54 protein-coding genes (1 of these 54 cut by a window edge) are annotated in these 57671 nt (G+C 60.6%); 42 read left to right on the top strand and 12 right to left on the bottom strand.

The features are described 5' to 3' along the window. Together ggt and GSQ92_RS27685 are read right to left on the bottom strand one after the other, a co-directional pair. A protein-coding gene (gene ggt / locus GSQ92_RS27690) for a gamma-glutamyltransferase (RefSeq protein ID WP_159014703.1) crosses the window boundary here: on the bottom strand, positions 1–1180 show its 5' portion. Its footprint begins 557 nt before the window's first position; 1180 of the gene's 1737 nt are visible here — the first part of the coding sequence; the start codon lies at positions 1178–1180; the stop codon falls past the left edge of the window. Positions 1181–1454: 274 nt separating this feature from the next. Then, on the bottom strand, positions 1455–1739 hold the full coding sequence (locus GSQ92_RS27685) for a hypothetical protein (protein ID WP_158806573.1): 285 nt from the start codon (positions 1737–1739) through the stop codon (positions 1455–1457). A 607-nt stretch (positions 1740–2346) separates the two neighbouring features. Here GSQ92_RS27685 and GSQ92_RS27680 point away from each other — a divergent pair. The 5 genes from GSQ92_RS27680 (at position 2347) to GSQ92_RS27660 (ending at position 8390) form a co-directional block, all read left to right on the top strand. Then, a complete protein-coding gene (locus GSQ92_RS27680; RefSeq protein ID WP_254065976.1) occupies positions 2347–4140 on the top strand; it encodes an FAD-dependent oxidoreductase in 1794 nt (597 codons plus the stop codon). Next, complete coding sequence (locus GSQ92_RS27675) at positions 4125–5981, top strand: 2-oxoacid:acceptor oxidoreductase subunit alpha (RefSeq protein WP_158806574.1); 1857 nt, start codon at positions 4125–4127, stop codon at positions 5979–5981. The genes GSQ92_RS27680 and GSQ92_RS27675 overlap by 16 nt, the downstream gene beginning before the upstream one ends. Next, on the top strand, positions 5978–7033 hold the full coding sequence (locus tag GSQ92_RS27670) for a 2-oxoacid:ferredoxin oxidoreductase subunit beta (protein ID WP_158806575.1): 1056 nt from the start codon (positions 5978–5980) through the stop codon (positions 7031–7033). Before GSQ92_RS27675 ends, GSQ92_RS27670 begins: the two co-directional genes overlap by 4 nt. Positions 7034–7228: 195 nt before the next feature. Continuing rightward, on the top strand, positions 7229–7759 hold the full coding sequence (locus tag GSQ92_RS27665; protein ID WP_254065977.1) for a sigma-70 family RNA polymerase sigma factor: 531 nt from the start codon (positions 7229–7231) through the stop codon (positions 7757–7759). Continuing rightward, a complete protein-coding gene (locus tag GSQ92_RS27660) occupies positions 7749–8390 on the top strand; it encodes an NrsF family protein (RefSeq protein ID WP_158806576.1) in 642 nt (213 codons plus the stop codon). The genes GSQ92_RS27665 and GSQ92_RS27660 overlap by 11 nt, the downstream gene beginning before the upstream one ends. A gap of 223 nt (positions 8391–8613) precedes the next feature. Here GSQ92_RS27660 and GSQ92_RS27655 read toward each other — a convergent pair whose 3' ends face one another. Genes GSQ92_RS27655 through msrB form a run of 3 tightly spaced genes read right to left on the bottom strand, consistent with a single transcriptional unit; the run spans position 8614 to position 10569 of the window. Further along, positions 8614–9312 (bottom strand): thioredoxin family protein, encoded by a 699-nt coding sequence (locus tag GSQ92_RS27655; protein ID WP_159014702.1) that lies wholly within the window; start codon positions 9310–9312, stop codon positions 8614–8616. A gap of 24 nt (positions 9313–9336) precedes the next feature. Continuing rightward, entirely contained in the window at positions 9337–10074 is a 738-nt protein-coding gene (msrA, locus tag GSQ92_RS27650) for a peptide-methionine (S)-S-oxide reductase MsrA (protein ID WP_254065978.1), read from the bottom strand. Positions 10075–10086: 12 nt separating this feature from the next. Then, the gene (gene msrB, locus GSQ92_RS27645; protein ID WP_158806578.1) at positions 10087–10569 is read right to left on the bottom strand and encodes a peptide-methionine (R)-S-oxide reductase MsrB; all 483 of its coding nucleotides are present in this window, start codon (positions 10567–10569) and stop codon (positions 10087–10089) included. A gap of 194 nt (positions 10570–10763) precedes the next feature. Here msrB and GSQ92_RS27640 point away from each other — a divergent pair, with 194 nt between their 5' ends. The 11 genes from GSQ92_RS27640 (at position 10764) to GSQ92_RS27590 (ending at position 21957) form a co-directional block, all read left to right on the top strand. Further along, positions 10764–11546, top strand: a complete 783-nt coding sequence (locus tag GSQ92_RS27640; protein ID WP_216850622.1) for an SDR family NAD(P)-dependent oxidoreductase — start codon at positions 10764–10766, stop codon at positions 11544–11546. 54 nt (positions 11547–11600) lie between these two features. Beyond that, positions 11601–12371: a FadR/GntR family transcriptional regulator gene (locus GSQ92_RS27635; RefSeq protein WP_216850623.1), complete on the top strand. Its 771-nt coding sequence runs from the start codon at positions 11601–11603 to the stop codon at positions 12369–12371. A gap of 34 nt (positions 12372–12405) precedes the next feature. Next, entirely contained in the window at positions 12406–13578 is a 1173-nt protein-coding gene (locus GSQ92_RS27630) for an aminotransferase class I/II-fold pyridoxal phosphate-dependent enzyme (protein WP_254065979.1), read from the top strand. Positions 13579–13591: 13 nt separating this feature from the next. Then, the gene (locus tag GSQ92_RS27625; RefSeq protein ID WP_254065980.1) at positions 13592–14896 is read left to right on the top strand and encodes a sugar ABC transporter substrate-binding protein; all 1305 of its coding nucleotides are present in this window, start codon (positions 13592–13594) and stop codon (positions 14894–14896) included. A 7-nt stretch (positions 14897–14903) separates the two neighbouring features. Beyond that, positions 14904–15827 (top strand): carbohydrate ABC transporter permease, encoded by a 924-nt coding sequence (locus GSQ92_RS27620; protein ID WP_158806579.1) that lies wholly within the window; start codon positions 14904–14906, stop codon positions 15825–15827. Continuing rightward, positions 15824–16672, top strand: a complete 849-nt coding sequence (locus GSQ92_RS27615) for a carbohydrate ABC transporter permease (protein ID WP_158806580.1) — start codon at positions 15824–15826, stop codon at positions 16670–16672. Before GSQ92_RS27620 ends, GSQ92_RS27615 begins: the two co-directional genes overlap by 4 nt. Positions 16673–16860: 188 nt before the next feature. Further along, positions 16861–17886, top strand: a complete 1026-nt coding sequence (locus GSQ92_RS27610) for a substrate-binding domain-containing protein (RefSeq protein WP_216850624.1) — start codon at positions 16861–16863, stop codon at positions 17884–17886. Positions 17887–17955: 69 nt separating this feature from the next. Continuing rightward, on the top strand, positions 17956–18960 hold the full coding sequence (locus GSQ92_RS27605) for an ABC transporter permease (protein WP_158806581.1): 1005 nt from the start codon (positions 17956–17958) through the stop codon (positions 18958–18960). A 5-nt stretch (positions 18961–18965) separates the two neighbouring features. Next, positions 18966–19742, top strand: coding sequence for an ATP-binding cassette domain-containing protein (locus tag GSQ92_RS27600; protein WP_158806665.1), 777 nt, complete (start codon positions 18966–18968; stop codon positions 19740–19742). 85 nt (positions 19743–19827) lie between these two features. Next, positions 19828–20928, top strand: coding sequence for a carbohydrate kinase family protein (locus GSQ92_RS27595; protein ID WP_158806582.1), 1101 nt, complete (start codon positions 19828–19830; stop codon positions 20926–20928). Between the two features lie 3 nt (positions 20929–20931). Then, the gene (locus tag GSQ92_RS27590) at positions 20932–21957 is read left to right on the top strand and encodes a hypothetical protein (RefSeq protein ID WP_158806583.1); all 1026 of its coding nucleotides are present in this window, start codon (positions 20932–20934) and stop codon (positions 21955–21957) included. 81 nt (positions 21958–22038) lie between these two features. Here the strand turns inward: GSQ92_RS27590 and GSQ92_RS27585 are convergent, their stop codons facing one another. Further along, the gene (locus tag GSQ92_RS27585) at positions 22039–23076 is read right to left on the bottom strand and encodes a hypothetical protein (RefSeq protein WP_158806584.1); all 1038 of its coding nucleotides are present in this window, start codon (positions 23074–23076) and stop codon (positions 22039–22041) included. Positions 23077–23360: 284 nt separating this feature from the next. Here GSQ92_RS27585 and GSQ92_RS27580 point away from each other — a divergent pair, with 284 nt between their 5' ends. Then, positions 23361–23501 (top strand): hypothetical protein, encoded by a 141-nt coding sequence (locus GSQ92_RS27580; protein ID WP_158806585.1) that lies wholly within the window; start codon positions 23361–23363, stop codon positions 23499–23501. A 2-nt stretch (positions 23502–23503) separates the two neighbouring features. Next, on the top strand, positions 23504–24010 hold the full coding sequence (locus GSQ92_RS27575) for a hypothetical protein (protein WP_158806586.1): 507 nt from the start codon (positions 23504–23506) through the stop codon (positions 24008–24010). Between the two features lie 121 nt (positions 24011–24131). On the opposite strand, the gene GSQ92_RS27570 is transcribed toward GSQ92_RS27575, so the two are convergent. Further along, positions 24132–25571 (bottom strand): hypothetical protein, encoded by a 1440-nt coding sequence (locus GSQ92_RS27570; protein ID WP_158806587.1) that lies wholly within the window; start codon positions 25569–25571, stop codon positions 24132–24134. A gap of 609 nt (positions 25572–26180) precedes the next feature. On the opposite strand from GSQ92_RS27570, the gene GSQ92_RS27565 reads away from it, so the two are divergent. The 8 genes from GSQ92_RS27565 to GSQ92_RS27530 are packed head-to-tail and all read left to right on the top strand — an operon-like array spanning position 26181 to position 35435. Then, on the top strand, positions 26181–26270 hold the full coding sequence (locus GSQ92_RS27565) for a K(+)-transporting ATPase subunit F (protein WP_158806588.1): 90 nt from the start codon (positions 26181–26183) through the stop codon (positions 26268–26270). Positions 26271–26280: 10 nt separating this feature from the next. Next, on the top strand, positions 26281–28008 hold the full coding sequence (gene kdpA / locus GSQ92_RS27560) for a potassium-transporting ATPase subunit KdpA (RefSeq protein ID WP_158806589.1): 1728 nt from the start codon (positions 26281–26283) through the stop codon (positions 28006–28008). A 20-nt stretch (positions 28009–28028) separates the two neighbouring features. After that, complete coding sequence (kdpB, locus tag GSQ92_RS27555) at positions 28029–30149, top strand: potassium-transporting ATPase subunit KdpB (RefSeq protein WP_158806590.1); 2121 nt, start codon at positions 28029–28031, stop codon at positions 30147–30149. Positions 30150–30173: 24 nt separating this feature from the next. Then, the gene (locus GSQ92_RS27550) at positions 30174–30779 is read left to right on the top strand and encodes a K(+)-transporting ATPase subunit C (RefSeq protein ID WP_158806591.1); all 606 of its coding nucleotides are present in this window, start codon (positions 30174–30176) and stop codon (positions 30777–30779) included. After that, positions 30779–31561 carry a response regulator transcription factor gene (locus GSQ92_RS27545; RefSeq protein ID WP_158806592.1) on the top strand — a complete coding sequence of 261 codons (783 nt, stop codon included), beginning with the start codon at positions 30779–30781 and terminating at the stop codon, positions 31559–31561. Before GSQ92_RS27550 ends, GSQ92_RS27545 begins: the two co-directional genes overlap by 1 nt. Beyond that, positions 31558–34263: a sensor histidine kinase KdpD gene (locus GSQ92_RS27540; RefSeq protein ID WP_158806593.1), complete on the top strand. Its 2706-nt coding sequence runs from the start codon at positions 31558–31560 to the stop codon at positions 34261–34263. The genes GSQ92_RS27545 and GSQ92_RS27540 overlap by 4 nt, the downstream gene beginning before the upstream one ends. Then, a complete protein-coding gene (locus GSQ92_RS27535; protein WP_174246751.1) occupies positions 34260–34958 on the top strand; it encodes a response regulator transcription factor in 699 nt (232 codons plus the stop codon). Before GSQ92_RS27540 ends, GSQ92_RS27535 begins: the two co-directional genes overlap by 4 nt. A 27-nt stretch (positions 34959–34985) precedes the next feature. Next, the gene (locus GSQ92_RS27530) at positions 34986–35435 is read left to right on the top strand and encodes a PTS sugar transporter subunit IIA (RefSeq protein WP_158806594.1); all 450 of its coding nucleotides are present in this window, start codon (positions 34986–34988) and stop codon (positions 35433–35435) included. Positions 35436–35443: 8 nt separating this feature from the next. On the opposite strand, the gene GSQ92_RS27525 is transcribed toward GSQ92_RS27530, so the two are convergent. The 5 genes from GSQ92_RS27525 to GSQ92_RS27505 form a co-directional block, all read right to left on the bottom strand. Beyond that, entirely contained in the window at positions 35444–36382 is a 939-nt protein-coding gene (locus GSQ92_RS27525; protein WP_158806595.1) for a sugar phosphate isomerase/epimerase, read from the bottom strand. A 62-nt stretch (positions 36383–36444) separates the two neighbouring features. Then, positions 36445–37263, bottom strand: a complete 819-nt coding sequence (locus GSQ92_RS27520) for a carbohydrate ABC transporter permease (RefSeq protein ID WP_158806596.1) — start codon at positions 37261–37263, stop codon at positions 36445–36447. Then, entirely contained in the window at positions 37260–38168 is a 909-nt protein-coding gene (locus GSQ92_RS27515) for a carbohydrate ABC transporter permease (RefSeq protein ID WP_158806597.1), read from the bottom strand. The genes GSQ92_RS27520 and GSQ92_RS27515 overlap by 4 nt, the downstream gene beginning before the upstream one ends. Further along, positions 38165–39493, bottom strand: a complete 1329-nt coding sequence (locus GSQ92_RS27510) for an extracellular solute-binding protein (RefSeq protein ID WP_159014700.1) — start codon at positions 39491–39493, stop codon at positions 38165–38167. The genes GSQ92_RS27515 and GSQ92_RS27510 overlap by 4 nt, the downstream gene beginning before the upstream one ends. Then, complete coding sequence (locus tag GSQ92_RS27505; RefSeq protein ID WP_158806599.1) at positions 39490–40587, bottom strand: ABC transporter ATP-binding protein; 1098 nt, start codon at positions 40585–40587, stop codon at positions 39490–39492. Before GSQ92_RS27505 ends, GSQ92_RS27510 begins: the two co-directional genes overlap by 4 nt. Positions 40588–40905: 318 nt before the next feature. Between GSQ92_RS27505 and GSQ92_RS27500 the strand changes: the two genes are divergently transcribed. The 16 genes from GSQ92_RS27500 (at position 40906) to groES (ending at position 57601) form a co-directional block, all read left to right on the top strand. Then, positions 40906–42360, top strand: coding sequence for a PLP-dependent aminotransferase family protein (locus GSQ92_RS27500; protein ID WP_158806600.1), 1455 nt, complete (start codon positions 40906–40908; stop codon positions 42358–42360). Between the two features lie 89 nt (positions 42361–42449). Beyond that, a complete protein-coding gene (locus tag GSQ92_RS27495) occupies positions 42450–43607 on the top strand; it encodes an ABC transporter ATP-binding protein (RefSeq protein ID WP_158806601.1) in 1158 nt (385 codons plus the stop codon). After that, on the top strand, positions 43594–44982 hold the full coding sequence (locus GSQ92_RS27490; RefSeq protein WP_158806602.1) for an ABC transporter substrate-binding protein: 1389 nt from the start codon (positions 43594–43596) through the stop codon (positions 44980–44982). Before GSQ92_RS27495 ends, GSQ92_RS27490 begins: the two co-directional genes overlap by 14 nt. A gap of 14 nt (positions 44983–44996) precedes the next feature. Then, a complete protein-coding gene (locus GSQ92_RS27485) occupies positions 44997–45941 on the top strand; it encodes a carbohydrate ABC transporter permease (RefSeq protein ID WP_158806603.1) in 945 nt (314 codons plus the stop codon). Beyond that, on the top strand, positions 45938–46807 hold the full coding sequence (locus GSQ92_RS27480) for a carbohydrate ABC transporter permease (protein WP_158806604.1): 870 nt from the start codon (positions 45938–45940) through the stop codon (positions 46805–46807). Before GSQ92_RS27485 ends, GSQ92_RS27480 begins: the two co-directional genes overlap by 4 nt. A gap of 101 nt (positions 46808–46908) precedes the next feature. After that, the gene (locus GSQ92_RS27475; protein WP_158806605.1) at positions 46909–48000 is read left to right on the top strand and encodes a zinc-binding dehydrogenase; all 1092 of its coding nucleotides are present in this window, start codon (positions 46909–46911) and stop codon (positions 47998–48000) included. Positions 48001–48135: 135 nt separating this feature from the next. Next, the gene (locus tag GSQ92_RS27470) at positions 48136–49257 is read left to right on the top strand and encodes a Gfo/Idh/MocA family protein (protein ID WP_158806606.1); all 1122 of its coding nucleotides are present in this window, start codon (positions 48136–48138) and stop codon (positions 49255–49257) included. Beyond that, the gene (locus GSQ92_RS27465; RefSeq protein WP_371418612.1) at positions 49151–50215 is read left to right on the top strand and encodes a Gfo/Idh/MocA family protein; all 1065 of its coding nucleotides are present in this window, start codon (positions 49151–49153) and stop codon (positions 50213–50215) included. The genes GSQ92_RS27470 and GSQ92_RS27465 overlap by 107 nt, the downstream gene beginning before the upstream one ends. A gap of 3 nt (positions 50216–50218) precedes the next feature. Beyond that, positions 50219–51133, top strand: coding sequence for a myo-inosose-2 dehydratase (gene iolE, locus GSQ92_RS27460; RefSeq protein ID WP_158806607.1), 915 nt, complete (start codon positions 50219–50221; stop codon positions 51131–51133). A 29-nt stretch (positions 51134–51162) separates the two neighbouring features. Beyond that, a complete protein-coding gene (locus tag GSQ92_RS27455) occupies positions 51163–52275 on the top strand; it encodes a Gfo/Idh/MocA family protein (RefSeq protein ID WP_158806608.1) in 1113 nt (370 codons plus the stop codon). Positions 52276–52357: 82 nt separating this feature from the next. Further along, entirely contained in the window at positions 52358–53356 is a 999-nt protein-coding gene (locus GSQ92_RS27450) for a DUF6635 family protein (RefSeq protein ID WP_216850626.1), read from the top strand. A gap of 110 nt (positions 53357–53466) precedes the next feature. Continuing rightward, positions 53467–54648, top strand: a complete 1182-nt coding sequence (locus GSQ92_RS27445; protein WP_159014699.1) for an MFS transporter — start codon at positions 53467–53469, stop codon at positions 54646–54648. 109 nt (positions 54649–54757) lie between these two features. After that, on the top strand, positions 54758–55921 hold the full coding sequence (locus tag GSQ92_RS27440; RefSeq protein ID WP_158806610.1) for a PAS domain-containing protein: 1164 nt from the start codon (positions 54758–54760) through the stop codon (positions 55919–55921). Positions 55922–56057: 136 nt separating this feature from the next. Beyond that, positions 56058–56627 (top strand): DUF2721 domain-containing protein, encoded by a 570-nt coding sequence (locus GSQ92_RS27435; RefSeq protein ID WP_158806611.1) that lies wholly within the window; start codon positions 56058–56060, stop codon positions 56625–56627. Next, the gene (locus GSQ92_RS27430) at positions 56624–56872 is read left to right on the top strand and encodes a hypothetical protein (protein WP_158806612.1); all 249 of its coding nucleotides are present in this window, start codon (positions 56624–56626) and stop codon (positions 56870–56872) included. Before GSQ92_RS27435 ends, GSQ92_RS27430 begins: the two co-directional genes overlap by 4 nt. Positions 56873–57283: 411 nt before the next feature. Next, entirely contained in the window at positions 57284–57601 is a 318-nt protein-coding gene (groES, locus tag GSQ92_RS27425) for a co-chaperone GroES (protein WP_158806669.1), read from the top strand. Positions 57602–57671: the final 70 nt, after the last annotated feature.

Raw genomic sequence — 57671 nt, 5'->3', positions numbered from 1 at the left:
TCGAGTAATGCGTGGTTTGCGTCTTCTCCTGCGATGATGTGCTGGGCCGAAGCTCGTTCGATGCGCCAGCGCGTTGCGCGGGAATGACCGCGCGTATGGCGGCGGCGTTTTGCGGCGACAGCAGGCGGGCAACCGGATTGGTGACGAAGTTCGGATCGCCCAGATAGGTATTGCGATCGAGATAGGCGTGACGCTCGGCTTCCGTAATCGCGTGGACGGCTGCGGCGGAGTGGAACCCTAGCGCCTTCATGTTGTAGCCGGAGAGGATATTCAGGATCTCGCAAAGCGTCGTTCCGCCCGAGGAAGGCGGTGGCGCGGAAAAGACCCGATACCCGCGATAGTTGCACTTCAGAGGCTCGCTTTCGCTTATCGTGTAGTTCGCGAAATCCGCGGCTTTCAGGATTCCGCCCGCGGCATCGGATGCAGTCTCCACCGCTTGCGGGATCCGCCCTTTGTAGAAGGCGTCTGATCCGTTCTTCGAGATAGCTTCTAACGTGTCGGCAAGTTCGGGCTGGACGAGCCGATCTCCAGGCTGCAGCGCATTGCCATCAGGCCGCAGGAAAATCTGGGCTAGGTCCGGCCGCGTGCGCAGTTGGGGAGCCACTATCTCGATGAGGTCGGTGTCCCCTTGGACCAAGACGAAGCCTTGGCGAGCCAGGCGGATCGCTGGGCCCATCACCTCGGCCCGAGGCAGCGTGCCATATTCGCGAAGCGCGGTGTCCAATCCCAACACTGTTCCAGGTACCGCAACGGCTTTCCAGCCATAGAGGCTGGCACCCGGAATGACCTTGCCTGCCGAATCGAGATACATATCCGGAGTTGCCAAGCCGGGTGCGGTCTCGCGGAAATTGATGAACCGATTCCGTCCGTCAGCGAGGTGCAGGGTCATGAATCCGCCGCCGCCGATATTGCCGCAGCACGGATTGACGACCGCCTCAGCGTAACCGACGGCCACGGCGGCATCGATGGCGTTGCCCCCGGCCTTCATGATCTCGACTCCGATCTCCGAGGCCAGGTGCTGGGAAGAAACGACCATGCCCCGGGTCGCTTCCACCGGCTGTTCCTGAGCGGCGCGCGTGGCCCCTGGCGGCAGGAGCAGGAGCAGGAGCAGGAGCAGGAGCAGGAGCAGGAGCAGGAGCAGGAGCAGGAGCAGGAGCAGGAAGAGCGAGGCATATCTCATGCTGGTCTTTCCGCTCATTCGAGACGGTTGCCTTGAGCGCCCTCGGCCACCCGAAGGCTGAGGCCGAAGCATCGAGGGCCACTCCGATCGCCGCGAAAAATCGACCGCGACTCGGGGCGGAATTTCAGATCTGCTGTGGATTGGGTTTGCGCTGTTGGCCGGATTGATTGCGGCTGAGTCAGATCGCGGTGGGCACCAAGGATGCCCACCGCGATCTGACGGCCGCCGATTCTGCGCTGATGAACCGCTAGATACGCGGCCCGCTCATCCTGAGTTAGCGCTTGGAATGCTTCATGTAGTTGTAGTTCTTGCCGTACATGTGCCGGTTGTGGCGCTTGTGGGTCTTGACGTGAGGGGTGCCGGTCAAAGCCGGTCCACCAGACGGGGCCGAATTGTTGGCGCCGCTGCCGACAGTACCTGCATTTTGGCCTGTCAGGGTGTTTACCGAGCCCGGGGCCGGGACCGGAGAGCCGGTCACCTGTGCTGACGCCGCCGTGACAACCGCGGCGGACATGGCAAGCCCGAGAATTAGAGCCAGAGGAGAGCGAGGTTTACGCATCAGTAGCATCCTGTTGCAAGTGTGACGGGCGATCTAGTCGGCGCGACCGTGGACGCAGATCTCCCAGGTCGATCCATAAAGCATTCAAAATCCGAACAACTCAAGGGATTTTGATCGAAGATGGTGACCTAAAGGAGCGCTCCGACCCTGGTCTATGGTTGAGCTGGCAAAAAATAAGCTCCGACTTGGCTGACCTTAGCCGAGGATGTCTCGTCGGCCGGCCCAGCGTGAGGGTTATCATGAATTGGCCCGACTCGGACAGGAGCATTGTGTTTTGGACCGTCCGGTTGAGCTTGGCGGAAGATCGGATATCTGGGGAAGACCGTCAACAAATTTGAGGCATTTCTCCCGATTACGGAGTTCTGAGGCGCCCCCCTGTAGCCTGGGATCGCGGTGGCCCGCACAGCGTCGGATTGACCTAGTCCCCAGCTTCTTCCGGTGACCGCCATGCGCCCGGCGCAAGCTGCCTATGGTTGCTGGGGTTCACCTTTCCGCCTAGTGTTCCCGCCTAAGCGACGGGATTATAATGTCGCGAAAGATCGGCTTAAGCCTGTAGCAGCTTGATTGCCCGGCCCCGCTAGGCTGGTAAGCGGGCTGGAGTTGGGGGGTGCTTTTGCTACCGACCGATATTCGGAATCCTGACTATTTCCATAAAGTTGTGGATTGTCAGTGGGCCTGCCCGGCGCATACGCCGGTTCCCGAATACATCCGCCTCATCGCTGCTGGCCGCTATGCCGATGCGTATATGGTGAATTGGGAATCAAACGTCTTCCCCGGCATCCTGGGGCGCACCTGCGATCGTCCCTGCGAACCTGCCTGCCGGCGAGGCCGGGTCGAGGAAGAGCCGGTGGCGATCTGCCGCCTCAAGCGCGTCGCCGCTGACTACAAGGGCGACATTTCGGCGAGGCTGCCCACGCCAGCGACGGCCCGCAACGGCAAGCGCATTGCGCTCGTCGGCGCTGGGCCCGCCTCCCTGACTGTAGCGCGGGACCTCGCACCGCTCGGCTATGAGGTCGTGGTATTCGACGGGGAAAGCCGCGGCGGCGGCATGATCCGGAGCCAGATCCCGAAATTTCGGCTCCCCGAGCAGGTCATCGATGAAGAGGTGGGCTATGTGCTCGATCTCGGTGTCGAGACCCGGTTCGACACCCGAATCGATAGCCTCAAAGGGCTCCTCGATGAGGGCTTTGACGCGGTTTTTGCTGGGTCAGGGGCGCCCCGTGGCCGGGACCTGGTGCTTCCGGGCCGCCAGGAGGCCGCTGGCAATATTCATATCGGCATCGATTGGCTGTCATCGGTGTCCTTTGGCCACATCACCGCCATTGGCAAGCGGGTGATCGTGCTGGGCGGCGGCAATACCGCGATGGATTGCTGCCGCTCCGCCCGCCGCCTAGGCGGCACCGAGGTGACGGTCGTGGTGCGCAGCGGATTTGAGGAGATGAAGGCGTCGCCTTGGGAAAAGGTCGACGCGATGCATGAGGACATCCCGATCCTCAATTTCCTTGTGCCCAAGGAGTTCACCCATGAGGACGGCCGTCTGACCGGCGTGCTGTTCGAGAAGGTGCGCGCTGAGATCGACGAAAAGGGCAGGCGCAAGCTGATGAATGCCGGTGAGCCCGACGTGCATATGCCCTGCGACGACGTCCTGGTCGCGGTCGGCCAGGAGAATGCCTTCCCATGGATCGAGCGCGATATCGGGCTCGAGTTCGACCGCTGGGACATGCCGGTGGTGGATCAGGTCACGTTTCGGTCGACACATCCGAAGGTATTCTTTGGCGGCGACGCCGCCTTCGGGCCGAAGAATATCATCTGGGCTGTAGCGCATGGTCATCAGGCGGCGATCTCGATCGACCTCGCCTGCCGCGGTGAGGAACTGCAAAACCGGCCGCCGCCGCATGTCTGGCTGAGCAGCCAGAAGATGGGCATCCATGAGTGGAGCTACGACAACGACGTCTCGAACGATCTGCGCTTCGCCGTGCCGCACCAGGACAAGGCGATTGCCCTCGCCGACATCAAGGCCGAGGTCGAGCTTGGCTTTGACCTGAAGCAGGCCTTCGCGGAAGCACAGCGATGCCTGAACTGCGACGTGGAGACTGTGTTCTCCGACGCGGCTTGTATCGAGTGCGATGCCTGTGTCGATATCTGCCCGGTGGACTGCATCACCTTTACCGAAAATGGTCCGGAAGCCGAGCTGCGCACGCGACTCAATGCTCCGGCGGTTAATCTCACCCAAGACCTTTACGTTTCCGGTCCGTTAAAGACTGCGCGGGTAATGGTGAAGGACGAGGACGTCTGTCTGCATTGTGGCCTTTGCGCTGAGCGTTGCCCCACCGGTGCCTGGGATATGCAACGCTTTCTTCTCGATGTGGCACAGGCGGGATCGGCATGCTCCAAGCATTGAATGCGGCTAACAGCCTACAACGCGTCAATGATTTCGTAGTCAAATTCGCTAACGTCAACGGCTCGGGTTCCGCGAGTGCCAATCAGCTATTCGCCAAGTCCGTCCTCCGGATGGGCATACCGGTGGCGCCACGCAATATCTTCCCGTCCAATATTCAGGGATTGCCGACCTGGTACGAGATGCGCATCTCGGAAGCCGGCTATCTTGGCGCCCGCGAAGGCACCGACCTCATGGTTGCGATGAATCCGCAGACCTGGGACCAAGACATCGCTTCCATCGTGCCGGGCGGCTATCTTTTCTACGATTCAACTAAGCCACGGCCCGCCAGCCAATTTCGCGACGATATCGTCGTAATCGGTATGCCGCTAACCGAGCTGTGCAACAAAGAATATAGCGATCCACGCCAGCGACAACTGTTCAAAAACATTATCTATGTTGGCGCGCTGGCCGCCTTGCTGCAGATCGACATTGCTGAACTCGAGACCCTGATCGGCGAACAATTCAAGGGCAAGGATAAGCTGATCGCTCCCAATATTCATGCACTGCATATGGGACGAGACTACGCGCTAGCCCACCTCAAATGCCCCATCGGCCTGACGCTGCGGCGGTCCGACGCGGTCGGTGACCGGATCTCCATCGAGGGTAACGCGGCTGCCGCACTCGGCGCCGTCTACGGTGGTGCCACGGTCGCCGCCTGGTATCCGATCACGCCGTCCTCCTCACTTGCCGAAGCATTTCAGAAATACTGCGCCCGCTACCGGGTGGACAAGGTAACCGGAGAGAATCGCTTTGCGATCGTGCAGGCCGAAGACGAGCTGGCCTCTATCGGCATGGTGATTGGCGCGGCCTGGAATGGCGCGCGTGCCTTTACCGCCACTTCCGGCCCCGGCATCTCGCTGATGCAGGAGTTCTTTGGCCTGGCCTATTTCGCTGAAATCCCAGCGGTGATCTTTGACGTGCAGCGCGCCGGCCCCTCAACCGGCATGCCGACACGGACCCAGCAATGCGATCTATTGGCCTGCGCCTACGCGTCCCACGGCGACACCAAGCATGTGATGCTGCTGCCGGAAGATCCGCATGAGTGCTTCACATTCGGGGCGCTGGCTTTCGATTTGGCGGATCGGTTGCAGACGCCGATCTTCGTCATGCTCGACCTTGATATCGGCATGAATGAGCGGCTGACGCGGCCCTTCACATGGGACGACACACGCCAGATGGATCGCGGCAAGGTCATGACCGCCGCTGATCTGGAAGCCGGACGCGAATTCGGACGTTATCTAGACGTTGATGGTGACGGCATTACCTACCGCACCTATCCCGGCACGCACCCGACGCGCGGTTCGTTCTTCACGCGCGGCACGTCGAAGGATCGGCACGCGCGCTACACCGAGCGGGCCGAGGCATACGAAGAGAACATGCAGCGGCTGCTGCGGAAGTTCGCAACGGCGGCGACTCTTGTTCCGGCGCCCGAGGTAAGGGCGGCGCGTGAGCCCACCCGTCTCGGCGCGATTTACTATGGCTCGACCAGTGCCGCGATGCATGAGGCGGATGATCGCCTTGCGGAACAGGGCGTCCATCTCGATCTGATGCGGGTTCGGGCTTTTCCGTTCAGCGAGGAGGTTCGCGCCTTCATCGAAGCGCATGACAAGGTTTTTGTTGTCGAGCAGAATCGTGATGCGCAGCTGCGCACGCTGATCGTGAACGAGTTAGAGATCAACCCGGCCAAGCTGCAGCGGGTATTGCACTACGATGGCTCGCCCATCACGGCGGGGATGATTGTGGAAATGATCGAGGAGCACGCTTCATCGACCGTCGTGCCGATCCGGAGAAGCGCGCCATGACCTTCCTGCCGAAGCCCAAGCTGCATCACCCTGGCCTCGCCGCGAACACCCTCGGTTTCACGCGCCGCGACTATGAGGGGACAATCTCGACCCTTTGTGCCGGCTGCGGCCATGACTCCATCAGTGCCGCGATTGTCCATGCTTGCTTTGAATTGGACCTGCCGCCCCATCGCATCGCCAAGCTTTCCGGCATCGGTTGTTCGTCCAAGACGCCGACCTATTTCCTCGGCAATTCGCATGGGTTCAACAGCGTGCATGGACGGATGCCGTCCGTCCTGACCGGTGCCAATCTGGCGAATCGCGAGTTGATCTATCTCGGCGTTTCCGGCGATGGAGATTCCGCTTCAATCGGCCTCGGCCAATTCGCCCACGCCATGCGGCGCGGCGTCAATATGGTCTACATCGTGGAGAACAATGGCGTGTACGGCCTCACCAAGGGCCAGTTCTCCGCGACCTCCGATAAGGGTGCTAAAAGCAAACGAGGCGTGGTCAATAATGACGAGGCGATTGATCTTGTCAGCATGGCGATGCAACTCGGTGCGGGCTTCGTGGCGCGCAGCTTCTCCGGGGACAAGGGCCAACTCGTGCCGCTGATCCAGGCGGCGCTGACGCATCAAGGCGCCGCCTTCATCGACTGCATCTCGCCTTGTGTCGCATTCAACAATCACGTCGGTTCGACCAAAAGCTTCGACTATGTGCGCGAGCATAATGAGGCGGTGAACTATCTGGATTTCATCACCGAACGCGAGGAGATCACGGTCGACTACGCGCCTGGTTCGGTGGAGGTGGTCAAGCAGCATGACGGCTCGCTGCTACGGCTTCGTAAGATCGCGGGCGACTATGATGTGCATGACCGGGCGGCGGCGATCAGCTTCCTGCAGCATCGGCGCGCATCCGGGGAAATCGTGACCGGTCTGCTCTATGTCGATCAGGAACCGGACGACTTGCACGGTTATATGAACACCGTCTCGACGCCGTTCAACGAGCTCGTTGAAGCGGATCTGTGCCCAGGCTCGGCCGCGCTCGATAAACTGAACGCGGCGCTGCGCTGACCCTGGCCGGAGTGCCGGGCGAAGCATCGGACGAGCTTCGCTCCTCGCTGAACAGGCAGGTGTAACCCATGGCTCCTCGTCTTCGAATGAGAGACCATGGTCGCCGCGCAAATGCCGAGGAGTGCCGGGTCGCCGACCTTGCTTCGATGGGTCCGCCCGGTCGTAGTGATGCTCGCGCCAGGCCGGGAGTCTCGCGTGGTCGATAGCGACTGGGGTTCGCTTATGGCGGCCGCGCAGTCGGGAAATGGCGGGGTCTATCACCGCCTTCTCAGTGAGATCCGTGTTTGGCTGCGCCAGTATTTCGCCCGGCGCCTACCTCCTTCGATGGTCGAAGATGCTGTTCAGGACACGCTCCTGGCAATTCACGAGAAGCGGCATACCTACGATCCGGCGCGCCCATTCGGGCCCTGGCTTGCGGCGATCGCCCGCTACAAGTGGATCGACCGTCTGCGATCGATGAAAGCTCGGCCAACGGAAGCGCTGAGCGACACGATCTCCGTCGGCGATCACGAGGAGGCGGTCACCAGCGCCACATCTCTCGAGCGTCTTCTGCGCGACCTGAAACCGGCGCAGTCGGAAGTAATTCGGCTGGTCAAGCTGCAGGGCTTCAGCATCGAGGAGGCCGCCGCCAAAACGGGCCAGTCGGTCTCACTCGTCAAAGTCAATATTCATCGTGGCTTGGCGCGTCTGGCGTCCGTGGTGCGAGGGCGATCAGATGCCGAATAATCAGCTGATCGACCGCCTCGCGGGCGATCTCAAACCTGTTCGCCGCCGCAGCCCGAGAATCGAGGGGCTGCTGCTGATGGCTCTTTGCGTCCTGGAGCTCGCACTATTCCTGGGAATGGGCCAGGCGCGACCGGATATGCACATGGCGATGGGTCTGCCGTCATTCTGGTGGAAGCTGGGAAGCATGGGCCTGATCGCGGTCGCGGGCGGCGTCACGGCTATCTGGTCATTGGACCCGGCGACCTCACCACGGCGCGGACTGAGATTGCTCATTATCGTCATCGCCTTGTGCTTCGCGACGGGATGGCTGGTCGATGCGGCGCGTGCCGGGATCCCAACTTTGGCAGCCCGGCTGGCTTGGCATGACGGCCTTCAGTGCGTTTACAAAATGGTCGTTCTGTCAGTGCCGCCGGTGATTGGTCTCGGACTTCTTATGCGGCGGGGGGCGCCGACGGATACTGGCGGCACGGCCCTGGCGGTGGGCATCGCCGCGGCGGCCTGGGGTGCGTTCGTGTTCGTCTTTGCCTGCCCGCATGACGATCCGCTTTACGTCGCTGTTTGGTACACTGTGGGATGCGGATTGGTGACGCTTGTCGCGCGGTTGCTGCTCCCGTTGCTGACGCGGTGGTGAAACGAGCGGCGGCGTAGGGCATGACGATCCAATAGTGGACTGCGACCCAAAAGATCCGTCATGGCACGCGAAGGCGTGCCATCCACACCTTGCCTTCGTCACGCAGGCAAGGCGTGGATTCTCGGCCTTCACAGAGGACGACGTGGTGGAGGTGAGAGATTCAAAACAGAGAATCGCGCCCCGGCGACATCAACGCAAAGCGGTCGCAGCAATTCTGAAGCCGTCAGGATCCCGCGCCGTTGAGCCGTGCCGCTCCAAGGATGCGGCCATCGCCAGCCTGTAGCAGTACGGCGAATTCTTCCCCCGCCGGCGTCGCATGTTGTAGTTCAAGCGCGGCGCCGGTCCATTTTCCAGCCACATCCAAGGATCTGACGATATTGGACTCCAGCACAGTGCGCCCGCCATTCTCGCCTCTCGCGATAGGCGTTCGGTGGTGAGAGTCGAACCCGATCAACACGACCGTGCCGCGCCCTGTTCCCTGAGCGATCGAGATGGTTAGGGTCTCCCCCGTGCGGGCCAGCCGAAGCGGAACACTCGGGGCATTTGCGGCGCGGGAGATCTCGTCAAGCCCTTCCGCGCGATCCGAGCCGACGAAGGCATGCGCGCCACCAACCACCATTTCCGGCGTATAGACTTGCCCATCGCCAAGCCTACTCGCGTAGTCCTGTTGCCGGCTCGTGGCCGCTTGCAGCGAATACGGATCCTTCCAACCCAAATTATCCCAATAGGTGATGTGAAACGCCAATGGCAGCACATCACGCCGTTGCCGCGCGAGGTCAGTCAGAAACGCATCCGCGGGCGGGCAGGAGGAACAGCCCTGAGACGTGAAGAGCTCAACGACAACCGGTGCCTTCTGAGCGAAGCAACCTGTCGCGGGAACCGCGAAAAGTCCCAGCCCCGCCAGAAGAAGAACAGCACGCATGCTTCCTAATCCCGCGTGCAGATCTCAGGACTTTCCAGTATTGGCGATCAAGACCGGGCTCGTCGAGAAATGCTCCGGAAACACCTTGCTCAGGGCTTCGATCTTTGGCAGGTCAAAGGTGCTGATATATCCGCTGTCGGGATGCAGCGTTAGATAGTTCTGGTGATAGCCCTCGGCTTTGTAGAAGCCCGTGTCATGGCCGACAATCGTCGCGATGGGCGCGGAAAACACTTTCGCTTGGTCGAGCTGCGCGATGTAGAGCTTCGCGACTTGCGCTTGTTCCGGCGTCGTCGTGAAGATCTCTGACCTGTACTGCGTGCCCGTATCCGGCGACTGCTGATCGACCTGAGTCGGATCGGAGACGACCGAGAAGAAAATCTGCAAAAGCTGCTCGTAGGACACGACTTTCGGATCGAAGGTCACCCGCACGGATTCCGCGTGGCCGGTCGTGCCCGTGCTCACCGTTTCGTATTGCGCGGTATCCGCTTTGCCGCCGTCGTAGCCAGACATCGCCTCCGTCACGCCTTTGACGTGCTGGAATGTCCCCTGCACGCCCCAGAAGCAGCCGCCCGCGAAGACAACCGTCTCGGAAGACGCCGTGCTCGCCGGTTCACTGACCGCGGGGAGGGGAAGCCGCTGGTCGAGATCGGCCGCGCGGGCCGTCAGGAACTGACCCGAACCGAAAGCAGCAACCAGAAGCGCGCCCAGGCCAACAGCCGCCGAGCGCGCCGGGGATGCCTTTACCATGGAAATGATCGACACGATCTTGGTCCTTTACGCCGGTTTGAAGGTAAGCGCGACGCCGTCCATGCAATAGCGCAGGCCGGTGGGCTTCGGTCCGTCCGTGAAGACATGGCCGAGATGGCCGCCGCAACGTTTGCAATGGACTTCGTCGCGGTCCATGCCGAAGCTGGTGTCAGTTGACGTCGCGACCGCGTTCGTCAGCGGCTGCCAGAAACTCGGCCAGCCCGTGTGGCTGTCGAATTTTGTCGCCGAGGAATAGAGCGGCAGGGCGCAGCCGGCGCAGTTATAGACGCCCTTCCTCGTCTCGAGGTCGAGCGGGCTAGAAAACGGTGCCTCGGTGCCTTGGTGGCGAAGGACGTCATAGGCGGCCGGGCTGAGCATGGCCCGCCATTCCTGGTCGGTATGCGTCACCTCGAACGTCGCCGCCAATGCGGGTTTCCGCCGCGGCAGCCCGATAAGCACCCCCAGGCCGGCAAGCGCCGTCGCTCCGAAGATCGCCCGTCTGGTCACCATGTCCGCGTCTCCCTGCTAGAGTGTATCCGCTATCTCATTCGTGGCCGTTGGCGCTCGGGTTACACCCGTCGGGCGTCGTAAAGAGCCTACGTCCGGATCACTCGGGCGGATGCTCAGAACCCCGCGAGCCTTGCGCCAACGTTAGATCTGCCAGAGGTTTTCCGGGTGGCACTTTACAGTATGGGGTCCCCGCCGTGTCCGAGTCTGAAGCGATACCGAATCCCTATAGAGTCGATGGCCTCGTAGCGGTGGTTACCGGCGGCGCGAACGGCATTGGTCTCGCGACCGGCAAAGTTTTGGCGTCGCTGGGCTGTCGGGTCGTATTGGCGGACCGTGACGGAGACGCCGCGATGAGTGCTGCGTCGGAGATCGGGTCGGATTTCGCCACGGGTCTTGAACTGGACGTCACGGACGAAGCCGGTATCGAGACCGCCTTCGCGGAGATCGGATCGCGGGAAGGGCGGTTCGACATCCTGGTCAATAACGCCGGCCGGGTTATCCGCCGGCCGTCGCTTGAACTCGCGCTTGACGATTGGAACGCGGTGGTCGCCGTCAATATGACAGGCGTGTTTTTATGCGCGCGGGCTGCCGCCGGCCAGATGATCAAAAGCGGCTTCGGGGGCGCGATCGTCAACACCGCTTCGATTTTGGGTCTGTCAGGTGGCGGCCTCTATCCGAATATTTCCTACCAGACGACCAAGGGCGCTGTAGTGAATATGACGCGTGCTTTGGCGGTGGAATGGGCGCCTCACAAGATTCGCGTCAACGCCGTCGCGCCGACCTGGACGCGCACGGCCTTCATTGGCGAGCTCGAACAGAATCCTGATCTGATGCGCCGGATTCGCGAAGTGACGCCGCTTGGTCGCCTCGCCGAGCCAGAGGAAGTCGCGCATGCCATCGCTTTCCTGGCGAGCCCCGGGGCGGCGATGATTACCGGGCATACGCTCGCCGTCGATGGCGGCTTTCTCGCCCAATAGGGCACGGACGAAGGAGGGCCGGGGAGTTGACGCCGCCTTCCGGTTGATCCAACCTTGGTCGGGTTGTCGGACCAATTTTGGCGGGAGGCTGGTATTAGCGATTTCGCCTTGGCGCCGATCCGGCCGCAAACTCGCGACCAGGCGGTCCTGACATCGCTCGCCGCTTTCATTGCCTCGGCCGGACTTTCGCCCGGCGCGCGCTTGCCCACCGAGCGCGCGCTTGCCGAGAAGCTGGCGGTGAGCCGGGGGACAATTCGCGAGGCGCTCAAGCGCTGGGAAAGCCTGGGCGTCATCGACATGAGGAAGGGGTCCGGAACCTTTCTTCTGCGCGCCATCTCGCCCGACAGCCTCCACTTGCCGCTCACTCTACCGGGTCATGATCTCCAGAGCCTGCTACATATGCTGGAGGTTCGCCGCGCCCTTGAGGCGGAGGCCGCCGCGATATGCGCGGAGCGGGCAAGTGCCGGGGAACTGGCTCTTATCCGAGACCGGCTCGACCGGATGGAGCCGGTCTTCTTCCAGCCCGGAGAGGTGTCGACGCAATCCGATTGGGAGTTTCATCAGGCCATCATCACGAGCGCGGCCAATCCGCTCATCACCCAGATGTTGGGCGCGATGCGCGACCTTATGCATCGGTTTTGGGAGCATCCTCTGGGCATGGCGGATTTCGGCCATGCGAGCTTCCCCTTCCATCGCACGATATTCCAGGCGATCGCGCGCGGCGACGCTACGGGCGCCCGGGAAGAGACATTCAAGCTGCTGGAGACCGTGCGGCACGATCTGATGCGCGGCGCCACAATGCGAAAAGTCGAGATCGATGGCTGACATGCCGCTAAGCGAAACGACGAAGGTTTCCAGCGTGCCAGATCGCACTGCCGTTCTTGAGCGGGCGGCAACCCTACTGGCGCATGACGAGAACCTGCCGTTCGACCCCGTCGTTCCGCCGATTTACCAATCGTCGCTCTTTACCTTCCGCAGTTACCAAGAAATGGAAGACGCCTTCGCCGGCCGGATCAGCCGCCCGATCTACAGCCGCGGAGACAATCCCACGGTCATGGAATTCGAGCGCCGCGTCGCCGCGCTCGAGGGAACCGAGGCGGCGCGAGCCTTCTCCTCGGGCATGGGCGCCATCAGCGCCACTGTGCTCGCTTTCGTCAGCAGCGGCGACCGCATCCTTTCGGCCCGACACATCTATGGCGATACTTTCAGGCTGTTTCAGCGCCTGCTGCCCCGCTTCGGCATCACCGTGGATTATGTCGATGCGACAGATCCCGAGTCGGTGGCGGCACAGCTACCGGGCGCTCGTCTTCTCTATCTGGAGAGCCCGAGCTCGAATGTTTTCGAGCTGCAGGAATTGCCTCGGCTTGCGGCTCTGGCTCGGTCCCACGGAGTCCTTACAGCAGTCGATAATTCCTGGGCGACCCCGCTATTTCAGCAGCCCGCGCGACACGGCATTGATCTCGTGCTGCATTCCGCATCGAAATACCTCGGAGGGCATTCGGATACGGTCGCCGGTGTCGTGGCCGGCGGCGCCGAGCTTATCCGGCGGGTGAATGAAACCACCTATTCGATGTTTGGCGCCAAGCTCTCGCCCTTTGAGGCATGGTTGTTGCTGCGGGGCCTGCGTAGTCTGCCACTGCGGCTGCAACGTCACGAGTCAAGCGGGCTGCGCATCGCGGCGCAGTTGCGCGACCATCCGTCGGTTCTTCGCGTCATGCATCCGGCTTTCTCGAATCATCCGGGCGGGGCGACGTTGCTGGGCTCGACCGGGCTCTTTTCCTTCGAGGCCAATAGCACGATCGACGTTCCGGCCTTCGTCGATGCTCTCACGCTGTTTCGCATTGGTGTAAGCTGGGGCGGCCATGAGAGCCTGGTCGTGCCCGCGCTGGCGACCCTGCAGCAAACGCCAGGATCTAATTCGCTGTCGTATTTCGGGGTTACCGAGGGAACGATCCGCCTGCATGTCGGTCTAGAGGATCCGGCGGCTTTATGGGCTGATCTCGAGCAAGCGCTGCTCAAAGCGCGACGTTAAAATGGGGGAAAAGATGACCAGAACGACCAGCAAGCTCCGCAGTCTATGCGCGAAGGCGGCTGCCGCCGCCCTTGTGGTGGGGATGTTCGCGGGAACCGCCTGGGCTGATACCACGCTGAAGGTCGTGGAGGTCATTCCAAGCCCCGCCCGAACGGCACTGCTTCAGCAGCAGTTCGCGGCCTTCGAGAAGGCCAATCCTGGCGTGCATGTTCAGCTGACTTCTCTGCCCTGGGGCGAGGCCTTCGAGAAGTTCCTCAATATGGTTCAGGCCGGCGATACTCCCGACATCGTGGAGATGCCGGATCGCTGGCTCGGGCTTTATGCCAATAACGATCAGCTCCTCGATCTCGGGTCTTACCTGAAGGCTTCGCCGGATCTCGCCACGCTGAGCGATCGTGCGAAGCAATTCGGCTCCGCCGTGCATGGCACGCTCTATGAGATTCCCTACGGCTTCTATGTGCGCGGCCTGTTCTGGAACAAGAAGCTTTTCGCCCAGGCCGGTCTCACGGCACCCCCCGCGACCCTTGATGACTTTGTCGCTGACAGCAAGAAGATTTCGGCCATTCCCGGCAAATACGGCTATTGCCTGCGCGGTGGTCCGGGCGGGTTCTCCGGCATCACGATGTTCATGAACACGATGGATGGCAAGCCGGGCTATTTCAACAAAGACGGCAGCTCGACCTTCAGTGATGCAGGCTCTGTGCAGGGCCTGGAATTGCTGGCGCAGATGTACAAAGACGGCTCGGCTCCGAAGGATAGCGTGAACTGGGGCTTCAACGAAATCGTGGCGGGGTTCTATTCGGGCACCTGCGCCATGCTGGACCAGGACCCTGACGCTCTGATCGGCATCGCGGACAAAATGGCACCGGATGATTTCGCGGTGGCACCCATCCCGGTCGGGCCCAGCGGCAAAGCCTTCCCGACCCTTGGCTACGGCGGCTGGGCGATCTTCGCCAGTTCGGAAAAGAAAGACGACGCATGGAAGCTGCTATCGTTCATGGTGTCGCCGGCGAATAACCTGGCCTGGTCGAAGGTCGTCGGCACCCTGCCCGTGCATAAGAACGCCGAGCAGAACGCCTATTTCGCGAGTGACAAGTTCAAGGGCTGGTTCGCTGAACTCAACGACACGACGAAATACGAGATGGTGACGCCGCCGACCTATCTGGAGGGTTTCGGCGATCTTTACGATAACATCTCGATCAAGACGTTCCAGCAAGTTCTGCTGGGACAACGGACCGCAAAGGATGTGGCGGACCAGTGGGCGGCCTATCTGGTCGATCAGCTGAAAGCCTATAAGGCGAAGAAGGGTCAAAACTGAGCGCCCGATGTCTGTGACATTGAGCCAGGGCCGCGATGCGCACCGACCCTCCTTGGGTCGGGCTTTTCGCCGGGCGATCGAGCCCTGGCTCTATATCACTCCGGCGCTGACGATCCTGTTGTTGGTCTTGCTGATCCCGCTTGTCGTGGGCATTGGCTATTCCTTCCGCAGGTTCACGGCCTTCCGATCCGAATATGTCGGCTTGGATCAGTATCGCCGCATGCTGGGCGATCCGGCTTTAGGCCAGGCGCTGGTCAATACCGTTTGGTGGACCGCCGGCAGCCTGGTGTTGCAATTCGCTCTAGGTCTTGCCCTAGCACTGCTGCTGAACCGAGATTTTCGCGGCCGGAAATTCGTGCAAGCGGTTGTCTTCCTCCCCTGGGCAGTGCCGAGTTTCCTGGCGGGCCTTACCTGGGCGTGGCTGTTCAATCCGGTGATCGGCCCATTGCCCCACTGGCTATTTCACCTCGGCGTGCAGGCGCAGCCGACGAATATTCTGTCGGATCCAGCAACCGCGATGTGGGGGCCGATCCTCGCGAATGTCTGGTTCGGTGTGCCGTTCTTCGCCATCACCCTGCTGGCCGCGCTGAAATCCATTCCCAACGAGCTTTACGAGGCGGCGGCGCTCGACGGCGCAAGCGTCCTGCAGCGCTTCACCTGGCTGACGATCCCGTTTCTGGCGCCCACGATCGCTATAACCGTCATGCTGCGAACGATCTGGATTGCTACCTTCGCCGATCTGATATTCGTGATGACGGGCGGCGGCCCGGCCGGTTCCACGAATACCATCGCGACCTATGTCTATGTCAGCGCCTTCCGCGCGATGGACAAGGGATATGCGTCGGCCGTCGCAGTGCTGCTGCTGGTGCTGCTGGTTCTCTATGCGCTCGTTCTGATCGGCATGCGCCGCCGGCTGCTGACCCAGCCATGAGCCGCGCGAGATACTCGCCAGGACGGATGCTCGGAGGCATCGGCTTCTATGCGGCGGTGACCGCCTTCGTGGTCTTCGCGCTGTTTCCAATCTATTGGACCCTGAAGATATCGGTGACGCCCTCGTCGCTGCTCTATTCCGAGGGCATCACCGCCTGGCCGAGCAAGGCCACGTTGCATAATTATGCCAGCGTTTTGGCGGTGACGAACTTTCCGCGCTACTTTCTCAACAGCATCGTGGTTTCAGTCTCGACCGCGGTGCTGGTGACGGTCATCGCCTCGGCCGCCGGATACGCTTTTTCGCGGTTTCGCTTTCGGGGGAAGAACGTCGTCGCCTTTCTGTTGCTTCTCACGCAGACCTTTCCGCTCGTTATGGTCATCCCGCCGATCTATCGCATCATGGGAAGCTTGCATCTGACGAACAGCCTCACCGGCCTCGTCATCATCTACGTCGCCTTCAACATTCCCTTCGCCACCTTCCTCATGCAGTCCTTCTGCGACGGGGTCCCTCGTGATCTTGAGGAGGCAGCACTTATCGACGGCTGCACGCGGCCGCAGGCGTTGATGCGGGTGGTTCTGCCGCTCACGCTCCCGGGCATGGGTGCGACCATCGGGTTTGTCTTCACCGCGGCATGGAGCGAGTTGCTGTTCGCGCTCATGCTGATCGACGACGAAAACCGCAAGACTTTCGCGGTCGGGCTGCTGACCTTCATCGGCAAGTTTGACGTCGATTGGGGTCAGATGATGGCGGCGTCCATGCTCGGGCTGATTCCGGCGTGCCTATTTTTTGCGCTGTTGCAGCGCTACCTCGTGGCTGGGCTAACTGCGGGCGCCGTCAAAGGTTGAGGGAGCCGGGCGAGGGCGTGCCTCGGGCCAAAGATCCTGATAACGCGGCAGCCCCGTACGGGATGACCTAAACAAATCATAATCTTGTTGACGGTACCCAGGGCGGGCCGTAGCGTTTTGGAAGGGGACGGGCCGCGCCAGGTTGATGCTCGGGCAACCGTCAGGGACGACCAGGAAAGGACACAAGAATGAAGCGCCAAATGCGCCCGGCCGCTATTTCGTTTCGGTGCAAGTCACTGCTGGCCTCAGCCGCGATCCTCGGGCTGATGACATCGGCAGCGGTGCTGACTGGCACCGGCTCAGCGAGAGCTGCTGACCAGATCATCGTCGGCCTTGTTACAAAAACCGATGTGAATCCATACTTCGTGAAGCTGAGGCAGGCCGCCGCGGCCGAGGCCAAGGTGAAGGGCGTGAAACTCATCGCGCGCGCCGGAAAGTTCGACGGTGACAATGAGGGCCAAGTCTCGGCGATGGAATCGCTGATCAGCGCTGGTGCAAAGGGCATCATGGTCACGCCGAGTAACTCAAGTGGCGTCCTCAACATCGTCAAAGAGGCGCGCGCCAAGGGCATCATTGTTATCGCGCTTGATACGGCGACGGACCCTGCGGACGCGGTGGATGCTACCTTCGCGACCGACAACTTCCAGGCTGGCGTGCAGCAGGGCCAGTATGCGCGGGCCGCACTCGCGGGCAAAACACCGAAGCTCGCGATGCTGGATGGCACGCCGGGCGGCACGGTCGATACCTTCCGCCACAATGGCTTCCTCAAAGGCATTGGAATCGCCGAGGGTGATCCCGCGATTGTCGGCAAGCAGGACACCAACGGGCAGCAGGACAAAGGCCAGACCGGGATGGAGAATCTGCTCTCCGCGCATCCCGACATCAATGTTGTCTATACAATCAACGAGCCCGCGGCTGAAGGCGCCTACGCAGCGATCCGGGCGGCCGGCAAGACTAAAAGCATTGTGCTGACATCGATCGATGGCGGCTGCCTCGGCGTGAAATATGTCGCGGCGGGAAAGATTGCGGCGACGGTCATGCAGTTCCCGAAGAAGATGGCGCAACAGGGTCTGGACGCGATCGTCGATTATGCGAAAACCGGCAAGAAGCCGACCGGCTTCATCGATACCGGCTCGTATATCATCACCGGAACACCATTGCCGGGTGTGACGGCCAAGGACGTCGCCTTTGGCGAGAAGAACTGCTGGGGCTGAGGCGCCCATCGCTGACGGCGGCCGGATGTTTGTCCGACTGCCGTTGCCCCTCTCCACCGGAAGGCGGATATGAGCACGACTATCTCAGCGCCGCCTTCTGACGTGAAGCCCAAACGGGGTTTTGGGTCGATACTTCAAACCCTGGCGCGGCCGCCGATTGGTTCCCTGATCGTTCTGATCGCCTTCTGCGTGATCTTTTCGATTGTCACGAATACATTCCTTGCGCCGAGCAACCTTTCTCTGGTTGTGCAGCAAAGCGTGATTGTCGGCACACTTGCGATCGGTGAGACGCTCGTGATTCTCACGGCGGGAATCGATCTCGCCAATGGATCGATTGCGGTTCTCGGCACGATCATCGCCGGACGCTTGGTGAATGACGGCTACGATGCCTTGGGCTGTCTGGTGCTCGCCATCGTGGTCTGCACACTTGTCGGCGTGGTGTCCGGGACGCTCGTGAGTCGCCTGAAGCTGCCACCGTTCATCGTCACGCTCGGTCTGCTTGGAATCGTCACCGCTGCGACGCGATTAATTTCCCAAGGCGGTGCATTTCCTGTCACCGACGACCTTCTGTCCTGGACTGGAAACGTCTTCACCCTCGGCACAACGCCAGTGACCTACGGCATGGTCATCATGCTGGGCCTGTACGCGCTGATCTGGTATATTCTGACACAGACGGCATGGGGCCGGCAGGTTTACGCTATCGGCAATAGCCCTTCGGCCGCGAGATTGGTGGGCATCCCGGTCGGGCGCCGCATCCTTTCTGTTTATACCTTCGCGGCGCTTTTGTACGGGCTTGGCGCGTGGCTCGCGCTGGGGCGCATTCCCAATGCCGATCCGAATGCGCTGCAAACTGCCAACCTCGATAGCATCACCGCAGTCGTCATTGGCGGCACAAGCCTTTTTGGCGGACGTGGTAATATCTGGGGCACGCTGATAGGCACGCTGATCGTCGGCGTGCTCCGTAACGGGCTGACGCTCGTGGGCATTGATCCGCTATGGCAGGATCTGGTGACGGGCGTGTTGGTGATTGCCGCTGTCGCACTGGACCAGCTTTCCCGCTGGAGGCGCATGTGACGGCGATGACTTCCCTCATCATGGAGACCAGGGGCATCGTCAAACGCTATGGCCATGTCACGGCATTAGGCGGGGTCGACTTCGAGCTGCGCGATGGTGAGGTCCTGGCGGTCATCGGCGACAATGGCGCAGGGAAGAGTACCCTCGTTAAGGTGCTGAGCGGTGCTATAAATCCAGACGAAGGCGAAGTCCTGCTGGACGGACAGGCGATCCATTTCAGCAGCCCGCTCGATGCACGCATACGAGGGATCGAGACTGTCTATCAGGAGTTGGCGGTCGCGCCCGCGCTTGATATCGCGAGCAACCTCTATCTCGGTCGCGAATTGCGCCGAGCCGGCCCTCTGGGGCGCTGGTTGCGTATGCTCGATAAGCCAAAAATGAAACGCGAAGCTCAGCGTCATATGGATGAGCTGAAGTTTCGCCTGCCCGGAATCACCCACGCGGTGGAGGATCTCTCCGGCGGGCAACGACAAGGTGTCGCGGTGGCGCGCGCCGCCGTATTCGCCCGCAAGCTCGTGATCATGGATGAACCGACGGCTGCATTGGGTGTTCGCGAGACTGGGCAGGTGCTTGACCTCATCAAAGCGATACGCGATCGCGGCCTGCCGGTCATTCTGATCAGCCACAACATGCCCAATGTATTCGAGGTAGCCGACCGGATCCACGTCATGCGATTGGGACGTCGCGTCGCGCTGACGGATCCGAAATCCCATTCGATGGCTGACGTCGTCGCGATCATGACGGGCGCGATGCCAGGAACAGACCCTGTTCCCGAAGCATAATCGAAATCTTCTGGAGGATTGAGAGAGCCGTGCCGAGACTTATATTTTGCTCATCGCTGCTGAGAGTCGCGGAGTCTAGCGAAACGTGACCAATCCGGAGTTCCAGGGCACACGGCGCGGCATCCTGACTGGCGGCACCTGGTGTGTCGATCACAATCGAGTCATAGAGTTCTGGCCCGCCGAGGACGCGGTTGCGGAAATACTCTCCGACGAAATGCAGGGCGGTGGTTCAGCCTGCAACCTCGCCATCGACATACGCAAACTGGATTCCGATCTCCCCGTCGAAACGATCGGTTTGGTTGGCGACGATAGCGCGGGGCGCTTTCTGCTCGAGCAAGCGGAGTTGCATGGGATCCGGAACTCTCAGCTCACTGTGGCCAAGGACACGACGACACAGTTCGCCGAAGCCTATACGTCCAAGCTTTCGGGCCGGCGCACCCATATCTATCGTGCTGGCGCAAGCGCACTGCTCGCACCGGACGACTTTGACCTCGCTGCAACAACGGCGAAGATTCTTCACCTTGGCCTTCCCGGCGTCCACAAAACCATGGACCAGCCCTATCGCGATGATCCCAATGGCTGGGTAACGGTTCTGCGTCGCGCGCGCGCCTTGGGGATAGTCACAAACCTGGAGCTGGCAAGCGTCGCTCCCGGGCGTCTGGTGCCGCTCGTGCTTCCGTGCTTGCCCCACCTAAACCTTCTCATCGTCAATGATACGGAGATTGGCGTTCTCGCGGATCGAATAACTGTCATCGATGGAAAGACGGATGTGGAGGCTTGCATCGAAGCCGCTCAGAACATCCTTGAACGCGGCGAAATGGAAACTGTGGTTGTGCATTTTCCGGTGGGAGCGGTTGCGGTCACGAAGGACGGCAGAGTCGCTGTGCATCCCTCTGTGAATGTTCCACCGGAAGAGATAATCGGGGCGAACGGGGCAGGCGATGCCTTCGCGGCCGGCTTTCTCTACGGCTATCACGAGAACTGGTCTTTGGAGCGGTGTCTGGTTTTGGCCCATGCGGCGGCTGCGGCTTCACTCCGCAGCGTCTCGACAACAGGGTCGATGGAGAGTTGGGAAACTTGTCTGGCATATGCGACGCGCTGGGGCTCCCGGGATCAGCCCCTCGATCGTCAGGCCGTGTCATATGCTAGACTATATTCGCCATCGACATTTTCACTGCGAGGTTAGAGCATGACTCGTCTGGACGAGAAATTAGCGCGGATCCTGAAGGGCGAATATAAGCGCCAGGATTTCATCATCGCGGATGCAAAAGATGGTGACATGGGCTCCGGTATCACTGTCGGTGGCCCGCGCTATGATGCCGAAGGCCGGGTCGTGGGGTGGAAAACGCGGCAAGACTACCTCGACCAGATCAGGGCTGTCGTGCAGCAGGATATCGTCGATATCATGCTCACCTCGGCGGCGAATCTTGAGGTTCTCCAGGAACAGGGCGTATTCCAGAATTCCGCTGTGAAGCCGGCAATCCGGGCCAATGACGCGACTGATTGCTGGGGCGGCATTCGTGGCTCGACCTATGCAAAGCACGGCTCGCGTCCCTTCCGCACAGCGGTACTGAGTCGGGTGATGTATGGATCTGCTAGCCCGGAGCCGGGCCGAACCGTGACGGGTACCGATCTCGGTTTGTATTCGGTAACATTCAACAACAATCTCGATGCCGATATCCGGTCCTTGGAAGCATTTACCGCCTTCCGGCATGAAGCCGCGGCGATCGGGTTCAAATATTTTCTCGAAGTCTTCAATCCGAATGCGTCGGAGCATATCGAGGCGGAAGCCGTTCCGGCTTTTGTCAATGATTGCCTATTGCGTTGCCTGTCTGGAGTGTCGAAGGCGGACAGGCCTCGCTTCCTGAAAATCCCATTTAATGGTCCGAAGGCATTGGAAGAATTGGCCTCCTTCGATCCTTCGATTGTTGTCGGAGTTCTTGGCGGCGGCGCGGGAACCACGCGCGACACGTTCGAGCTCTTGTTTCAGGCGGAGCGCTCAGGCGCCCGGCTCGCGCTATTCGGGCGGAAGATCAATCTTGCCGATTCACCCCTGGCGCTCGTCGAATTCATGCGCCGGGTGGCGGATGGAGAGATCGCGCCGGTGGAAGCGGTTCGTGCCTACCACGCGGAACTTCAAAAGGTAGGTATTCGGCCGCAACGCTCCCTGGACGCGGATCTGGAGATCACTGAAGCGCCGTTGCGACACAGTTGACTTCCGGTTGGATCGCCATGGAGCCGCCTGCATTAGGGCCGCAGAAAATACCTAAATGCAGGTCCGTCTCCAACAGTCCGATCAGCGCGCCAGGCTCGTTCCCTCGATGCGGTAGGCGAGGACGAAGGGCGTCTCCGGCGTCAGCTTGATGGCCGTATGCACGCCTTCCTCAGATATCGGATTGACGTTCACGGCCGCGGCGGTCCCGAGGTCGAAAGCCGAGGCAACGGGCTCGACGCCGACGCAGAGATTCTCGCCATTCCAGGGCTCGAAATGGCGGCCGCGATTGCTCATCCAGAGAAGACATGACGGTAGCTTCGTCGGATCCCAACTGAGCGTCCACGCAACCTGTGTCGAGTCGTCAACGAGCCGCATGCTTCCATTGATCCCGCACAGCTGCAGTATCTCCTCGCGGTCCTCGGCAAACGGGAGACGGTCGAAGCTTCCCGTGCCACCGGCGGAAACAGGAACAGCGGCGAGTCTTTCAAAGCGAGCGTTTGCTTTGGCATGAGTAACGCCATCGGCGCCCGGATGGGTTAGACCAAAGGCAAAGCTGCCCGGTTCTATGCGGAACGAGCCAGGCTTTCCGCGTAGCGCGAAATTCGGATGAAACCCGACTGGGCGCGCGCAGATGCGGCGCGCGAGAATTTCTACAGAGACGTCGAGCGCGGGCTTGCCGGGAACCGGCAGGACGGTTCGGGTGACGCTCAAGATGCAAGAATCTTGCGGGTATTCCAGCTTTATCACCAGGCTTTGTTCTGAACCAGACACGAGCGACCAATCCGAATTGGCGCAATAGCCGTGTAGATACTCGTCACTTTCGGAGAGACCGCCCGACACTGAATCTGCAGGCGTCCGCGTAACGGCGGTGGCCCAAGGCTCGGGCAGGTTGTCGGACGCGTCGTAGGGACGCCCGAAGGGAAGGCACAGCAAGTCGCCGCGCAGATTTGCCAGGATCGGGGGTTCGACGCTACGGCCTTGACCGATCCAGGGCGCCTCATGGAATGGCTCGGCCAACCGGCCATCTTCGAGGCGAAATTCGCAATGTCCTAACGCGCCGCCGCCGGCATGAACGGTGGCACGACCATGCGACCACGCGATTGACCAGGATTGACTCATTTCAGTGCTTCCATCGACCTAGAGCTTGGATCAGAGAGTCCCAAATGGCACCAGCCTCACGACGACGGGGCGGTGTCACCGCGCCGGCTATTGTAGGTAGTATAACGCCGGCCACGCTCATCGTATACGCGAATACTATACTTTCTTCCTCCGTTCCCCATCGAAAAACTATGTGTGTTGTATCACAACCACGGTGCCGGCGGGGCGCGCCGTGGCGATGATCCGCCGGCGAATAGCAGAGTCATATACGCCAAGGTCGACGGGCGATGCTGATGGATCGAGTTGTGACCACAGTTGTGCGCGTTATCGCGGTGCTGGCACTCATAGCAATCGGCTCCGCCGTCGTGCGGAGCTGCACTGAAACCTTCGAGAACATCGCTTACGGAACTTATACCTCTGAGTTCCATACGTTTGCGACGAGGTGAACATGGATAACAAGAACTTCGCTGCTCAGGCCGAGATCAATTCTGACGGCAACGAGAAGCGTCACCCGTCGCCGGATGCGGCTCCGGTCTCCGACGCAACAACCGCGGCCAAAAGCCGACCGCGTTTCTCTGTCGGTGGCAAGTGGCGCCCAGAGGCGAGTCTGTGGCAACCCGCATCTGGCGCGGTTGTGGAGAAACGTCAGAGCGCAGCGCCGCGTGCAGCTCTGGCGGATCGGCTTGATGACCCGTCACGTTCGGCGCTGGAAGGCGCCGTGGCACGCGTCGCAATTCTCTCGGCTTGTGCGCTTGCCCCTCGGATTTTCGGCGCCTATAGCATCGCCAATTTCCTGAGCGTCCTGGGGCTGGCATTCGCCGTAGGTGGAGGCGCGGCGGCTCTCTCCGCCTTGGTCCGACGGGAACGCATTGGGCAGAGTCTTGGAAGTTGGGACGAAGCTCTCGCGTTCAATGGCCTGGCGCTCCTCGCCATGATGGCACACCGACTGGTCTAATCAAAGTCCGGATGCTTGCTCATCTCCGAAGTGTCGCGCGCTCTCCAAAGCGGAGGCGCGCGCCTTCATATGGGCATCACGACCGCTGACGAGCTGCCGTATGCGACTTTTGCATCTACCCTTAGGCAGCCTGACGGCTGCTGTTTCGTTCCTTGTTCTTAACTCGCCGTATCGGAAGAGTCCGGCAATTCTTCTGGAAATACACAATCTCGAGCAACGTGGGCCAAATCTCGAGAGAAGATCTTATGAGCCCGATTTCATCGTCTACAATGCGACTCACGTTCTGTTGGAAGAAATCTGGCTCGAAATCATAAAATGCCCGGGATAGGCTCGCCGCAAATAGTCCGAGGGCCTCTCGCCGCTCTGTGGAATTCGCGTGCTGCTGTGCCGCCATTACGCGGGCATGTAGCCGAACGGCACCATCCAAAATCTCCTCTGTATCTTGCAGCGTGACAGCGCCATCGTAGTCGAAGGCTATGGCGAGCTCGTCGGTTTTCCTCAGGCTGTTGCGAATTTTTCTTTTCAGAAGACCGCAAATCGCTTCGTTGAATACCTCAGATGCCAATGGATTGCGCATATAGTTGCTCTTGATGTGAGTCTGTGCGGAATCCACGTGTGCGGCGGTTATGTGCGGCTGCTGGATCCACAATCGGTATATGTAGTCCTCGAACCTGAGGCGTGTAGGAAAGAAGGGCGGAAGCCCGCTGAGGTTGTCGTAGCCCGCGACGCCGCAATCCATGCGCCAGTTCTTGTTCGTCAGGCAGGGACGAAAATTCACCAGAACATAGGTATCATTGAGAGCTTCGGCATCGGTCTCATTCTCGTCCTCAAGGAACATGTCGATATAATCGACGGCATCGACGTCATTGGTGCCGGTCCTGAATGTCTGTGCCATTTTGACGACGGCGGTGCGAGAGAGCTTCGCGGGCTGAAGAATGAGTGAGTTTTCTCTTGAGAAGCCGAGAGACGTATTGGACTCGAGGTCCATACTGCTATCGACGAGGAGCTCGCCGCGTTCATAGTTGGCGGGTGCTTCTGAAACCGTCTTACCCAGGATGTCCCGAAACGAGCGGAGGATGTCGAAGGACTTCTTCGTATGGCCGTTCGAACCTCGCCTTAGTAACTTTCCCCGGCTCATCTCATTTTCGCCGAGCGACTCCGGGCTGTCTTCGATCAGCGCGTAGGGCCTCATGTCATCATCCGCGCTGACAAGGAGGTCGCCGAGGCTATACATCAGGCTGAAGTTACGATTGCCGCCATAGCTCGGGCGGAACAGATTGCGGACGAGCACGTCAAGCTTTTTGTCCCTGAGGCGACGGCAGATATAGCTGACGAACTGCTCTTTTTCCGCCGGGCCGACATAAAAGAGTGGGTTAAAGGTTTTCGTATGCTCCAACGAAGCGAAATATTTCTCGTGATTGGCGACGGACGAGTCATCGAAGATGACGATCGGCGCGGTTTGCCCGTTCCGCCAGAAGTTATCGTCATAGGCCTCGACGGTCTCACCGACATCGCGCAGGCGATTCGTCGGGATGACAAATTGAAGGTTCGGTTCACTCATGATCAGACATACTCTCAAGCAAGCTTTCGATGTTGAACGGAATGAAATCGCGGCGGCCCTGGGCCGTAGGCCCGGGCAAGCGATTCTTGGCTGGGGAAACCCCGACTCTGATCTCGACACCGCGCCCGAGTAAGGGTTGCGCCTACCGGCTATGCATCTCGCCGATCACTTCGTGGTTCATGCCTTCGCATCGAAGAGATAGGGAGACGACCAACGGGAAGGCTTACGGCCCATAGTATGGAACCGGTTCCATAGGATTTCGATGGTGGTCGCGGCACGGCAGTATAGCGTCTTCATATAGAAATAAATGGATCAGCCAGAGTATTACGAAATTGCGCGTTTATATCAGATTTATATAAGTAGCGATCGTGCCACGCCTCGCATTTATATGCCGGTTTAGGCTCTAATTCCTTATAACCGGAGAATGGTTCTCGGTCGTAGGCCTATGCGCGTGGCTATAGCGCATAGGCCCGCCTCGCCCGGACAAGGTCCGGAACCGGTTTGTGGAGCTTTAAATGCTGGACGTTATCTATCTGGTTGGCGGGTGCGCCTTCTTTGTCATTGCCGTCTGGTACACGACGGCCTGCGATCATCTGTGAGAATCGTGACATGATTTTTGATTACACCCTTGGGGGGGCCGTGACGATCGGCCTGCTCGTCTATCTCGTTTATGCCCTGATCCGGCCCGAGCGATTCTGAGGAGCCCATCATGACCATCAACGGATGGATGCAGATCGCGCTTTTCTGCGTGCTGCTTATTCTGATCGTGAAGCCGCTCGGCGGCTATATGACTCGTGTCTTCAACGGCGAGCGCACTTTCCTGACGCCCGTTCTGCGGCCGATTGAGATTGGCCTCTATCGCCTCTGCGGTGTTCGCGAGGATCAGGAACAGCATTGGGTGACCTATGCGGTAGCGATGCTGTTTTTCAGCGTTGCCGGCTTCCTATCGCTTTATGCGCTGCAGCGGCTTCAGGCCTCGCTGCCCTTCAACCCCGCGAAATTAGGCCCGGTCGATACGGACCTCGCCTTCAACACCTCAATCAGCTTTATCACCAATACCAACTGGCAGTCCTACACGCCAGAAACCACGATGAGCTATCTCGTGGAGATGGCCGGGCTGACCGTGCACAACTTCCTCTCGGCCGCGACCGGCATCGCACTTGCGATCGCGCTGATTCGCGGGTTTGCGAGGCGCTCGGCCTCTACGATCGGGAACTTCTGGGTCGATATGACCCGCTGTACCCTCTATGTGCTGCTGCCGGTTGCCATTGTCGCCGCGCTGTTCTTCGTTTGGCAGGGCGTGCCGCAGAACCTGCATGCCTATACCAATGCGACCACGCTCGAGGGCGCGCAGCAGGTTATCGCGCAGGGACCCGTTGCCTCGCAAGAGGCGATCAAGATGTTCGGCACCAATGGCGGCGGCTTCTTCAATGCGAATTCCTCACATCCCTTTGAGAATCCCACTGCGCTGACCAACCTGGTTCAGATGCTGCTGATCTTCGCGATCGGTGCGTCACTCACCAATGTCTTCGGCCGCATGATCCGCGACCAGCGTCAGGGCTGGGCCATCTTCGCCATCATGGGCGTGCTTTTCCTTGTCGGCGTCTTCGTGACCTATCCGGTCGAGGCAGGCGGCAACCCGGCCTTCGCGGCGCTGCATATCGATAGTGCGGCAAGCGCCCTGCAGACGGGTGGGAACATGGAGGGCAAGGAGGTCAGGTTCGGCATCGCCAACTCCGCCTTGTTCACCACAATCACGACGGATGCGTCCTGCGGCGCGATCAACAACACGCATGACAGTCTTCTGCCCCTCGCGGGTATGGTGCCCATGGTCAATATCATGCTGGGCGAGATCATCTTCGGCGGTGTCGGTTCGGGTCTTTACGGCATGCTCGCCTTCGCGATCGTCGCGGTCTTCGTGGCGGGGCTGATGGTAGGGCGCACGCCCGAATATCTCGGCAAGAAAATCGAGGCCAAGGAAGTCAAGATGTCCATGCTGGCCATCCTGATCCTGCCGCTCTCGATGCTAGGCTTCACGGCGCTGGCTGTGGTGCTTCCCGTGGGGACTGGCGCAATGGAGAATGCGGGGCCGCATGGCTTCAGCGAGGCGCTGTACGCCTATACCTCAGCCACCGGCAATAACGGCAGCGCGTTTGCCGGCCTCAGCGCCAACGTCCCGTTCTGGAACGTTACCCTGGGGATCGCCATGCTAATGGGGCGTTTCCTGTTCATCGTGCCGATGATGGCCGTAGCCGGCGCGCTCGCCGCCAAGAAAATCGCTCCGGCATCCGCGGGTACTTTCCCCACCCATGGCGGACTCTTCGTCGGGCTGGTCATCGGAACCATCCTCATCGTGGGCGGACTGACCTTCTTCCCGGCGCTCGCACTCGGCCCGATTGTCGAGCACTTCGCGATGCATGCCGGCGTCACTTACTGATCCAGACCTAGGAATTTCCAATGGACACCAACCAAAGGCAGCGCGGCGCCGCGGCGTCCCTGCTCGATCCGGCGATCCTGGTGCCGGCTGTCGGCGACACGTTCCGCAAGCTTCACCCGCGCCTGATGATTCGCAATCCCGTCATGTTCGTGGTCGAGGTTGTGGCGACTCTGACGACAGTTCTGCTCCTGCGTGATCTTTTCACGGGCGGTGCACGGCTCGGCTTCACCTTCCAGATCGTTCTTTGGCTCTGGATCACCGTGCTCTTCGCGAACTTCGCCGAGGCGGTCGCCGAGGGACGCGGCAAGGCGCAGGCGGCGACCCTGCGCAAGGCGCGCACCGAAACCACCGCGAAGCGCCTGCGTGCCAATACCGGAGCCTGGGACGAGGTCGCGGCGTCGGCACTCGCGATCGGCGACCTGGTGCAGGTCGAGGCCGGCGATCTCATCCCCAGCGATGGCGAGGTCGTCGAAGGCATAGCATCGGTCGACGAATCCGCGATCACCGGCGAATCGGCACCCGTCATTCGTGAGAGCGGCGGAGACCGTTCCGCGGTGACGGGCGGCACCCGGGTGCTCTCGGACCAGATCAAGGTCCGCATCACCGCAGCCCAGGGCTCGACCTTCCTAGATCGCATGATCGCCCTGGTCGAAGGTGCGCAACGCCAGAAGACCCCGAACGAGATCGCGCTGAATATCCTGCTGGCCGGCCTGACCATCATCTTTGTCTTCGCCACAGCGACGATCCCAAGCTTCGCGAAATACGCCGGCGGTTCGATCTCGGTGGTCGTTCTGGTGGCGCTGTTCGTCACCCTCATTCCGACGACGATCGGCGCGTTGCTATCGGCGATCGGAATCGCGGGCATGGACCGCCTCATCCGCTTCAACGTGCTGGCCAAATCCGGCCGCGCGGTGGAGGCGGCCGGAGACGTGGATACGCTGCTGCTCGACAAAACCGGCACCATCACTCTGGGCAATCGCCAGGCCTCCGAATTCGTTCCGGTCAATGGCGTGACGGAGCTGGAACTCGCGGATGCGGCGCAACTCGCCTCGCTATCCGATGAGACCCCCGAGGGCCGTTCGATCGTCGTGCTGGCGAAGGAGCGCTACGGCATTCGCGGCCGGGACATGGCGCCGCTCGAAGCGTCCTTCATTCCGTTCACCGCGCAGACGCGCATCAGCGGCATCGACATCGGCACGTCTTCGATCCGCAAGGGCGCCGTGGATGCCATTCTGGCCTATGTCGCCAAGCCGCAGATGGCGGCACCTGCCGGCCGTTCCGCGGGCGGTGTCGCGGAAGCGGTGCGGAGCAGCGCCACGGATGCCGCTGTGCGCGATCTCACGGAGAAGGCCGAACGCATCGCCAAGGCCGGTGGCACGCCGCTGGGCGTGGCGCGGGACGGCAAGCTGCTCGGCGTCATTCACCTCAAGGACATCGTCAAAGGCGGTATCCGCGAGCGTTTTGCTGAGCTACGGCAGATGGGCATCCGCACGGTGATGATCACCGGCGACAATCCGCTGACCGCCGCTGCCATCGCGGCGGAAGCGGGGGTGGATGATTTCCTTGCCCAGGCGACGCCGGAGATGAAGCTCAAGCTCATTCGCGACGAGCAGGCGCAGGGCAAGCTTGTCGCAATGTGCGGCGACGGCACGAATGATGCGCCGGCCTTGGCCCAGGCGGATGTCGGTGTCGCCATGAACACCGGCACAATGGCGGCGCGCGAAGCGGGCAATATGGTCGATCTGGACAGCGACCCCACGAAGCTGATCGAGATTGTCGGCATCGGCAAGCAGCTGCTGATGACGCGCGGTGCGCTGACGACCTTCTCGATCGCCAACGATGTCGCAAAGTATTTCGCCATCATCCCCGCGATGTTCCTCGCTTTCTACCCCAATCTGCGGGCGTTGAACGTGATGCATCTGGCAACACCGCAAAGCGCCATCCTCTCGGCGATCATCTTCAATGCGCTGATCATCGTGGTTCTCATCCCGCTCGCATTGCGTGGCGTCACCTATCGCCCCGTCGGTGCCGCTTCGGTGCTTCGCCGCAACCTGCTGATCTATGGCTTAGGCGGCATCATCGTTCCGTTTATCGGCATCAAGCTGATCGACCTTCTCATCACCACCATCGGCCTCGCTTGAGGCCGGTGATTTGGGAACACACCAATGTTGAACCAGATTCGACCCGCCATCCTCATGATCGTCGCTCTGACGGCGATCACGGGTCTCGCCTATCCGCTGGCGATAACCGGCATCGCTGAAACCGTCTTCCCGCATCAAGCCAATGGCAGCCTGATCGAGCGCGACGGCAAGGTGATTGGCTCCTCGCTGATCGGACAGAACTTCGTCGGCGCGGGCTATTTCCACGGCCGTCTCTCCGCCACCAGCGGCACCGACCCGAAGGATCCCACGAAGACGATCGCCCAGCCGTACAACGCGGCGAATTCCGGCGGCGCGAATTACGGCCCGACCGCCAAGCCACTCATCGACCGGGTCAAGGGCGACGCTAAGACACTGGGAGCCGAGAACCCCTCCGTGCCTGTGCCGGTGGATCTCGTCACGGCCTCCGCCAGTGGTCTTGATCCCGAGATTACGCCTGCCGGAGCGCTGTTCCAGGTTCCGCGGGTGGCCAAGGCCCGCCATCTCTCCGAAGATCAGGTGCGGCAACTGGTCACTCAGCACATCACCGGCCGCCTCTTCGGCCTGATCGGCGAGCCCCATGTCAACGTCCTTAACCTCAACCTCGCCCTGGATGCACTCGGCAAAGGCTAATGGTGGTTACGTCTCGGAAGGAAACAGTCTCAGGGCAGGTCTCCCATGTTGGTCTCTCGCCTTGGCGTCGCGTCCTCGTCGCCGATACTGACCCCGCCATCGGCCGGCTGCTTGGCAGAGGGTTGCCGGCCCGGGGGTTTCAGGTGGAGGTGCGCACATCGGCGTCGGCGGTCCTGTCGCTGATCGCGGCCAGCCGGCCCGATGTGGTCATCATCGGCGGCGATCTGCCGGACATGGGCGGGCTCGAATTGGTCGATACGATCCGCCGTGACCTCGGACTTCCGCTCCTGATGCTGGTTGCCGGTCGTGACGATGCCGCGACCGTGGAAGCCTTGGATGCCGGCGCGGATGATTGCATGAGCAAGCCGTTTCTGATGGACGAACTGGCCGCGCGGCTCCGCAAACTCGTGCGGCATGCCTTGGCGCAACGCGGCCAGGCCACGACGATCCGCGCGGATCGGCTGGAAATCGATTGCGTTCGCTGGCGGGTTCGCCTGGGTGGCCGCGATACGCGCTTGAGCGAAAAGGAGTTCGCGATCCTTCGCATGCTTGTGGAGGAGCTAGGCAACGTCGTTCTTCTCGGCGACTTACTGCGACGGGTCTGGGGAACCGACCGGCCCGATCGCATGGGCCGGGTCCGAGGGCTAGTGCGCCGGTTGCGTGCGAAGCTGGGGATGACTTCCGAAAGCGCCGCGCGCATAGAGGCGGAACGGCAGATCGGCTATCGTCTGATCGTGGCGCCGGCAAAGCCGAGCGCTACCACCACTGAGGCTGGCCTATGATGGAACGGGACGAGCGGCCCTCGCCTGACGCCCTGCTCGCCGAAGCACAGCGGGAAGGGCGTGGGCGGCTCAAGATCTTCCTCGGCGCCGCCCCAGGCGTTGGCAAGACCTATGAAATGCTTCTCACGGCACAAGCCAAGCGGCGCGACGGCGTGGATGTCGTGATCGGTGTGGTCGAGACGCATGGCCGCAAGGAAACTCTGGCCTTGGTCGAGGGGCTGGAGGCGATACCGCGCCGGGAAATCGAATATCGCGGGCGCGTTGTCGATGAGATGGATCTCGATGCCATTCTGGCGCGCCACCCGCGCTTGGTTCTGGTCGATGAGCTCGCTCATACAAATGCTGCCGGGAGCCGTCATCCGAAGCGCTACCTGGACGTGGAAGAGCTGCTCACAGCCGGTATCGATGTCTATTCCACGCTCAATATTCAGCATGTCGAAAGCCTCAATGACGTGGTCGCCGGCATCACCCGCGTTCGGGTGCGTGAGACGGTACCGGATTCGATCATCGACCGGGCCGACGATGTCGAGGTCATTGACCTCACGCCTCAGGACCTGATCCAGCGTCTGAAGGATGGCAAGGTCTATCTGCCGCAACAGGCGGAGAGTGCGGTCAAGCATTACTTCACGGCCGGGAACCTGACGGCCTTGAGGGAACTCGCGCTTCGACGCACCGCGCAGCGTGTCGATGAGCAGATGGTCGACTATATGCGCAGCCACGCGATCAGTGGCCCCTGGGCGGCCAGCGAACGTTTGCTCGTCTGCATCGATGGCGCGGCCGACAGCACGGCGCTCGTCCGCCAAGCGCGGCGTCTCGCCGACAAAGTGCGCGGGCCCTGGACGGCAATCCATGTCGAGACGGCACGCGGCGGCCGCCAGGAGACTGCGCAGCAAACCAATATTGCCGAAGCCCTGCGGCTTGCTGAACGTCTTGGCGGCGAGACGGTGACGATTCCGGGTACGGATATCGCCGCGACCGTGGTGGGCTATGCGCGCACAAACAACTTCACCCATATCATCGTCTCCACGGCAAAGCGCGCGCGATGGACGGAGTTACTGTTCGGCTCCACCGCCCAGCGCATCATCGGCCGCGCGGGCGGGATCCACGTGCATGTACTCACCAACGACACGAAAGCCGGTGAGAGCAAACGCGAAGACGCTTTCAAGCTCTGGACATCAGGACGCCGGCTCGAGCCGAGCGGCTGGGCTGGAAGCGTCTGCGCGGTCGCTGGCGCGCTGGCGGTGGCATTGCTCCTTCGGCAATTCCTCGGGGTTTCCAGTGTCGCGCTGATCTTCCTCATGGGCGTTTTGGCGAGCGCCGTGCTTTACGGCCTATCGGCCTCGCTGCTCGCCTGCCTCCTCAGCGCGCTCGCTTATAACTTTTTCTTTCTGCCGCCGCTCTATACATTCACCATCGACAATCCGGAAAACGTCATCACGCTGAGCGTTTTCGCCGTGGTCGCTGTTGTCGCGAGCAATCTGACTTCGCGCATGCGCGCTCAGACTGTTTCTGCCCGCGGGCGCGCCCAGACTACCGAGGAACTATATCAGTTCAGCCGCAAGCTTGCGGGTGCGGCATCTCTCGATGACGTGTTGTGGGCAACAGTTCATCAGGTCGCGCTCATGCTGAAAGTGCGAGTGGTCTTGCTGCTGCCCATGCCGCCAGAGGGGCTCAGCGTGCAAGCCGGTTTTCCTCCAGAGGACAGTCTGGGCGATGCTGATCTGGCGGCGGCCAAATGGGCGTGGCAGCACAATCGCGCCGCGGGTCGGGGCGCCGATACTTTGCCGGGCGGCAAGCGGTTGTTCCTGCCCATGCAGACGGGGCGTGGCGCCGTGGGTGTGCTTGGGATCGACCGTGATGAGGCGGGCTCGCTCTTCACCCCGGACCAGCGACGGCTGCTGGACGCACTCTCCGATCAGGCGGCACTCGCGATCGAGCGTGTAAACTTGGTCCGCGACATCGATCGGGCAAAGCTGGAGGCGGAGACGGATCGTTTGCGCTCGGCCTTGCTCACCTCGATCTCCCACGACCTCCGCACACCGCTCGCATCCATTCTCGGCTGCGCGACTAGTCTCAGCAGCCAGCGTGCCGCCTTGAGTGAGGCCGAGCGCGAGGCCATGATTCGCACCATTCAGGAGGAGGCGGAGCGACTGAACCGCTTCATTGGCAACTTGCTCGATATGACCAGACTGGAATCGGGTTTGATGGCCTTCAAGGGTGGGCTAGCCGATTTGTCTGACGTGGTGGGCGCGGTTCTGCGCCGCGCTAGGGCTATTTTGTCCTCGCATGAGGTGCAGGTGGACCTTCAGGCCGGGTTGCCGATGCTGAACATCGATATGGTGCTGTTTGAACAAGTACTCTTCAACCTGTTGGACAATGCGGCCAAATATTCCCCCGCCGGATCGGCAATCCGGCTCAGTGCCGAGAGAGCCGGGGAGAGTGTGCGGCTGCAAATTCGCGACGAAGGCGACGGGATCCCGGCGGGAGATTTGGAGCGCGTCTTCGACAAGTTCTTCCGTGTCCGAGGTGCTGACCGGCAGCGCGCCGGAACAGGGCTCGGCCTCGCGATCTGCCGTGGTTTCGTCGAGTCGATGCAGGGCACCATCGTGGCCGGAAATAGAACCGATAGATCCGGCGCGGTGTTCACGATCACACTGCCAATCCCGACGCAGCTATTGATAGAGGAAGAGGACGCGGCATGATCGCAGGTGCCAACCCGCTCCGCATACTCATCGTTGACGACGAACCGGCTATATTGCGTTTCCTGAGGGCAGGTCTCACGAATCAGGGCTTCACTGTGTCAGAGGCGGCGGATGGAGAGTCCGTGCTGGACATCGTGCGCCGGCAAGGCACGGATCTCGTTGTGCTCGATCTCGGCCTTCCGGACATCGACGGACTGGAAGTCATCCGCCGCTTAAGAGATGAAGGATCGTCCATTCCAATCATCGTCCTATCCAGCCGCGACGACGAGGGAAGCAAAGTCGCGGCGCTGGACCTGGGCGCGGATGACTACGTGACCAAACCCTTCGGCATCGACGAACTCTTCGCGCGCATTCGGGCTGCCCAGAGACATCGCTTGCAGCAAAGCGGCGAGCGGCCGGTGTTCCGCAGCGGTGATTTGATGGTGGATATCGTGCGGCGGATCGTCACGGTTCGCAACGAGGAAGTTCGCTTCTCCCGTCGCGAATATGATCTGCTGCGTTTGTTAGTCGCACATGCGGGCAAAGTGCTCACTCACAAGCAGATCCTTCGCGAGGTATGGGGAGGCGATACAGATGTGCAATATCTGCGCATCTATATTCGCGCCCTGCGACAGAAGATCGAGCCGGATCCCGAACAGCCAAGTTATATCCTAACCGAAACCGGCGTCGGCTATCGCCTGCGTGGAACGGACTAGGTCTGATGCAAATCATGGATACGACTGATGAATTTGACTGACATCATACGCCCCGAGCAGGTCATCCTCGATCTACGCGCGGGCGACAAGGAACATCTGCTAGCGGAGCTTGCTCGGCAGGTTGCTGCTCGGCTCGCTGTCAACCCGAGGGATATCCAGACCGCTCTAGGTCAGCGCGAACGCTTAGGTTCGACAGGACTTGGGCGTGGCTTCGCCCTTCCGCACGCGCGGCTGGAGGGTTTTCCGCAGATCTTTGGTCTCTTCGCCCGCCTCGCGCGGCCGATTGATTTTGAAGCCATCGATGGCCGGCCCGTGGATCTGGTCTTTCTGCTGCTCATCCCGGAAGACGCCGGCAATAGCCATGTCTCGGCCCTTGCAGCGGTATCGCGGCGGTTGCGGGACGAGGCCATCCTGCAGCAGCTCAGGATGGCGGAGACGGTTTTGGACCTGTACAAATGCCTTGTGGATGCACCATAGCCGGGGAGTCAGGCGAGATTTATGGCGACCTTTCGCAGAAGCTCCACGGATTTACGCATGCCCTCCATGGGTGACATCATCATGTCCTCATGCTCGATGGAGAGAACGTCGTCATAGCCCGCCAGCCTGAGGGCGCTGCAGAATTGCCGCCACCAAGTCTCCCCGTGTCCATAGCCGATGGTGACGTAATTCCAGCTTCGCTCTGAAATCCGCGTGCTCGCCCGAGCATCAAGCGTGCCGTCGATACTCGTGGGAATTGGCTCAACCCGCGTGTCCTTCGCGTGGACATAGTAGATAGCGGAGCCGAGCATGCGAACGGCCGCCAGAGGATCCGCGCCCATCCAGATGGGGTGGCTCGGATCATAATTCGCGCCAACAGTTTCTCCCACGGCATCGCGCAGCCGCAGCAGGGTATGAACATTGTAGACGGCCTGATGGCCATGCAGTTCCAGGCACAGCTTCCGGATACCGAGCTGATTGGCATAGCCCACAAGGTTTCGCCAATATGGAATGAGCTTCTCGTTCCATTGATAATTTTGGATATCGAGACATTCCGGCGGCCAGTCGGTCACGATCCAATTAGGATTAGCGTCTCCCGGTCCGCCTGGAAGACCGGACATCATCACGACGCGGTCGATGCCGAGAAGACTTGCAAGCCTGATCGTCCCCTCGGTGATATGGTGATGTTGGGCTCCGGTCGGCCCCGGATGCAGAGGATTTCCCGAGCAGTTCAACGCCGCGACGGTCAGGCCGTGATCCTTGATCTTGGCCATGAACTCCGTGCGGGCCGTGGCACTTTCCAGCATTTCATCAAGCTTGATATGGGGCGCGGAAGACCAGTTGCCGCAGGCAAATTCGAGAGTTTCGATCTTCAGCTCCGCCGCCGCGGCAAGCATGTTGTCGAAGGACAGCTCGCCAAGGCTATCGGTGATCATGCCGATTTTCATGATTGAGTTCCTATTGGCGACTAGCAGTGAATACGCAAATGGCCATCGCCGTGGGGGGCGACTTACTTAACCGCTCCCATCGTCAACCCGCGCACCAGATGGCGCTGCACGAGAAGCGCGAAGATGACGATCGGCAGCGCGCCGACAACACCGGCTGCCGACATGGAAGCCCAATCGGTATCGATCCGACCGATCAAGGTCGCGGTGCCGCGCGGCATGGTCATCGCGCGCGGTGTCGCGGTCAGGGCCAGCGCAAAGAGAAACTCGTTGAAGGTAACGATGACGGCGAAAATCGCGGTTGCTGCCAGGCCGGGTGCGGCAAGCGGCAAAGCGATACGGCAAAACGCGCCGAAGCGAGAATCGCCATCCACCATGGCCGCTTCCTCCAGGTCCACCGGAATTTCGCGGAAAAAGCTCTCCATCATCCAGACGCAGAAGGTGATGTTGAAGGCGGTATAGGTGAGGATCAACCCAATCCAGGTGTTCAACAGGTGAAGGCGCAACATCAGGAGATAGACTGGGATCAGGATCACAACCGGCGGAACGATCCTCAAAGTGAGCAATCCGACGCCAACCTTGCGCTCCAGCTCGAAGGGCAGGCGGAAACGGGCGATCGCATAGGCGCCGAGAGATCCGCAAACAAGTGCGATGACGACTGAGGCGGCGGTCACGACCAAAGAATTGGTCATGTAGGCGCCAAATTCCTTCTCAGAGAACAGATGAACGTAATTCGCGAATGACGGCGCGTGCGGATAGAGCGTTGTCTCCTGGGTGATCTCCTCATTCGATTTGAACGATGTTGAGACCATCCAATAGATCGGCAAAAACACGATGCCGAGCAGCAGGGTGACGACCGCGGCCCTGAAAATGCGGCTCCTCATATGGGTTCCACCCTGCGAAGAAGCCGGACGGCGGCGAGTGCGAAGGCGAGTACGATCAGGCCGATCGTCACAAATAACGCCGCAGCGTATCCGACTTGTTGGAACTTGAAGGAGGTATCGTAGCCATAGAGTGAAACAAGCGTCGTCGCCTGGCCTGGGCCACCATGCGTGAGCACGAAAACCTGGTCGAAGGTGCCGAAGGCGTCAATGGTGCGCAGGATGATGGCAATCGCCAGAACAGGCCGCATCATTGGCAAGGTAAGGTCGACGAAGGAACGCCACGCGCCGGCGCCATCGACCCTTGCCGCCTCGAACGGCTCCTGCGGTAGGGATTGCAGCCCGGCCAGCAGGATCAGGAACATGAGAGGTGTCCACTCCCAGACATCAAGCACGACGATGCCGATGAAGGCCTTCATTGGGTTGCCCAGGATCTGAACCTGCGACCCACCCAAGGCTTCGGAAAGCGTCGTGATCATGCCGACATCGCTCGCATAGATCAGCCGGAAAACGATGCCGACCACCACAGGCGTTATGACCATGGGCACGATCAACGCCGTGCGCAAAAGTCGAATACCACGGAACTCATGCAGGCAGAATAAGGCCAGCGCGAAGCCGAGCACTGTTTCGATGGCAACCGAGAAGGTGACGAAGCGTATCGTCACCCAGAGCGCATTGCGAAACTGCTGGTCGCTCCAGAGGTGAAGGTAATTCTGGAAACCAACATCGCGGAGAACTGTGCCATAGCGGTAGAGTTTCGTGCTGGCGCGCAGTCCGTCCCAAAGCGGGTAGACCAACACGCCAAGCACGATCAGCACGCTCGGCGCGAGCAGGAGATAGGGCAAAGCAAGGTCAAGCCCTGCCCCCTGAAGTCTCTCCCGGCTCGTGCGTCGAACGCTTTGGCTCAATTGTAGTAGCCGGCTTGGGTCAGATAGGCGGTCACCTGGGTCGCCGCGGTATCCAGCGCCGCGCCGCCTCCTGAGCCGGCCTGTAGCGCTTTGTTGAGCTGAATGCCCAACAATTCCTCGACCTTCGCCCAATCGGGCGTCCGGGGACGGGGAAGACAGCCGGCATCGAGCTGCTTAAGCGCCACAGGAATCAGGCGGTTCCCTGGATCGGGGATCAGGAAAGCGCTGCGCTTGACGGGGATCGAGCCCGCCTCGGAGAGTTTCGCCTGGATCTCTTTGCTCGTGTACCACTTCAGGAAGGCGATGGAATTCGCCTTATTCGGCGCGGATTTTGGTATGCCGGCAATGAAGATGCCCATCTGAGAGATAGCCGAGACCTTCTTGGGTACGATGCCGAAGTCGAGTTTCCCGGCAACTTTCGTTTGCGTGGGATCATCCGCTTTCAGGGCATTGCCGGAATATTCAATTACCGCCCCCGCATCGCCGCCAAGAATGGCCGCGCCTTCTTGGTCAGAATCGAATTCGACCACGCCTTTCGGTGCGTTCTGCTTCATGGTGCCGACAAAGAACTCGGCTGACGCCTTACCGGCGGCAGAGTTGAATGTCACGTTCCACTTGTCGTCGAAGAACTTCCCGCCATACGACAGGAAGACCGGATACCAGCTAGTGACAATGGGATTGCCCGAAACGCCGCGGAACACGACCGGATATTTGATCTTTCCAGCCGCAACACCCGCCTTGCCTTGGGTGATGACATCATCCCACGTCACCGGCGATCCATTGGTGTAAACGTCATTGCGATAGGTCAGTGTTTGCAGATCGCCGACGAAGGGAACGCAAATCAGGGTCGGAGTCGCGGTCTCGAAACCCTTGACGCGCGGACCTTGGCGAGGCGGCCAGTAGCCCATATCGATCATTGAACTGATCCAATCCGGGTCGGTTCCATCAATCCCGGCAGCCCCGAGGTCCTCCAGCACTTTCGCGGCGCCGAATTGGGGCACCCAAGGATCGTCAAGCAGATAGAGGTCGTATTGTCCGGCACCACTCTGCGCGTCGGCAAACCACTTTTCCAGCGTGACGCCGTATTCGTCTTCGAGGAAATGGGATTCGAACCCGTCCGCCTTGGCGAGGGGCAGGATTTTCTGTTTGAAGGGAGTGAGACCTCCATCGGCGAAAGCCCCGATCACCACTTTCTTGCTATCCGCCTTCGCCGGCGTTTCCGCGCCCAGACCGCCGAGAAGGCTTGTGCCGACCGCGAGGCCCGCGCTGCCTTGCAGCAAAGCCCGCCGGCTGACCGTACGCTTCAGATGTTCCATGCCCGTCATTGTTTTCCCCTGTGATTTGGCGCTCGATGCACCACGGTGAAGCTTGCGGCATTGAAGAAACAGGCATCGGCCGTGTCGAAGCTGATGCCGATGGCCGAGCCGACTGGCGCGGTAAAGCCCCGATGGGCACGAACGGAGAGGCGCTCGCCACCAATACGCACGTCAACGAGCGTCTCGTTGCCCATCGGCTCGACAACATAGACTTCGCCCGTCAGCGCCCCGTCCGATCCTGACTCGACGAGGTGCAGATCCTCCGCGCGCAGGCCAATCTCAGTGACCTTGGCCGCAGAGCACGCGGCCAAACGTGGCGTGTCGAGCTTCAAGGCGACACCACCGACATGCACGGAACCGTCGCCGACAGCCACCTGGAGTACATTCATAGGCGGGTTTCCGACGAAGGTCGCCACGAAGCGGTTGGCGGGCCGCTCATAAATTTCGCCCGGTGAGGCCAGTTGCTGCAATTCTCCGGCACTCATCACGGCGATCAGATCGGCCATCGTGAGCGCTTCGACCTGATCATGCGTTACATAGAGTGTGGTCGCGCCAAGCCGCTGACAGAGCCGCTTGATTTCGCCGCGCATCGTCAGGCGCAAGCGAGCATCGAGATTCGAGAGTGGTTCGTCCATCAGAAAGGCAGCAGGATCCCGGACGATCGCTCGCGCCAAGGCAACTCGCTGGCGCTGGCCTCCGGAAAGATGGCGCGGATGGCGCTCGAGCAGATGGTCGATCTCAAGTGCGGCGGCGACATCGGTGACCTTGAGCCCACGCTCGCTCGCGGAGATCTTCCGAATCTTCAGCGGATATCCGATGTTCTCCGCGATCGTCATATGCGGATAGAGAGCGTAGCTTTGGAAGACCATAGCGACGTCGCGGTCTCGCGGTTGCAGCCGGGTGACATCCCTATCGCCGATCAACACGCGACCACCTGTCGGCATCTCCAGCCCCGCGAGGATACGGAGCGCGGTCGTCTTGCCGCAGCCTGAAGGGCCCAGGAGTGCCAGGAATGTGGAATCGGGAAGAGCCAAGTCGAGCGAGTGGAGGGCCTTGAAAGGTCCGAAGCTCTTGACGATGCCTTGATAGCTGACCGTGCTCATGGCGACGACCTGCTTCCGATAGGACCGCATTTAATGGCCACTTTAATCGGCCATTGTAAGTGTGTCGTGGGTTTTCACTATTCTAGCGCGTCGCGGCCAAGGCGATAGCAGTGCCCGCACGTGCCAAGCCGGAATGCGATCCGCCCTTCATTCGCAGCCTCCCATTAAGATTTTAGACCGTCCTATTCCTCGCCACGACTCAGCCAGAGCCAGTTCTGGTAAGAATTAGAGAGCCAGTTGCTACCCCTGCGTGTGTTTTCTGTGGACGACTAACGCTGCTACGTCCACGATCCTGCTTCGATGGCCACGGAGCGGCTTATGCGGCAAGCTTTTCCACTAGATGCTCTCACACTCGATCGCGCGCAGGATGAATCACTGCATCGACAGCTTTATCGGGCCTTGAGCGCACTGATCAAGGACCGGGTGCTGCCGCCTGGTGCCGGGTTGCCCTCGACCCGCGCTTTAGCCGCCGACCTTGGTGTCGCCCGCAACACTGTGGTCGCCGCTTACGACCAGCTCATCACAGAGGGCTACCTCCTCAATCGCTGCGGCGCGCGGCCGGTAGTGGTCGATCTCCCGGTTGGCGCGGCGACATTCGCGCGAAGTGCTTCAACATCGGCGGGGCGAGGGCTGTCCCTGCGCGGTGAGGTAATAATGTCTCAGCCGGTCCATCACGGCGTGCCGGGCCAATTCGCATTTCATCCTGGGATGCCGGATGCCCGTTCCTTCCCTTTCAATGTATGGAGCCGCCTTTTGGCAAGGCGTGCGAATTTTGCGGGGGAGACGTTGTTTGGAACCTATCATGTTGCCGGTCTTCCGGCACTTCGAAAGGCTGTCGCGGTCTATCTGAGAACAGCGCGAGGCGTGCGCTGCACCGCAGATCAGATCGTTATCACAACGGGTGCGCAAGCGGCATTCGATCTTCTCGCGCGACTCCTGCTCGACCCGGGCGACTGCGTGTGGATGGAGGAACCCGGCTATTTCGGCGCGCAGTCAGCCTTCGTCGCGGCGGGGGCCAAACTTGCTCCGTTACGGGTCGGTCTCGACGGCTGGCAGATGGACCAACCGCCACACTCCGCGCGTTTGTTCTTTGTGACGCCTGCATGCCAACACCCGCTCGGCGTCACGATGCGTATGGAGCAGCGTCTGCGCTTGCTCGAAATTGCCGAACACAGCAACGCCTGGGTCATTGAAGATGACTTTGATGGTGAATACCGATTCCAGGGCCAGCCGATTCCGGCCATGCAGGGCAGCGATCAATCGGGACGGGTAATCTATGTCGGCACTTTCGCCAAAATTCTGTTCCCGGCCTTACGCCTCGGCTTCATGGTACTCCCGCCCGAGTTGCACGAGCGGATCCCTCATGCCCTCAGCACCACAGGACAATTCGCTCCTCTTCTCTTACAGGCAGCCCTCGCCGACTTCATCACCGAGGGCCATATGACGCGCCATCTCAAACGCATGCGACGGATTTACGCGGCGCGGCGACAGAGATTCCATGAGTTAACCGAAATGAATCTCGGGGGGCGGCTGACGCTCATTTCCCGGGAGGCGGGTATCCAGGTCGTCGCCTTGCTCCGGGAGGGTTTGGATGACCGGCGTGTCGCCGAGGAAGCGCGACGGCTCGGGATCAATGTTCTGCCACTGTCCAAGCATTACAGGCACGGGCACCCTGAGCAGGGGCTGGTGCTCGGCTACGCTGCTTGCGATGAGTCCCAAACGGAGCACGGCCTGCGGAAGCTCAGGGAAGCCATCGATCGCTCTGCCGAATGAGAGCAAACGCCGCGACAATAAAAATCTTGACGCCCATCCTTGGTCGCTTTACCGTTTGGTGTGGAACGTTCCACGTAGCTGGAAACGATATGGCCACTGTCAGCATCGAGCAGGTGTGGAGGCGTTTCGGGCCGCATTCCGCAGTTGCGGATCTTACGCTCGATGTGAGGGACGGCGAGTTCCTGGTGCTGCTCGGTCCGTCCGGCTGTGGCAAAACGACATCCTTGCGAATGCTCGCGGGATTGGAGCGGCCGACCTCCGGAATCATCCGGCTCGACGATCGCATCGTCAATGACGTGCCGCCCGGAGAGCGCGACGTCGGAATGGTTTTCCAAAGCTACGCTCTCTATCCCCACATGAACGTTTATCGGAATCTAGCTTTCGGCCCGCGCATTCGCCGCGAGAATAAAGCGGAGACCCACAAGGCGCTGCTGGAAGTTTCAGAAGTGCTTGGCCTCAGCGCACTACTCGATCGGCGCCCGAGTGAGCTTTCCGGTGGACAACGACAACGCGTGGCTCTTGGTCGCGCGCTTCTGCGCCGGCCAAAGCTATTTCTCATGGACGAACCGCTTTCGAATCTGGACGCCGCGCTCCGAGGCCAGGTCCGCGCGGAGTTGGTGCGGCTGCATGGCCAGTACAAGATTACCACCGTCTACGTCACGCATGATCAGGTCGAAGCGATGACGATGGCGGACAAGATCGCCGTCATGTTCGCGGGGCGCCTGCAGCAAGCGGGGACCGCGCAGGAGGTCTTCGACAATCCGGTGAACATGATGGTCGCAACGTTCATCGGCTCGCCACCGATGAACATATTGCCAGGACATTTGAGCGAGGACGAAAGCGGTATCAGGATCGAGGTGTTAGGCCAGACTCTGCGCCTGCCTAGCTGGGCTTCGATCAAGGGGACGCATGCTTCAGCACAACAGGTTTCAGTTGGCATCAGGCCCACGGACATCATTGCCGATACCCTGGCCGATTGCACCGGCCCACGGGCTCGCATCGATTTCGTTGAGTCGATGGGCGCGGAGACCTTCCTGACTCTCACTTGCGCGTCGAACAAGCTCATCTGCCGCGCGCCGGGTCGTTTGAGACTAAACGTCGGCGACGAAGTCGGGTTAGTCCTAGACGTAAATTACTTATACGCCTTCGACTACGAGGGTGGAAATTCGATCATTGACCGTTCCGGACAGGCTGGTGATGCCCGGCCACACCCCACAAAAGGAGTAGTGACGCATGGTACAATATAAGCCTCGCCACCTAGCCTCCAGTTTTACCGCTTTGGCTATGGGTGTCGGTTTACTCGGCAGTTCGGGCATTTCTGGCCGCGCGCTCGCCGCGGATAAAACGGTCATCTCCGTTGCCTATGGTGAAACCTATGTTTTCGATACCGAGGATCTCACCAAGAAGTGGTGGAATGGGGTCAAAGCCGAATTCGAGGCGAAGTTTCCAGACGCGACCCTTCAGCTGGTGCCGATTGGCGGCGGGTACGATGACATCACCAATAAGCTGAGCTTGCTCTACCGTTCATCGCGCACTGCGCCTGACGTGGCGCAAATCGCAACGCCCGTGATCGGGCAGTTCTCCTCCTCGGGCTATCTTCTTCCTCTGGACTCCTATCTCGCCGATGAGGCGTGGTGGAAGCAGTTCCCAAAGGTCATTCAGGGGGAGGGGGTCTTTCAAGGCAAGACATATGCCGTCAACACCGGTGAGAATGATTCCCAACTTTACTACAACATGGATCTGTTCAAAAAAGCCGGGTTGCCAGTGCCATGGACGCCGCACAATTGGAATGACATTCTAAACGCGGCGCGGACGATTAAGGCGAAGCTTCCTCATATCATTCCTGTATGGCTGAATGCAGGCTCAAGCTCAGGCGACAATGGCATCCTGCAGGGCGCCGGAAATCTGCTGGCGGGTTCGACGGTTCCCACGATCTACGACAAAAAGACTCAGAAATGGGTCGTGGACAGTCCCGGCCTGCGAGAGGTGCTGGATTTCTACCATTCGGTCTACAGCGAAGGCATGGGTGCCAATCTCAGTGATCTGTTCTCGCCTTCCGCCGTCACCATACCGCTAACGCTGATCGCCCAAGGCAAGGTCGCCATCACCTTCGGCTCAAATTACTACGGTGGAAATTGGACGAAGCTCATCTGCTCGCCGTGTTGGGCGGACGCGACGAAGGTCGCCGGAGTAGTGCCAATTCCAACGGTTGACGGTCATTCCCCCGACATTGCCACGACGGTCGGCGGCTGGGACTTCGCGGTCTCCGCGTCGACCAAGAGTCCCCACTACGCCTGGGAGCTCGTGAAGCTGATGGAGAGTGACATCAATCAGATCAATGCGGCGAATTGGGCGGGTTTCGTTCCCGCCAACCAGCTGATTGTCAAGGAACCGGCTTTCGTCGATTTCGCGCCCCCGTACAATGCAGTCTCGGCACAGGTATTGCCCTACGGCGTGATCAGCCCGGCATCCGGTGACTACCTTGTTTGGTCGCATGGCTTGCAGGAAGCGACCGGGGCCCTCGCTCAGCATCCGAATACCACCGTTGACGCGGCCATCGGCGTAATGAGCGACTATGTCTCGAATCAGCTCGACTCATCGGCGGTCGAGACGCTTAAGTGAATGGAGCCACTGCGATGCGGCCGGAGAATGGCGAGCGTCGCGGATGGTGGAAATCATCCGCGGCCGCCGACGGTGAGCAGCAGCTCGACGCCGTCGGCATTCTCCTGTTGCTACCGGCGACATTGCTGCTTGTCGTGATGTTCATTGGCCCGGTAGGATTTGCCTTTTATCTCGGTGTGACAAACATAGCTCTTGTCGGGCCGACCGCGCAGCACTTCCACTTCACCGGATTGAAGAACCTCCACAGGCTGGTGAATGACCGTCTGTTCTGGGAATCACTGAAGCTCACAGCGATCTTCCTCGGTGCCTCGGCCGTCGTTGGCGTCACCATCATAGGCATGGCACTGGCGGTTCTTATGCAGCACGCTGTCACGTGGCTGCGCACGGTGGTAGGAGCGATTGTTGTCGTCGCCTGGATGCTGCCACCAATCACCGCCGCACTCCTTTGGTATGCATTCAGCACGACCGGAGGAACGCTAAGCCTGTTGAGCGGCTCCGATAGCGACATTCTGAACGATTTTCCGATGACGATCGTGTGTCTCGCCAATATTTGGTCGACTGCTGGATTTTCGATGCTTGTCTTATCCTCTGGTCTTAGAACTGTGCCGGCGGAGGTGCTTGAGGCGGGAAAGATGGAAGGCGCGTCACGCTGGCAAATCTTCCGCTCCCTTACTCTGCCGATCATGCGCCCGACCATCGTAACGAACGTCCTGCTCGTGACGCTGCTAAGTCTCGCAAATTTCTCGCTGATCTACATCATGACCGCTGGCGGTCCCGGGAATGCCACGAACATCCTGCCGATCTATTCCTATCAACAAGCGTTTCAGTTCAACAAACTGGCCTATGGCGCTCTACTCGGTGACGTCGTGGTCATAATCGCGACCGTCTTTGCCTATCTCTATGTTCGGGTTTCGCGGCCGTCACGCGCGGGCTATCGGCCCCAGGGAAAGCTGGCATGATCCAGTCGGCGAGTGCTGTCGCTGATGGAAACGCTGGCGGGCCGCCCATTGCGGATGTGAAAAAAACGCGGGAATGGTTCGTCACGAACGGGCTTCTCGCCATCATCGGTCTCGCATTCTTGGCCCCCATGCTATGGCTCGCCCTCGCCGCCGTTGACGCCAATGCTGGCTGGGCGCTCCAGCTGCCGCATTTCACACTCGCCAACCTCATCGCCGTCACTCGAGGTGACTACCTTCAAGCCCTGCTGAACACCCTCGAGATTTCCTTAGTCGCGACCGGAGTCTCTACCATCGCCGGGGTCTTCGGCGGCTATGCACTTTCGCGGCGGAATATACCTTTGTCCGACGAACTCATGGTCGGCGTTCTTTTCCTGACGGGAATCCCCGTCGCCATCATGATCGTCCCCGTCTTTGAGGTCTTTGCGAAATATGACCTGCTCAGCCTTGTCCCAACCGGCGTGTTCCTTGGAGTTACAAGTTTGCCCTTCGCGCTTTGGCTCATAAAGACGGCGATCGATGCTGTGCCAAAGGAACTAGAGGAAGCGGCGACAATCGAGCGCGCCAATATCCTGCAGGTCATCCTTCATGTCACCGTTCCGGTTGCGCTTCCGGGGATTTTCGCGGCTGCAATTTACAGCTTCATCAATGCGTGGGGCGCTTTCCTGCCGCCGTTGGTCCTCATCAGCGATCCATCGCAGGCGACTGGCCCGTTGAAGATTTATGGACTAATCGGCTCCGCGGCGGTTCGCTATGGTGATATCGCGGCCTTCTCGATCGTCTATTCTCTGCCCGTAGTCGTACTCTACATCCTGATGTCGCGGCCGTTCAGTGGCGGATTCTCGATGGGCGGCGCCGTGAAAGGTTAGATTGCATTGGAAGCGATTAACGTGAAGGGCCTTCTCACATGACCTCGGTTCGGGCGGCCGTCACCGAAAGACCAGGGCTGATCTGTGTTCGAGAGTTCCCGATGCCCGACCCAGAGCCGGGTGCGGTGATTCTGAAAGTCCATTACTCGGGAATATGCGGCACCGATAAACACACCTTTCGCGGCGAGAGCAAGCAATATGCCGGAACGGCCCATGAGCGGGACCTGACCTATCCGCTCATCTGTGGCCATGAGACCGTCGGAGAAGTCGCGGCACTTGGGGGCGTCGTTTACGACAGCGAGGGTGTGGCCCTCAAACTGGGCGATCGGATCGTGCCGGCAGCGAATGTCGCCTGCGGCATCTGCCATTTCTGCCGCAATTCGTTTCCTTACTATTTCTGCGAGAACATGCGTGACTACGGCAACAGTCTGCATAGCGGCCTCGCACCCCATCTGTTTGGTGGCTGGTCCGAGCACATGTATCTGCTCCCAGGCACGCAGCTGTTTCGGGTGCCGGAGAACCTGCCCGACAATGTCGCGGTGCTTACGGAGATCATGGCGGTCACACATGGCGTAGAGACCGCACTTTCGCTCTTGGGGCAAATGGGCGGGAACCGATTTGGCGGGTCTGTCGCCGTGCTGGGCGTTGGCCCTCTTGGAATGTGCCATCTCATCAAAGCGAAGCTGCTCGGAGCCGGAAAGCTGATCGCGAGCGATTTGTTTCCCTCGCGACTCAGGATGGCAGAGGAATTTGGCGCTGATCTAACGCTACTCGTCGGCAATACGAACGCAGAAGAGCGCGTCAGGCGAGTGCGTGAGGCCACCAGCGGACTCGGGGCGGACATTGTGCTCTCCTGCAGCGGCGTGCCGCAGGGATTTGTGGAGGCGCTGAAGATGGTGCGAGTTGGAGGCGTTGTGGTCGAGGCTGGAACATTTGTCGATATGGGACCAGTCAGCATCAATCCGAATTCGGATATTTGTACGCGCAACGTGAGCATTATCGGTATCGGCGGCGAAACGGCGACCTCTTACGCTCCCTCAATGCGCCTGATGGCGGCGAATCTGGATCGCATACCTCTGGGTCGCTTCGTGAGCCACCGAATGCCCCTGGATCGGGCGCATGAGGCGGTCGAGTTGGCACAGACGGACGCCGCCATGAAGGTGGTAATCGCTCCCAACGGCATAACATTCTAATTCCACGCTCTCTCAGGGGGAGCAAAGCAATGTGGAAGGCCCAGCCTGGGTCTGAGATTTTCAGGCTTACGCTTGACAGTCACGGTTCGGCTGCATAACATCACCTGGAACGTTCCACAAACACGGTACCGCTAGATGTCAAAAAGACTCAAAGTCGGCGTCGTGGGCTGTGGTTTGGTCGCGCAGGTCATGCACCTCCACTATTTGCGTGAGCTCTCGGAGCTTTTTGAAATAGCGGCGATTTGTGATGTCTCGGAGAGCGTGCGCGCGGCCTGTGCCAAGACCTACGGGGTAACGGAAACCTTTAGAAGTTGGGAGGAGATGCTCCGTCTGCCTCTTGACGCAGTGTTTGTGCTGTCATCCGGGAGCCACGCGCCGATCGCCATCGCGGCCGCGGAAGCGGGTATGCATGTCCTTGTCGAGAAGCCCATGTGCTTCTCTGTGGCGGAGGGGCACGCGATGATTGTTGCAGCGCAGAAGAGCAGCGTCACGCTGATGGTTGCGTACAACAAGCGCTACGACCTCGCATATCTGCGACTTCTCAAGGAACGCGAGGCGCAACTCGACCTGAGATTGATAAAGGTCACGACCCTGGAATCGCCTATCGACCCATATATCCGCCAGTACCCACTTCACAAACCCGATGATTTATCCAAGGACTTGATCGCGCGTTTCGCGGCCGACAACCGGGACCGCATCACCGCGGCAATCGGCGAGACGGATGAGCTGTGCCGACGCGCCTATCATCTCGTTCTGCTGGACAGCATGGTGCATGAATTCAATACGATCCGCGGCATAATGGGAGAGCCAGACCGGCTGGAATTTGCGGATATTCAGGAGCAGAGCGTAACCGCGGTTCTCCGCTTTGGGCCGGCACAATGCGTGATCACTTGGGTAGATCTTCCGGGAATCGCCAGATATCAGATGGAATTCGCCTTTTACGCGCCCGATCAAAGGCTGACCCTGTCATTTCCTTCGCCTTTCGTGCGGAATCTGCCGACGCTGCTCTCCATTGAAGGTGGGGAGCCCGTTTCCGGTCGCGCCTGGCGCAGTGAGGAAACGACATCCTTTACCGAGAGCTTTAAGAACGAACTCATTCACTTCCACGAATGCGCGACAACCGGGCGGGCGCCAACAACTTCGGGTGAAGATGCGCTTCGCGACATCGCGCTTTGTGGGGCCATCATCGAAGCGCATCGTACACGCGTTCCCAGGGACAGTCCGACATTCTGGAACGCGAGCGGGGGCGCGGCCTGATGGCGGATCAGCTCCGCCTGCAATCTCGGATGCGCGTGCCGTGACAGAGATGTTCAGGCTCGGCGTGGTGGGCGCGGGTCGCATGGGGCGCACGCATCTCGCCGCGCTCTCGTCCTCCCGGCAGGTCAAAGTAGTCGCTGTGGCCGAGACGGTGGAGGCGACGCGCGCGGAACTGACCGAGCAAGGTTATGCGGTCTCGGCGGAACTGGGAGACTTGCTTCGCCGCAGCGATTTGGACGGCATTCTGATCGCGACGCCCAGCGATCATCATCTGGAAGTCGTGGATCAGGCCACAGCAGCGGGTATTCCGATCCTTTGCGAGAAACCCTGCGGCATTACATCGGCGCAAGCGAGACGCGCGGCCGAGTTGGCTTCCCAACGCTCCGTTCCTCTGCAAGTCGCATACTGGCGACGCTTCGTCCCCGAACTCCAGCATCTCAAGGCCCGCATCACGTCAGGTGCCTTCGGCGAGATCTATTTCGTGGCGTGTTACCAGTGGGATGAAGAGCCACCATCGGCCATGTTCCGCTCCCGCAGCGGTGGTATCTTCGTGGATATGGGCGTCCACGAATTTGACCAAATGCAATGGCTGACAGGTCAAAGGCTGTCGAATATCTCAGTGGCCAGGGCGCAGACATCAGTCGATCCCGCTGCGGGTGGCGATCCAGACAGCGCGGCCGCGCTTTGCACTCTCGATCGTGGCGCCACTGGCTTGGTTTCTTTGGGGCGTCGTCACATTCATGGCGATATCTGTCGCGTGGACGTGTTCGGCTCACGTGATGCTGCGGAAAGTCGCTTTCTCGCTCCTCCGAACGGAACCGCTGTTTTCATGGAGGCGCTGAAATTGCAGGCGGAAGGCTTTGCGTCTTGGGTGCGAGGAGGTGCGGCAGCAGGCGCATCCGCCGAGGACGCGGTTGCCGCGCTTCAGGCTGCCGAACGTGCAGCGGGGGGAGAATAGAAAATGTCCGTCAAACTCGGCATCAACCCAATAACCTGGACTAATGACGATGTGCCCGAACTCGGCGGTGACATTCCTTTGGAGACCTGCCTGACGGAAACCAGGGCCGCCGGATACGCCGGGACGGAGCTGGGCGGCAAATTTCCCCGTTCCGCAGCTGAACTCGGGCCAATTCTGCAAAGCTACCAGCTCGAGCTGGTCTCGGGATGGTATGACGGCGGTATTCTCGACCGGGATGTGAGCGAAGAATTCGACCGGATCCTGCCTCACCTTACGTTGCTTCGCGATCTGGGATGCAAAGTCGTCGTCTATGCTGATACATCGCGTGGACGGCATGACGGTATCTATCAGCCGATTTCTCGACGTCCGAGGCTGTCCGACGAAGAATGGCCCGCCTACGGCGCCAAGCTTACCGCGCTTGCCGAGCGAATGGCGACATTCGGCGTCGGCATGGCGTTTCATCACCATATGGGAACCATCGTCGAGTCCGACGCTGAAATCGACCGGCTCATAGCGGAAACGGGCGAAGCGGTCGGCCTTCTCTTCGATACGGGGCATTGTCTTTTCGCTGGTGGCGATCCGGCCTCCTTGCTTCGCCGCCATATCAACCGCGTCGTGCATTTTCACTGCAAGGATGTTCGTTCCGACGTGCTCGAGACAGCACGGGCGACGGACATGAGCTTCATGGATGCGGTCATGGATGGAATCTTCACCGTTCCAGGTGACGGTTTCGTCGCGTTCCAGCCTCTGCTGGAGCAGTTGCACGCGGCTCGATATGACGGCTGGCTAGTGGTGGAGGCAGAGCAGGACCCGCGCAAGGCAAATCCACTGACTTACGCCACGCTCGGATACAAGAACCTTCGGCAGGCGGCCATGGCGGCAGGCCTTGACGTAGTCGAAGCGGCTGCGAGGGCTTAGTTCGATACACGAGAGAGGAGGCTAGGACGATGCGTGCCGCGATCATCGGGACAGGCGGAATAGCGCGCATCCATGCCACTCTGATCGGGCAACTGGGTGGCCAGATTGTAGGCGTGTCTAGCCGCACGATCGAAGCGGCAACAGCCTTTGGCGTGGGCAAGCCCTATGATGATGTCCCGCTGATGCTGCGTGAGCAGAGACCGGATGTCGTGCATGTCTGCTCCCCCAATCACCTTCACGCCGAGCATAGCATCGCGGCTTTTGAGAGCGGAGCGCATGTGTTGTGCGAGAAGCCGATGGCGACCTCGGCCGAGGAATGCTTCCGCATGATCGATGCCGCCAAGCGCGCGGATCGTATTGGCGCAATCGCGTATACCTATCGCGGCTATCCGCTCGTCGAAGTTCTGCGGGCCAAGGTGGCGGACGGCGCTTTCGGCAAGTTGCGCAGATTGGGCGGCTGCTATCTGTCCGAGGATGTTTTGGCGGCTGACAAATATGTCTGGCTGTTCACCCCAGGATCAACCGGACGTTCCTATGTCTTAATGGACCTGGGCGTGCATTGGCTGGATATGGCCGAATACGTCTCCGGTCAGCGGATCGTCGATATCGCCGCGCAGTTTTCGACCCATCAGGCGGAGCGTATCTGGAGAGGCGGCGCGGGTGAGGGGCCGCGTCCTCCAGGCGCGGTGTCCGGCGGCGATAGCGTCACTGTGGTTAGCAATCTGGAGGAGCAAGCGGATTTGCTCGTCCGCTTCTCTGGTGGAGCAGCCGGAAGCATGACGGTGAGCGGCGTGTCGCCTGGACACCCCAACACGATAATACTCTCCGCCGATGGTCCAGAATCCGGTTTCGACTGGAACCAGCAGGAGCCGAACATCTATGTAGAGCGGAGTGCCGCCGGAAACACGATCCTGCAGCGGTCACCGGATAAACTCTCGGCCGATCGTGCCTGGATGTCGAGGCTCCCCGCGGGGCATGCCGAGGGCTATCTCGACGCATTCCGCAATGTTGTTTCCCAGGCATGGTCCGCGATGCGCGGCGAGCCGGCGGCATTTCCTTCCTTCGCGGACGGATTGCGCGGGATCCAACTTATCGAGGCCGCCGTGCGCAGCGCGGAGACGCGTCAGACGGTCCGCCTGTAGGCGGACCGGGCCCCTCGGGCACATCGCAGAAATTTCCGCGCGTGTGCTGGGCGAACGCCACGACACGTGTCTTCCTCTTGCCATGGAGGACAGCATTGCCGCGCCGCCGCCTCCGGCGCTCAGCCGCGAACTAGCCATCGAGGCGGTGGCCCAGGGCGCGCGCCGTTATTTCGCGGACCGCCGGGCCCGGGTAACTCCCTTCGTGGATGCCCATTTCTCGCTACGGGGCACGCTCGCGCTGCACCGGGCGGCTGTGGGTTGGGATATCGCCAAAGCGCCGCTGAATCTAAGTTTGGCCGCGCCGCAGCTCGGCATGCAGCTCGGCGCAAAACTGGCCCGGCGGCTCGGTGCGCCCCGCACGGCCAAGGCGCTGGGCCGCTCCATCCTGTTGGAGACGGCGATCGCGCGGGAAATCGAGTGGCTGGTCCACACCGAATTGCTGGAATTGCCGATCGCCCAGAAACATCGCGAGAAGCAGATTGATGCGCTCTCCGAAGCCATTCTCGCCGAGCCCGGCGTGGTACAGGCCGTGGAGGCCGCACTCCTCGGAATCGGCCGGCACGGCGATGATCCGCTGTTCCGCGAGCGATTGGGCCGGGCGATGAGCGAGTATCGGGTCACGCGAACCGCGGCTGCGGAGATCACCACCGGGTTGCTCAACCTCGGCGCGGGCGCGGTCGCGCTCAATAAGCTGACGCCTGGGGCCGCCTCGCTCGGCCCGGCTCTCGCGGGGCTGATGGCAAAGCAAGCAGCGGTCGGTGCCTTTCCCCTCGGCGGCTGGCTTGGCGGGTTCTGGTATGGGCTATTCCCAGCCCTCCCATCCGCCGGGCTGGTCATAACAGCCACCAGCGGCCTGATGCTCGCGTCGGCAACTTTTGCAGCCTTCGCGGGTGTCGTATCCGATCCGATCCAGCGAGCGCTCGGATTGCACCGGCGGCGCTTGATACACATGATCGATGGCCTGGAGCGTCAGTTCTTCGATCCCGCGGCCGCCGGCTTCTCAGTCCACGATCATTATGTCGCCCGGCTTCTCGACCTCTTCGATATCATCGGCGCGGCATCGAGACTTACCCGGTCGTGACCGGTTTTCGCCTACCCGGCGAGCGATAAGGCCAAGGGCCGGCATTCCATCGACTGGACGACGAGGGAGGGCATTGTGTCCGGAACCTCGCAGCGGCGGAGCGTTGCCAAATGCTCGACCAGCGTTGGCGTATCCTGAGCGTGCTCTTCCTGGCCCGCACTGCCATGGGATTCCAGTTCCAATCCGTTGCTTCGACGACTCCGTTGCTGATGACCGACCTTCACATCGACTATGGCGGGATCGGCAGCCTGATCGGGTTCTACATGGTCCCAGGTATTGTCGTAGCCTTCCCGAGTGGCCTGCTCATGCGCCGGTTCGGCGACAAAAGGCTATGCGTGGCCGGGCTCACTTTGATGGTGCTGGGTGGCATACTGCTTGGCCTCGGGCATACGGTGGCAGCGGCTTTTGCCGGCCGCATCGTAAGCGGTGCCGGCTCGGTCATATTTAGCCTCGTCCTGACCAAGATGGCGACCGACTGGTTTGTCGGCCGGGAGATCATCTTTGCCATGGGCGTCGTGCTGGCCAGCTGGCCCTTCGGAATCGCCGCCGGGCTGCTGGTGCAGCCGGCCCTTGCCGCGTCGGAGGGCTGGCGCTGGGTGATGTATGAGGCCGCGGCGCTATGCGGAATCGCGCTGTTTCTGATCATCATCGGTTACCGGGACCCGCCGCGTGCTGTTGCGCCAATGGCGGGCGCGGCGCGACTGCCCATGCTGCCGCCGCTCCGTCAACTCCTCCCCACCACGGTCGCCAGTCTGGTGTGGGGAAACCTGAACCTCACTCTAGTGCTCTTCTTCAGCTTCGCTCCGGCGGCAATGACCGAGTTGGGCCTCTCGGCCATCACATCCGCCGCCTGGGTGAGTGCCGCGCTGTGGATCATCATGCTGTCCGTTCCGCTGGGCGGCCTTGGCGTTCAACGCAGCGGGCGAACCGATGCTGCCATCGTGGTCTTCTCAGCCCTCGCGGGCATTGCCCTGGCGCTGTTGCCGTCCCGGATGGGGGCGCTCGCTGGCTGCGTGGTGTTCGGTCTCGCCATCGGGCCACCGGCGGGCGCGATCATGGCGCTGCCATCCAGGGTGCTAAGCCCGGAACACCGCGCGGGAGGTCTCGGTGCCTTCATGACCGTCTACTACGTGATTCTGTCGCTCGGCCCGGCGCTCGCGGGCGTTCTTCGAGAACATTCGGGCGCGGCCGCCGCCGCGGTTTGGCTCGCATCCGGTCTCATGCTGTCGACCGCCCTATTGATGGGCATCTTCAACCTTACCGCTAAAGGATTGACTAATCAGGGATCGTGATCGCGCCGGTGCTTGTGGTTTTCGTCGCGGTATCCAAGGATTGCGTCACAATGCGGGGTAACCCCCGTTGATGCCAACCGGCTTGAGCCGATGCGGGATAAATGGCGCGATGATGGATTCTGAGCAGCGCGCCGTCACTCAGCTTGAGCCCGCCGTGCCCAAACAAGCGCTCCTCGCGGAGCACGTCTTTGCCTCGGCTGTTGGCAAAACCCGCATGGCCATGGCCTTCGCCGACCCCAACCTGCCCGATTGTCCTCTCGTCTACCTGAACCCCGCTTTCACCGAGTTGACCGGCTACACGCTAGAATCCGCGCTCGGGCGCAATTGCCGCTTTCTGCAAGGACCGGAGACGGATCCTGAGGCCGTGGCGCGTATCCGCAGTGCGGTCGCCGAGCGCCGACCCGTGACCGAGGAACTTTACAACTACCGCAGCGATGGGTCGGGATTCTGGAACGCGCTCTACGTCAGCCCGATCTTCGACGAAAACGGCAAGCTGATCTACTTCTTCGCAAGCCAGATCGATGTGAGCGGTCACCGGCAGGCAATGCGGCGCCAGGCGCAGCGGATGGAGAGTATGGCGGCCCTCGCCTCGGGAGTCGCGCACGAGTTCAACAATCTTATGACGGTTGTGCTGGGCAGCGTCGAGCAGGCAGCCGCCCGCGCCGCCGATGATCGTGTGAAGACGCCTCTCGAACGGGCCGATTGGGCATCCAAGCGCGCAGGTGCGCTCGCCAGCGAACTGCTATCGCTGACAAGGCGTCAGGTGGCCGGAAATCAAAGGCTCGACTTAAACCAGATCCTGCACGAGATCGAGAAACCCGGCGCCGAGTTTGTTTCTGATCGCCTGAGTGTCAGCCTTGATTTGACCGAGTCATCAATTTTCGTGCGCCTCGACCGTGGTCAGCTGGAACTGGCACTCCTCAGCCTTCTCCGTAACGCCGCGGATGCGATGCCTGAGGGTGGGACGGTGACCTTCGCGACGCGCGTGCTACCGGCATCCGAAGCGGCCGCGACGCTGTTTGGTCACAGCAAAGCCGGCCAGGAAGCAATCGAGCTGGCGATTTCGGATAGTGGCCATGGTATGCCGCCGGATGTCCTGAAGCGTGCGACCGAGCTATTCTTTACGACCAAAACGGCCAATCGCGGAACAGGAGTCGGCCTCTTCCTGGTACTCGAATTCGTCGAGAAATCTGGTGGGCGGTTGCTGATCGACAGCAAACCGGATCAAGGCACGCGAGTTCGACTGATCTTCCCTCGTGAAAGCGCCAGTTGATGCAGCGGCCTTGCCCTACCAGCTTGTCAGAATCGAGCATTTCTTACTAAGACCTCTCGCTCGCGCACCCAGTCGCGGAGTGTGCCGAGGCTGAGGAAGCCCGCCCAATGGCCTGTTTAGTCCATACGTCAAGCTGATGGCTTTTCCGGTTCCAGATCTGACGAGCGGCGATCCTGTCGCCAGTGTGGCGCATGTTGTCCAAATCGCACTGACGCCGATCTTTCTGCTTTCCGGCATCGGCACCCTCATCGGCGTGTTCAATACTCGCTTGGCACGCGTCTCCGATCACACCGAACACGCATCGGAACTGCTTCGAGGCGATCCGACAGAGGCGGAGCGGCGTCAGCTGAACGCCCATATGGTGCGGCTGCGGCTGCGGCTTCTGGCATTGGACGCCGCGGTCGCCCTGGGCGCCTTGGGCGGCACCGCGACTTGCGGCGCGGCCTTCGTCCTATTTCTTGGCGGCCTTCGGGACACAGCTATAGCGTCCTGGCTCTTTATCCTGTTCGGGGCGGCCCTCGCCTGTGTCGTCGGCGCGCTCATCGCCTTCATGTTCGACACGCTGCTGGCTTGGCACGGAATGCGTCGCGACGGGCCTCTCCCACACCCGAGAATGTTCCTGGTTCGGCGAACTCTGGGGACCGGCAAGTCACGCCGGGAGACCGCTAGCACTCGCCACGGGGATGAGGAAGTGAGCGAAGGATGAGCCCTGAAATTGAGGCCGAGCTGCGAACAACCGTGGCGAGCCTGCGCGTCAAGACCTCCTGTCAGGAGCTCTTGATCCTGGCCCTTTTGCCTTTACTGGAGCCGCACCAGAAAAGCGCCCTTCGTGACCGCCTCGACGCCATGGAGAGTGGTGAGGTGGTTGGGTCTCGCCTTATTGAGGCGGAGAGGGTTGAGAGCGAGACCGCGATCTGGGTCCAGACGATGCGCGAAGCGCTGGACGGCTGAGCGGCGGTGGAGTCGAAAAACGGCCTGGCGATACCGCCCACATTCAACTTCACATCCCTATGCTGATGGCTCTAGGTTCGTGGCCGCCTAGCAAAGCTTAGGCCCTGACATTGTTCCGAGTTCTCCAAATATGGATGGAGGGCTAAATGGACATGAGGACCTGGATCGCACTCGTCCCGGTCGCCCTCTTCGTCGCCGGGCTATTCGTTCACTATTGGCCACGGGACGAATAGCGATAGCCGGACAGATGGAACTGCCGCCAGGAAGATGGCAGGCGTTCACGCGAATGCGAGGCTGGCACTCTCCTTACAAGAGTGCTAAAGCTCCGCCCCGTCGACCGCCTGAGCCGGATCCTCCGTGATCCTCCTCTGCGGCGCTCGCTGCCTTTCGCATCGATCCAGGATCAAAAACATGAAGTTTCGTCCCCTTCACGACCGTGTAGTCGTCCGCCGCGTCACGGCCGAAGAAAAGACCCGTGGCGGCATCATCATCCCCGACACCGCCCAAGAGAAGCCGATGGAAGGCGAAGTCATCGCCGTCGGCCCGGGCGCGCGTAACGAGACCGGCGAGATCGTCGCCCTCGACGTCAAGGCCGGCGACCGCATCCTGTTCGGCAAGTGGTCCGGCACAGAGGTCAAGCTTGATGGCGAGGAGCTCCTCATCATGAAGGAGAGCGACATCATGGGTATCGTTGAGGGCCAGCCGTCCGCCTCCAAGAAGGCCGCCTAGGCCCCAAGCCTCCAGCCGCCTATCCGCTGCACGACAAAAGAAAGAATAATTATACATGGCCAGCAAAGAC

Source organism: Acidisoma sp. S159 (assembly GCF_009766125.1).
In the GTDB taxonomy this organism is placed as follows: Bacteria; Pseudomonadota; Alphaproteobacteria; order Acetobacterales; family Acetobacteraceae; genus Acidisoma.
This window is presented reverse-complemented; position numbering and strand designations above follow the sequence as displayed.

What these genes read in the sequence shown, in the direction of transcription:
- GSQ92_RS27620 (WP_158806579.1), top strand. Translation starts at nt 14,904, where the DNA reads ATGTCTGTGACATTGAGCCAGGGCCGCGATGCGCACCGACCCTCCTTG.
- GSQ92_RS27670 (WP_158806575.1), top strand. Translation starts at nt 5,978, where the DNA reads ATGACCTTCCTGCCGAAGCCCAAGCTGCATCACCCTGGCCTCGCCGCG.
- GSQ92_RS27500 (WP_158806600.1), top strand. Translation starts at nt 40,906, where the DNA reads ATGCGGCAAGCTTTTCCACTAGATGCTCTCACACTCGATCGCGCGCAG.
- GSQ92_RS27625 (WP_254065980.1), top strand. Translation starts at nt 13,592, where the DNA reads ATGACCAGAACGACCAGCAAGCTCCGCAGTCTATGCGCGAAGGCGGCT.
- GSQ92_RS27535 (WP_174246751.1), top strand. Translation starts at nt 34,260, where the DNA reads ATGATCGCAGGTGCCAACCCGCTCCGCATACTCATCGTTGACGACGAA.
- GSQ92_RS27440 (WP_158806610.1), top strand. Translation starts at nt 54,758, where the DNA reads ATGATGGATTCTGAGCAGCGCGCCGTCACTCAGCTTGAGCCCGCCGTG.
- GSQ92_RS27565 (WP_158806588.1), top strand. Translation starts at nt 26,181, where the DNA reads ATGATTTTTGATTACACCCTTGGGGGGGCCGTGACGATCGGCCTGCTC.
- GSQ92_RS27600 (WP_158806665.1), top strand. Translation starts at nt 18,966, where the DNA reads ATGACTTCCCTCATCATGGAGACCAGGGGCATCGTCAAACGCTATGGC.
- GSQ92_RS27675 (WP_158806574.1), top strand. Translation starts at nt 4,125, where the DNA reads ATGCTCCAAGCATTGAATGCGGCTAACAGCCTACAACGCGTCAATGAT.
- GSQ92_RS27505 (WP_158806599.1), bottom strand. Translation starts at nt 40,587, where the DNA reads ATGAGCACGGTCAGCTATCAAGGCATCGTCAAGAGCTTCGGACCTTTC.
- GSQ92_RS27445 (WP_159014699.1), top strand. Translation starts at nt 53,467, where the DNA reads ATGCTCGACCAGCGTTGGCGTATCCTGAGCGTGCTCTTCCTGGCCCGC.
- GSQ92_RS27430 (WP_158806612.1), top strand. Translation starts at nt 56,624, where the DNA reads ATGAGCCCTGAAATTGAGGCCGAGCTGCGAACAACCGTGGCGAGCCTG.
- iolE (WP_158806607.1), top strand. Translation starts at nt 50,219, where the DNA reads ATGTCCGTCAAACTCGGCATCAACCCAATAACCTGGACTAATGACGAT.
- GSQ92_RS27470 (WP_158806606.1), top strand. Translation starts at nt 48,136, where the DNA reads ATGTCAAAAAGACTCAAAGTCGGCGTCGTGGGCTGTGGTTTGGTCGCG.
- GSQ92_RS27540 (WP_158806593.1), top strand. Translation starts at nt 31,558, where the DNA reads ATGATGGAACGGGACGAGCGGCCCTCGCCTGACGCCCTGCTCGCCGAA.
- GSQ92_RS27450 (WP_216850626.1), top strand. Translation starts at nt 52,358, where the DNA reads ATGGAGGACAGCATTGCCGCGCCGCCGCCTCCGGCGCTCAGCCGCGAA.
- GSQ92_RS27510 (WP_159014700.1), bottom strand. Translation starts at nt 39,493, where the DNA reads ATGACGGGCATGGAACATCTGAAGCGTACGGTCAGCCGGCGGGCTTTG.
- GSQ92_RS27495 (WP_158806601.1), top strand. Translation starts at nt 42,450, where the DNA reads ATGGCCACTGTCAGCATCGAGCAGGTGTGGAGGCGTTTCGGGCCGCAT.
- GSQ92_RS27530 (WP_158806594.1), top strand. Translation starts at nt 34,986, where the DNA reads ATGAATTTGACTGACATCATACGCCCCGAGCAGGTCATCCTCGATCTA.
- GSQ92_RS27455 (WP_158806608.1), top strand. Translation starts at nt 51,163, where the DNA reads ATGCGTGCCGCGATCATCGGGACAGGCGGAATAGCGCGCATCCATGCC.
- GSQ92_RS27545 (WP_158806592.1), top strand. Translation starts at nt 30,779, where the DNA reads ATGGTGGTTACGTCTCGGAAGGAAACAGTCTCAGGGCAGGTCTCCCAT.
- GSQ92_RS27605 (WP_158806581.1), top strand. Translation starts at nt 17,956, where the DNA reads ATGAGCACGACTATCTCAGCGCCGCCTTCTGACGTGAAGCCCAAACGG.
- GSQ92_RS27655 (WP_159014702.1), bottom strand. Translation starts at nt 9,312, where the DNA reads ATGCGTGCTGTTCTTCTTCTGGCGGGGCTGGGACTTTTCGCGGTTCCC.
- GSQ92_RS27520 (WP_158806596.1), bottom strand. Translation starts at nt 37,263, where the DNA reads ATGAGGAGCCGCATTTTCAGGGCCGCGGTCGTCACCCTGCTGCTCGGC.
- GSQ92_RS27685 (WP_158806573.1), bottom strand. Translation starts at nt 1,739, where the DNA reads ATGCGTAAACCTCGCTCTCCTCTGGCTCTAATTCTCGGGCTTGCCATG.
- GSQ92_RS27610 (WP_216850624.1), top strand. Translation starts at nt 16,861, where the DNA reads ATGAAGCGCCAAATGCGCCCGGCCGCTATTTCGTTTCGGTGCAAGTCA.
- GSQ92_RS27570 (WP_158806587.1), bottom strand. Translation starts at nt 25,571, where the DNA reads ATGAGTGAACCGAACCTTCAATTTGTCATCCCGACGAATCGCCTGCGC.
- GSQ92_RS27475 (WP_158806605.1), top strand. Translation starts at nt 46,909, where the DNA reads ATGCCCGACCCAGAGCCGGGTGCGGTGATTCTGAAAGTCCATTACTCG.
- GSQ92_RS27550 (WP_158806591.1), top strand. Translation starts at nt 30,174, where the DNA reads ATGTTGAACCAGATTCGACCCGCCATCCTCATGATCGTCGCTCTGACG.
- GSQ92_RS27465 (WP_371418612.1), top strand. Translation starts at nt 49,151, where the DNA reads ATGCGCTTCGCGACATCGCGCTTTGTGGGGCCATCATCGAAGCGCATC.
- kdpA (WP_158806589.1), top strand. Translation starts at nt 26,281, where the DNA reads ATGACCATCAACGGATGGATGCAGATCGCGCTTTTCTGCGTGCTGCTT.
- GSQ92_RS27480 (WP_158806604.1), top strand. Translation starts at nt 45,938, where the DNA reads ATGATCCAGTCGGCGAGTGCTGTCGCTGATGGAAACGCTGGCGGGCCG.
- GSQ92_RS27435 (WP_158806611.1), top strand. Translation starts at nt 56,058, where the DNA reads ATGGCTTTTCCGGTTCCAGATCTGACGAGCGGCGATCCTGTCGCCAGT.
- GSQ92_RS27485 (WP_158806603.1), top strand. Translation starts at nt 44,997, where the DNA reads ATGCGGCCGGAGAATGGCGAGCGTCGCGGATGGTGGAAATCATCCGCG.
- GSQ92_RS27525 (WP_158806595.1), bottom strand. Translation starts at nt 36,382, where the DNA reads ATGAAAATCGGCATGATCACCGATAGCCTTGGCGAGCTGTCCTTCGAC.
- groES (WP_158806669.1), top strand. Translation starts at nt 57,284, where the DNA reads ATGAAGTTTCGTCCCCTTCACGACCGTGTAGTCGTCCGCCGCGTCACG.
- GSQ92_RS27590 (WP_158806583.1), top strand. Translation starts at nt 20,932, where the DNA reads ATGACTCGTCTGGACGAGAAATTAGCGCGGATCCTGAAGGGCGAATAT.
- GSQ92_RS27585 (WP_158806584.1), bottom strand. Translation starts at nt 23,076, where the DNA reads ATGAGTCAATCCTGGTCAATCGCGTGGTCGCATGGTCGTGCCACCGTT.
- msrB (WP_158806578.1), bottom strand. Translation starts at nt 10,569, where the DNA reads ATGGTGACCAGACGGGCGATCTTCGGAGCGACGGCGCTTGCCGGCCTG.
- GSQ92_RS27615 (WP_158806580.1), top strand. Translation starts at nt 15,824, where the DNA reads ATGAGCCGCGCGAGATACTCGCCAGGACGGATGCTCGGAGGCATCGGC.
- GSQ92_RS27660 (WP_158806576.1), top strand. Translation starts at nt 7,749, where the DNA reads ATGCCGAATAATCAGCTGATCGACCGCCTCGCGGGCGATCTCAAACCT.
- kdpB (WP_158806590.1), top strand. Translation starts at nt 28,029, where the DNA reads ATGGACACCAACCAAAGGCAGCGCGGCGCCGCGGCGTCCCTGCTCGAT.
- GSQ92_RS27575 (WP_158806586.1), top strand. Translation starts at nt 23,504, where the DNA reads ATGGATAACAAGAACTTCGCTGCTCAGGCCGAGATCAATTCTGACGGC.
- GSQ92_RS27490 (WP_158806602.1), top strand. Translation starts at nt 43,594, where the DNA reads ATGGTACAATATAAGCCTCGCCACCTAGCCTCCAGTTTTACCGCTTTG.